This is a genomic window from Nostoc sp. FACHB-110 (genome assembly GCF_014697425.1).
GTDB lineage: Bacteria > Cyanobacteriota > Cyanobacteriia > Cyanobacteriales > Nostocaceae > Nostoc_B.
Window position 1 is genome coordinate 1 of the sequence record NZ_JACJRU010000030.1, and the last position, 57,671, is coordinate 57,671.

At 40.1% G+C, this 57,671-nt stretch carries 45 protein-coding genes (1 of these 45 running past the window's edge); 21 read left to right on the forward strand and 24 right to left on the reverse strand.

Annotated elements, in window-relative coordinates; all coding sequences use genetic code 11:
- Positions 1–277: 277 nt before the first annotated feature.
- The 4 genes from glyQ to H6G69_RS22975 all read left to right on the forward strand — a co-directional run bounded on the left by glyQ (position 278) and on the right by H6G69_RS22975 (position 4,811).
- Positions 278–1,156, forward strand: a complete 879-nt coding sequence (glyQ, locus tag H6G69_RS22960; protein ID WP_190691442.1) for a glycine--tRNA ligase subunit alpha — start codon at positions 278–280, stop codon at positions 1,154–1,156.
- Between the two features lie 140 nt (positions 1,157–1,296).
- Complete coding sequence (locus H6G69_RS22965; protein WP_190691443.1) at positions 1,297–1,776, forward strand: DUF4079 domain-containing protein; 480 nt, start codon at positions 1,297–1,299, stop codon at positions 1,774–1,776.
- Positions 1,777–1,973: 197 nt separating this feature from the next.
- The gene (locus H6G69_RS22970) at positions 1,974–4,316 is read left to right on the forward strand and encodes a ComEC/Rec2 family competence protein (protein WP_190691444.1); all 2,343 of its coding nucleotides are present in this window, start codon (positions 1,974–1,976) and stop codon (positions 4,314–4,316) included.
- A gap of 201 nt (positions 4,317–4,517) precedes the next feature.
- Positions 4,518–4,811 carry a hypothetical protein gene (locus H6G69_RS22975; RefSeq protein WP_190691445.1) on the forward strand — a complete coding sequence of 98 codons (294 nt, stop codon included), beginning with the start codon at positions 4,518–4,520 and terminating at the stop codon, positions 4,809–4,811.
- Here the strand turns inward: H6G69_RS22975 and H6G69_RS22980 are convergent.
- Positions 4,801–5,760 carry an ROK family protein gene (locus tag H6G69_RS22980; protein ID WP_190691446.1) on the reverse strand — a complete coding sequence of 320 codons (960 nt, stop codon included), beginning with the start codon at positions 5,758–5,760 and terminating at the stop codon, positions 4,801–4,803. The genes H6G69_RS22975 and H6G69_RS22980 overlap by 11 nt on opposite strands.
- Before the next feature lie 102 nt (positions 5,761–5,862).
- On the opposite strand from H6G69_RS22980, the gene H6G69_RS22985 reads away from it, so the two are divergent.
- Genes H6G69_RS22985 through H6G69_RS22995 form a run of 3 tightly spaced genes read left to right on the forward strand, consistent with a single transcriptional unit; the run spans position 5,863 to position 7,994 of the window.
- Entirely contained in the window at positions 5,863–7,587 is a 1,725-nt protein-coding gene (locus H6G69_RS22985) for an ABC transporter ATP-binding protein (RefSeq protein WP_190691447.1), read from the forward strand.
- A gap of 58 nt (positions 7,588–7,645) precedes the next feature.
- Complete coding sequence (locus H6G69_RS22990; protein ID WP_397326977.1) at positions 7,646–7,840, forward strand: DUF6888 family protein; 195 nt, start codon at positions 7,646–7,648, stop codon at positions 7,838–7,840.
- Positions 7,815–7,994 carry a DUF6887 family protein gene (locus tag H6G69_RS22995; RefSeq protein WP_190691449.1) on the forward strand — a complete coding sequence of 60 codons (180 nt, stop codon included), beginning with the start codon at positions 7,815–7,817 and terminating at the stop codon, positions 7,992–7,994. Before H6G69_RS22990 ends, H6G69_RS22995 begins: the two co-directional genes overlap by 26 nt.
- 47 nt (positions 7,995–8,041) lie before the next feature.
- On the opposite strand, the gene H6G69_RS23000 is transcribed toward H6G69_RS22995, so the two are convergent.
- From H6G69_RS23000 to H6G69_RS23015, 4 genes are all read right to left on the reverse strand, one after another.
- Complete coding sequence (locus tag H6G69_RS23000; protein WP_190691450.1) at positions 8,042–13,774, reverse strand: tetratricopeptide repeat protein; 5,733 nt, start codon at positions 13,772–13,774, stop codon at positions 8,042–8,044.
- Positions 13,775–13,821: 47 nt separating this feature from the next.
- Positions 13,822–15,120 (reverse strand): P-loop NTPase fold protein, encoded by a 1,299-nt coding sequence (locus H6G69_RS23005; protein ID WP_190691451.1) that lies wholly within the window; start codon positions 15,118–15,120, stop codon positions 13,822–13,824.
- Positions 15,121–15,448: 328 nt separating this feature from the next.
- The gene (locus H6G69_RS23010; protein WP_190691452.1) at positions 15,449–16,174 is read right to left on the reverse strand and encodes a peptidylprolyl isomerase; all 726 of its coding nucleotides are present in this window, start codon (positions 16,172–16,174) and stop codon (positions 15,449–15,451) included.
- A 161-nt stretch (positions 16,175–16,335) separates the two neighbouring features.
- Positions 16,336–16,710, reverse strand: a complete 375-nt coding sequence (locus tag H6G69_RS23015) for a cytochrome c (protein ID WP_190691453.1) — start codon at positions 16,708–16,710, stop codon at positions 16,336–16,338.
- Positions 16,711–16,918: 208 nt separating this feature from the next.
- Between H6G69_RS23015 and petG the strand changes: the two genes are divergently transcribed.
- The gene (gene petG, locus H6G69_RS34035) at positions 16,919–17,032 is read left to right on the forward strand and encodes a cytochrome b6-f complex subunit V (RefSeq protein ID WP_190691454.1); all 114 of its coding nucleotides are present in this window, start codon (positions 16,919–16,921) and stop codon (positions 17,030–17,032) included.
- A 132-nt stretch (positions 17,033–17,164) separates the two neighbouring features.
- Here the strand turns inward: petG and rsmD are convergent, their stop codons facing one another.
- Together rsmD and hisH are read right to left on the reverse strand one after the other, a co-directional pair.
- A complete protein-coding gene (gene rsmD, locus H6G69_RS23025; protein WP_190691455.1) occupies positions 17,165–17,743 on the reverse strand; it encodes a 16S rRNA (guanine(966)-N(2))-methyltransferase RsmD in 579 nt (192 codons plus the stop codon).
- Between the two features lie 88 nt (positions 17,744–17,831).
- On the reverse strand, positions 17,832–18,467 hold the full coding sequence (gene hisH / locus H6G69_RS23030; RefSeq protein ID WP_190691456.1) for an imidazole glycerol phosphate synthase subunit HisH: 636 nt from the start codon (positions 18,465–18,467) through the stop codon (positions 17,832–17,834).
- Between the two features lie 58 nt (positions 18,468–18,525).
- Between hisH and H6G69_RS23035 the strand changes: the two genes are divergently transcribed.
- Positions 18,526–19,038: a peptidase C15 gene (locus H6G69_RS23035; RefSeq protein ID WP_190691457.1), complete on the forward strand. Its 513-nt coding sequence runs from the start codon at positions 18,526–18,528 to the stop codon at positions 19,036–19,038.
- 41 nt (positions 19,039–19,079) lie between these two features.
- Positions 19,080–20,438 carry a DUF3370 domain-containing protein gene (locus H6G69_RS23040; RefSeq protein WP_190691458.1) on the forward strand — a complete coding sequence of 453 codons (1,359 nt, stop codon included), beginning with the start codon at positions 19,080–19,082 and terminating at the stop codon, positions 20,436–20,438.
- Positions 20,439–20,470: 32 nt separating this feature from the next.
- Here H6G69_RS23040 and H6G69_RS23045 read toward each other — a convergent pair whose 3' ends face one another.
- Positions 20,471–20,998: a hypothetical protein gene (locus H6G69_RS23045; protein WP_190691459.1), complete on the reverse strand. Its 528-nt coding sequence runs from the start codon at positions 20,996–20,998 to the stop codon at positions 20,471–20,473.
- Between the two features lie 502 nt (positions 20,999–21,500).
- Positions 21,501–22,115 carry a hypothetical protein gene (locus H6G69_RS23050; RefSeq protein ID WP_190691460.1) on the reverse strand — a complete coding sequence of 205 codons (615 nt, stop codon included), beginning with the start codon at positions 22,113–22,115 and terminating at the stop codon, positions 21,501–21,503.
- Between the two features lie 219 nt (positions 22,116–22,334).
- Between H6G69_RS23050 and H6G69_RS23055 the strand changes: the two genes are divergently transcribed.
- On the forward strand, positions 22,335–22,913 hold the full coding sequence (locus H6G69_RS23055; protein WP_190691461.1) for a Uma2 family endonuclease: 579 nt from the start codon (positions 22,335–22,337) through the stop codon (positions 22,911–22,913).
- A 97-nt stretch (positions 22,914–23,010) separates the two neighbouring features.
- On the opposite strand, the gene H6G69_RS23060 is transcribed toward H6G69_RS23055, so the two are convergent.
- Entirely contained in the window at positions 23,011–24,369 is a 1,359-nt protein-coding gene (locus H6G69_RS23060) for a hypothetical protein (RefSeq protein ID WP_190691462.1), read from the reverse strand.
- Between the two features lie 284 nt (positions 24,370–24,653).
- Between H6G69_RS23060 and H6G69_RS23065 the strand changes: the two genes are divergently transcribed.
- A complete protein-coding gene (locus H6G69_RS23065; protein WP_190691463.1) occupies positions 24,654–25,292 on the forward strand; it encodes a histidine phosphatase family protein in 639 nt (212 codons plus the stop codon).
- 5 nt (positions 25,293–25,297) lie between these two features.
- A complete protein-coding gene (locus tag H6G69_RS23070; protein WP_199336243.1) occupies positions 25,298–25,813 on the forward strand; it encodes a GNAT family N-acetyltransferase in 516 nt (171 codons plus the stop codon).
- A 47-nt stretch (positions 25,814–25,860) separates the two neighbouring features.
- On the opposite strand, the gene H6G69_RS23075 is transcribed toward H6G69_RS23070, so the two are convergent.
- Complete coding sequence (locus H6G69_RS23075; RefSeq protein WP_190691464.1) at positions 25,861–26,010, reverse strand: hypothetical protein; 150 nt, start codon at positions 26,008–26,010, stop codon at positions 25,861–25,863.
- Between H6G69_RS23075 and H6G69_RS23080 the strand changes: the two genes are divergently transcribed.
- The 4 genes from H6G69_RS23080 (at position 26,009) to H6G69_RS23095 (ending at position 30,836) form a co-directional block, all read left to right on the forward strand.
- Positions 26,009–26,569: a hypothetical protein gene (locus tag H6G69_RS23080; RefSeq protein WP_190691465.1), complete on the forward strand. Its 561-nt coding sequence runs from the start codon at positions 26,009–26,011 to the stop codon at positions 26,567–26,569. The genes H6G69_RS23075 and H6G69_RS23080 overlap by 2 nt on opposite strands.
- A 150-nt stretch (positions 26,570–26,719) precedes the next feature.
- Positions 26,720–27,982 carry an MFS transporter gene (locus H6G69_RS23085; protein ID WP_190691466.1) on the forward strand — a complete coding sequence of 421 codons (1,263 nt, stop codon included), beginning with the start codon at positions 26,720–26,722 and terminating at the stop codon, positions 27,980–27,982.
- Between the two features lie 239 nt (positions 27,983–28,221).
- A complete protein-coding gene (ilvB, locus tag H6G69_RS23090; protein WP_190691467.1) occupies positions 28,222–30,120 on the forward strand; it encodes a biosynthetic-type acetolactate synthase large subunit in 1,899 nt (632 codons plus the stop codon).
- Between the two features lie 242 nt (positions 30,121–30,362).
- Entirely contained in the window at positions 30,363–30,836 is a 474-nt protein-coding gene (locus H6G69_RS23095; protein ID WP_190691468.1) for a tellurite resistance TerB family protein, read from the forward strand.
- A 137-nt stretch (positions 30,837–30,973) separates the two neighbouring features.
- Here H6G69_RS23095 and H6G69_RS23100 read toward each other — a convergent pair whose 3' ends face one another.
- The 4 genes from H6G69_RS23100 to H6G69_RS23115 all read right to left on the reverse strand — a co-directional run bounded on the left by H6G69_RS23100 (position 30,974) and on the right by H6G69_RS23115 (position 34,217).
- Positions 30,974–31,441 (reverse strand): hypothetical protein, encoded by a 468-nt coding sequence (locus tag H6G69_RS23100; RefSeq protein ID WP_190691469.1) that lies wholly within the window; start codon positions 31,439–31,441, stop codon positions 30,974–30,976.
- A 155-nt stretch (positions 31,442–31,596) separates the two neighbouring features.
- Positions 31,597–32,067, reverse strand: coding sequence for a CRR6 family NdhI maturation factor (locus tag H6G69_RS23105; protein ID WP_190691470.1), 471 nt, complete (start codon positions 32,065–32,067; stop codon positions 31,597–31,599).
- A gap of 53 nt (positions 32,068–32,120) precedes the next feature.
- On the reverse strand, positions 32,121–32,705 hold the full coding sequence (rdgB, locus tag H6G69_RS23110; protein WP_190691471.1) for an RdgB/HAM1 family non-canonical purine NTP pyrophosphatase: 585 nt from the start codon (positions 32,703–32,705) through the stop codon (positions 32,121–32,123).
- Positions 32,706–32,780: 75 nt separating this feature from the next.
- Positions 32,781–34,217, reverse strand: a complete 1,437-nt coding sequence (locus H6G69_RS23115) for a phosphoglucomutase/phosphomannomutase family protein (protein ID WP_190691472.1) — start codon at positions 34,215–34,217, stop codon at positions 32,781–32,783.
- A gap of 282 nt (positions 34,218–34,499) precedes the next feature.
- Here H6G69_RS23115 and H6G69_RS23120 point away from each other — a divergent pair, with 282 nt between their 5' ends.
- Positions 34,500–36,491, forward strand: coding sequence for an AarF/ABC1/UbiB kinase family protein (locus H6G69_RS23120; protein ID WP_190691473.1), 1,992 nt, complete (start codon positions 34,500–34,502; stop codon positions 36,489–36,491).
- Between the two features lie 409 nt (positions 36,492–36,900).
- Here H6G69_RS23120 and nifV read toward each other — a convergent pair whose 3' ends face one another.
- The 3 genes from nifV to H6G69_RS23135 form a co-directional block, all read right to left on the reverse strand.
- A complete protein-coding gene (gene nifV, locus H6G69_RS23125) occupies positions 36,901–38,031 on the reverse strand; it encodes a homocitrate synthase (RefSeq protein ID WP_190691474.1) in 1,131 nt (376 codons plus the stop codon).
- Between the two features lie 486 nt (positions 38,032–38,517).
- Positions 38,518–39,021: a phosphate-starvation-inducible PsiE family protein gene (locus H6G69_RS23130; RefSeq protein ID WP_190691475.1), complete on the reverse strand. Its 504-nt coding sequence runs from the start codon at positions 39,019–39,021 to the stop codon at positions 38,518–38,520.
- Between the two features lie 546 nt (positions 39,022–39,567).
- Positions 39,568–40,437 (reverse strand): SGNH/GDSL hydrolase family protein, encoded by an 870-nt coding sequence (locus tag H6G69_RS23135; protein ID WP_190691476.1) that lies wholly within the window; start codon positions 40,435–40,437, stop codon positions 39,568–39,570.
- Between the two features lie 220 nt (positions 40,438–40,657).
- On the opposite strand from H6G69_RS23135, the gene H6G69_RS23140 reads away from it, so the two are divergent.
- Both H6G69_RS23140 and H6G69_RS23145 read left to right on the forward strand, forming a co-directional pair.
- Positions 40,658–46,045, forward strand: a complete 5,388-nt coding sequence (locus tag H6G69_RS23140; protein ID WP_313951843.1) for an ATP-binding sensor histidine kinase — start codon at positions 40,658–40,660, stop codon at positions 46,043–46,045.
- 67 nt (positions 46,046–46,112) lie between these two features.
- Positions 46,113–46,787: a polysaccharide deacetylase family protein gene (locus tag H6G69_RS23145; protein WP_190691477.1), complete on the forward strand. Its 675-nt coding sequence runs from the start codon at positions 46,113–46,115 to the stop codon at positions 46,785–46,787.
- Positions 46,788–46,885: 98 nt separating this feature from the next.
- Here the strand turns inward: H6G69_RS23145 and H6G69_RS23150 are convergent, their stop codons facing one another.
- The 4 genes from H6G69_RS23150 to H6G69_RS23165 all read right to left on the reverse strand — a co-directional run bounded on the left by H6G69_RS23150 (position 46,886) and on the right by H6G69_RS23165 (position 51,082).
- The gene (locus tag H6G69_RS23150) at positions 46,886–47,230 is read right to left on the reverse strand and encodes a helix-turn-helix domain-containing protein (RefSeq protein WP_190691478.1); all 345 of its coding nucleotides are present in this window, start codon (positions 47,228–47,230) and stop codon (positions 46,886–46,888) included.
- A 204-nt stretch (positions 47,231–47,434) separates the two neighbouring features.
- Positions 47,435–47,875 carry a PIN domain-containing protein gene (locus H6G69_RS23155; protein ID WP_190691479.1) on the reverse strand — a complete coding sequence of 147 codons (441 nt, stop codon included), beginning with the start codon at positions 47,873–47,875 and terminating at the stop codon, positions 47,435–47,437.
- Positions 47,876–48,409: 534 nt separating this feature from the next.
- Positions 48,410–49,666 carry a murein transglycosylase A gene (locus H6G69_RS23160; RefSeq protein ID WP_190691480.1) on the reverse strand — a complete coding sequence of 419 codons (1,257 nt, stop codon included), beginning with the start codon at positions 49,664–49,666 and terminating at the stop codon, positions 48,410–48,412.
- A gap of 84 nt (positions 49,667–49,750) precedes the next feature.
- On the reverse strand, positions 49,751–51,082 hold the full coding sequence (locus H6G69_RS23165) for a proton extrusion protein PcxA (RefSeq protein ID WP_190691481.1): 1,332 nt from the start codon (positions 51,080–51,082) through the stop codon (positions 49,751–49,753).
- A gap of 78 nt (positions 51,083–51,160) precedes the next feature.
- Between H6G69_RS23165 and H6G69_RS23170 the strand changes: the two genes are divergently transcribed.
- Positions 51,161–53,431, forward strand: coding sequence for a recombinase family protein (locus tag H6G69_RS23170; RefSeq protein ID WP_190691482.1), 2,271 nt, complete (start codon positions 51,161–51,163; stop codon positions 53,429–53,431).
- Between the two features lie 125 nt (positions 53,432–53,556).
- On the opposite strand, the gene H6G69_RS34460 is transcribed toward H6G69_RS23170, so the two are convergent.
- Together H6G69_RS34460 and H6G69_RS23180 are read right to left on the reverse strand one after the other, a co-directional pair.
- A complete protein-coding gene (locus H6G69_RS34460) occupies positions 53,557–56,379 on the reverse strand; it encodes a DVUA0089 family protein (protein ID WP_190691483.1) in 2,823 nt (940 codons plus the stop codon).
- Positions 56,380–56,922: 543 nt separating this feature from the next.
- Positions 56,923–57,671 carry the 3' portion of a glycosyltransferase family 4 protein gene (locus H6G69_RS23180; protein WP_190691484.1) on the reverse strand. Its footprint extends 382 nt past the window's final position, so only the last 749 of its 1,131 coding nucleotides appear in the window; its start codon lies off the right edge, out of view — the gene reads right to left on this strand; its stop codon occupies positions 56,923–56,925.

Sequence of the window (57,671 nt, forward strand, 5' to 3'; positions counted from 1 at the left end):
TTTTTTAACCTTAGCCTGGTTATTTTATTTACTTGACGCAGGCTTGTTGTATAATTGCTTTCAAACTATAATATTTTCAAGGTTCGGTTCCTGACTGCGCCGCTTTTCTCGTCGGCTCCCTCAGGCACTTATCCAATATATCTAACCTAGATAAGAGTGTCAACTACTTTCTCAAAAAAGTTTGGGAATTTTTTTGCGACCTCTCACCTCTTCCCCACAGTAGGGCTTTCTGGGCAACAATGGTGAATGCATTGTGCTGATTAAGGGAGGGTAGAGCGTGAATTTTCAGTCGGTTATAGCCACACTGCATCAATTTTGGAGCGATCGCGGTTGTTTGATTGCTCAACCCTACGATATAGAAAAGGGAGCGGGTACTAAGAATCCGCATACGTTTTTAAGAGCATTGGGGCCGGAACCTTGGGCTGTTGCCTATATTGAACCGTGCCGTCGTCCTACAGATGGGCGTTATGGTGAAAACCCTAACCGTTTTCAACACTATTATCAGTATCAGGTTCTGATTAAGCCGTCACCAGATAATATTCAAGAGATTTATCTTGATTCTTTAAGGGCTTTGGGTATTCGTCCGGAAGACCATGACATTCGGTTTGTGGAAGATAACTGGGAAGATGCGACTGTCGGTGCTTGGGGTACTGGTTGGGAAGTTTGGTTGGATGGAATGGAAATTACTCAATTTACCTACTTCCAACAGTGTGGTGGCATAGACTGTCGGCCTGTATCGATTGAAATTACATACGGGTTAGAGCGACTGACGATGTATCTCCAGCAGGTGGAAGCATTTACTAAGATTCAGTGGACGGACAACATTACTTATGGAGATGTTTTCCTGCAAAACGAGATTGAGCAGAGTACTTACAACTTTGAAGCCTCAAATCCTGAGATGCTGCTAACACTTTTTAATTTGTATGAGCAGGAAGCTAACCAGTTGACGGAGCGTGGTTTAGTCTTACCAAGCTTAGATTATGTCATGAAGTGTTCTCACACTTTCAATTTGCTGGATGCGAGAGGCGTAATTTCTGTGACGGAAAGAACTCGCTACATTGCGAGGATTCGTCATTTGGCTCGCAAGGTAGCGCAACTATATGTAGAGCAGCGAGAAAAGTTGGGTTATCCTTTGCTGAAAAAAACAGCAGTGTAAGTTATTCAGCCCCGAAACCATTAAGTTTCGGGGCTGCTTGTTTTTGTCAACTTTGCAATTATTAAAAATTAACAAATATTTGCAATACTTAATGTTGTAGTAAAAAAATTACTGAGTGTCTATAAGGATTGCGAGTATATATGGTTAACTTCAGTGAAGCTTTAGAACCTCTTGCTGCTTGGTTTCGTTCTCTGGGAATTCCTGAACCGATTGTACATTGGGGACACCCGTTGATGATGGCGATCGTTGTTTTTGTGATGGGTAGCTATGTAGGGTGGACTGGTTGGCGAAGCAGACTGACTGAAGATAAAGATGTATCAGTGAAAAGTCGAATGGGGCATCGTTTACTTGCACCTTGGATGTTTTTCTTTATGGCAGCTGGTTATACAGGCGGGGTTTTGTCTTTGGTAATGCAGCATCAGCCAATTTTTGAAAGTCCACATTTTTGGACTGGTTCTTTGCTGCTGATACTGCTGTTAATTAACAGTGTCATCTCTTTAAGTGGTTTCTTTGGTGATAATAAGGGTTTACGTGCTACTCATGCTTATTTAGGTACTGTCATACTCGGTATGATGATTCTCCATGCTGTATTAGGGTTTAACTTAGGCATATCTTTGTAATTTGCAATTAACAAACGCAATAATTAGCCCCAGGCCTGAGTTTTCAATGCTTAAGGCTTGATTATGTGAAAAAAGCCTGCTAATGCAGGCTTTGTTTGTATAAATCTGATGAACTATACTTCACCAAAAGCAAAATATTTTTCGTGACTATTTTCCAGCCACGAATTTTAGTTGCTAGATACTTATACAAAAGTCTTATGATTCAGTCGAGTGGTGTAATTCTTTGCCTTGGTTATATTTTAGGATTATTGTTTACAGCCATACCTTGGGGTGGAGTTTGGATTTTAGCTCTTGGGTTAGTGGGAGGAATATTATTCAGAAAACGCAAGTTACCACCACAGCAACCAGAGAGCAATGGCAAAACTAAAACATCTGTTCAGAATTGGCAATTGAGTGCTAATTATCGAGTCTGGTTAGCGGCTGGGTTAGTTGGGTTATTGGCGACTCTATACTTTCAATGGCGAGTACCCCAACCAGGAACGAAAGATATTAGTCAGTTTGTGCCTTCGGGAAATAGTGCCAATCAACAACAATTGGTTATTGTTCGTGGCCAGGTAGAAAGTAGTCCTCGTTTAACTCGCAGTCAACGAGGGCAATTTTGGTTAACAGCTACTCAACTAGATGAAGTTAAAAACGATAAAGGCCCTGCAAGTGTACCAAAAGGTGTGAACGGAAAGTTATACGTAACTGTGCCTTTACTTCAAGCTACTGGGTTACATCCTGGACAAGAAATTGCTGTAACAGGGACTTTATATCAGCCAAAGGCAGCTTCTAATCCTGGTGGTTTTGACTTTCAGAAGTATTTGAAACAGGAAGGTTGTTTTACGGGTTTGATTGGACGACAAATAAATATTGTGAATGATGAGGATAAATGGGGATGGTGGCAAATTCGGGAGCGAATTTTAAAATCGCAAGTGAGTAGTTTAGGTATTCCAGAAGGGCCACTTGTGAGTGCGATGGTTTTGGGTAGCAAGGCTGTGGATTTACCTTATGATATCCGCGATTTATTTGTGAAGGTGGGGCTTGCTCATGCTTTAGCTGCATCTGGTTTTCAAACTTCTTTAATTTTAGGTGTAATATTACAGCTAACAAGGCGGGCAAATAAAGCAATACAATTTACGCTTGGCTTTTTAGGTTTAATTATCTTCTTGAGCTTATCTGGATTTCAACCTGCGGTACTCAGGGCGGTAATTATGGGTAGTGCTGCATTAGTTGGTTTGATATTAGATAGGAAGGTAAAACAGTTTGGTTCGCTGCTATTAGCGGCAACATTAATATTGCTGTTTAATCCTTTATGGATTTGGGATTTAGGTTTTCAACTAAGTTTTTTAGCAACATTAGGATTAATTGTAACTGCACCAGCAATAATTAAACGTCTGAATTGGATACCACCAACGATCGCATCTTTAATTGCCGTACCTCTAGCGGCGACAATTTGGACTTTACCTATCCAACTTTCTGTATTTGGCGTAGTCCCTGCTTACAGTTTGTTATTAAATATTGTGACTACGCCGTTTATTTCGGTGATTAGTATCGGGGGAATTATTAGTGCGATCGCAGCACTATTTTTTCCTAGTATAGGTAGTATGATGGTGGGACTATTACACCAGCCTACTGATTGGTTAATTCAGTTAGTAGAATTTTTTAGTAATTTGCCTGGAAATTCAGTAGTTGTCGGTAGTATTTCCACTTGGCAAATGCTGGCGGTTTACACCCTTGTTCTTTTAATTTGTTTTTTTAAATGGTGGCAGCAGCGTTGGTGGTTTGCTGGGTTAATGATTTTTGGATTAGTGCTTGTACCTGCTTGGCATTCTGCTAATACATTAGTGCGGATAACAGTATTAGATGCAGGTTCAGAACCAGTTGTAGTTATTCAAGATAAAGGCAATGTCACTCTCATTAATAGTGGTGATGAAGGTACAGGACGTTACACAATTATCCCATTCTTACAACAGCAAGGTGTGAGTAAAATTGATTGGGCGATCGCAAGTGATTTTAACAACAGTGATAATAATGCTTGGTTAGAAGTTTTGCAAAGTTTACCGATTAAAAATTTCTATAAATATGACCTCAAGCCAGATACTAATCTTGCTACTCAAGAAATTCAACAGGAAGTGCAAAAGCATCAGGGTATTTATCAAGCTGTCGCACCTGGTCAACAGGTAACGACAGGTTTAACTGTTGCCCAATTAATTAAGGATAAGTTACCGATTTTATATTTGCAAATTCAAAATCAAAATTGGTTATTAGTAGGTGATGTTGAACCTCAAGAAATAGAAAGATTAGCCAAGGTGGGAGGTTTACCGACACCGCAAGTTTTGTGGTGTAGTCCTGAATCTTTGAAGGATTTAATTAAATTGTTTCAGCCACTTGTGGCGATTGCCACTTCTACTAATCTTGATCCTAAAATTACTACGGAATTGGGTAAAAGCTCGACGCAAGTCTTCTTTACAGGTAAAGATGGGGCGATTCAATGGACACCCAACGGAAAGTTTGAATCATTTATTCAAGAAACTGAAAATAAATTATCTGTTTTGTAAGATTATGGAACACTCTTTTTTATTTAGTTAGCGGATAATTAGCATATCGAAAATTAATGCAATTTTCCTGAGATTTGTGATTTGCGTATATTCAGTATATGAACAAATATTCATTAATGATTTGGAGAATTGCAACAAAATTATAAGAAAAATGGTGAAATGTTCAATTTCACCTAAAATGGTTAAAACAATATGAAGAATATGCAGCAATATTACTCAGGAAAAGCGGTAGTTTTTTTTGGTAACTTTCCCCTGACTATTCGAGTACCAGCCATACCCAGGGATGCTCAATTAAATTATTTGCGCGATCGCATAATTTTTCATTCTAATAACCTTGTAGAATATGGGTTATGGGATGAGCCACTGAGTGATGATGAGATAGAAAGGATTATGTTAGATGTGGAAATTGAGCCATTACTTTTTCCCTATTTATGTAGTATTTTTTCTGTCTGGAAATATCCCTGGCAAATTTTGCAAACCTTGTTTAGACATTAAAACTTGATTCGGCTAAAGCCACAGCGCCCCAAAGTGGCGCATCATCCCCTAAAGCAGCAGGAACAATTTCAAATTCAATTTCACTTAAGGCTGTCTTACGCGCTGTTTTTTGTACTGTCTGCCACCAATTTTCTCCAGCTTTGGTCACGCTGCCACCTAAAATAAACAATTGGGGATTCATCAAGTTCGCTACATTACCAATACCTGTACCCAAAGCCCAAGAAGCATTTTGTAAGATATCTATTGCTAACTCATCGCCTTGTGCCGCAGCATCACTAATAGTTTTTCCTGTAATTAAATCTAAATTATTATTAACTAAGGATTGCAATATTTTGCTAGAGAATTTATGTGGTTCGGTTAATAAAGACTCTTTAGCATCCTGCGCCATATAAGGGCCTGACGCTAAACGTTCTACGCATCCTCGTTTACCACATAAACATATTGGGCCAGCAGGATTAACTACTGTATGTCCAATTTCGCCAGCCATACCTGCTGCACCTCGCCAAGGTTGACCACTGAGTATCCAACCGCCACCTACACCAGTGCTGATGGTGATGTAAAATAAATTATCGTATCCTTGACCTGCGCCAAAACGATGTTCGCCTAAAGCCGCTACATTGGCATCGTTATCGACACTTGCAGCTACACCAAATTCTTCTTCTAGCAAATTTTTGAGGGGGATATTTTCCCAGCCAGGAACGTGATGAGATAGTCGCACTGTTCCTGTAGTAAAGTCTACCGGGCCGCCAAAGCTGACACCAATAGCTGAGGGTGTTTCACCTTGGAGTAAGGTGTGGATAAGCGATCGCATAATTTCTAAATCAGTGGTAGCATTACTATCTGCTGGTGATAACTGACGTTCATAACGCAACCATTCACTATCACCAAGTTGAGTGACAGCTGCGGCTAATTTAGTACCACCAAAATCTAGGGCAAGAATTAATGACATAACTCCAGGAAATTTTAAAAATCTTTTAAAGATGAATATACAGAAACTACGCAAAAGCTGATAGCGTCAAACAAAGGAAAATATTTTTGTGGAAGTTACAGCTTGAAAACCCGTTCTAATTACTGGCAACTACTACCCTATATCAAACCCCAGTGGCCAAATATTACTAAAGGATTTATTGGTATTATCGGCTATGTGCTGGCTACGCTGACGCTAATTAACCTGGCGGGAAAGTTAGCAGCACCCTTTGGCCAAGGTAATGTAGTAGCGATCGCTCAACTAGCTGGTATTTGTGCTTTAGTATTTTTAGTGCGCGGCTTTTTTCAGTCTGTGCAAGATATTTACATGGCGAAGGTGGCTTTAAGAATTGCTTATACTCTTCGCAAGCAAGTATACAGTCACCTGCAAAAATTAGACTTGAGTTATTTTGAAAAAGCGAAAACAGGTGATTTAGCTTATCGCCTCACAGAAGACATTGACCGTGTTGGGGAAGTTGTCAATAAAGTATTTCACGATTTTATACCCTGTGTGTTGCAGTTGATTGCCATACCTATCTATATGATTTACCTGAATTGGCAATTAACCCTAGCGACAATTGTAGTTGCGCCGTTGATGGGGGTGTTAATTGGTTGGTTTGGGGAAAGGTTACGCAAGTATTCCCTCAAAAGCCAAAATCGTGTGTCGGGTTTATCGGCAATTTTGACAGAGGTGTTTAGCGGAATTCGCCTTGTCCAAGCTTTTGCGGCTGAAAATTATGAAATTGCCCGTTTTGGTTATGAAGCTGAACGGAGTTTAAAAGCGAAGTACTCCGCAGAACGCCTCAAAGCAATTCAAATTCCCATTGTGGGATTTTTAGAAGCTTTAAGTGCTTTATCTTTATTAATGGTGGGTACGTGGCAAATTTATCAACGCAACTTAACTGTTGGAGATTTTTTCAGTTATCTAGCGGCGGCGGCATTGTTAATTGACCCGATTGGTCATACTACTAATAATTACAACGAATTTAAACAAGGCGAAGCATCGGTAGACCGAGTATTTGAGTTGATGGCGATTCAACCAAGGGTAATAGAAAAAACAATTGCGATCGCTCTGCCCCCAGTCAAAGGTAAAGTAGAATATCGCCACATTTGTTTTGCTTACAAACCCGGTGAACCAGTCCTGCAAGATATTAGTTTACTAGCATTACCCGGAGAAGCGATCGCTTTAGTAGGTGCTTCTGGCGCAGGGAAAACTACCTTTGTGAATCTCCTCCCCCGCTTTTATGACCCGATTTCTGGGCAAGTTTTGATTGATGATATTAATATTAAGGATGTCAAATTACATAGTTTGCGGCGACAAATTGGCATTGTTCCCCAAGAAACAGTGATATTTTCGGGAACTATCGCTCAAAATATTGCCTTTGGTCAAGATAATTTTGATATGGAAGTAGTGGTAGCAGCTGCGAAAATTGCTAACGCCCATCAATTTATTACTCAGTTACCAGAAGGTTATCAAACTTGGGTAGGGGAAAGGGGCGTAAATTTATCTGGTGGACAACGCCAAAGAATTGCGATCGCGCGGGCTGTACTGCTCAACCCACAGATATTAATATTAGATGAGGCGACCTCTGCATTAGATTCAGAATCAGAAGCCTTGGTACAAGAAGCCTTAGAAAGATTGATGCAGAACCGGACAGTATTTATTATTGCCCATCGTTTGAGTACAGTGAGACGGTGCGATCGGATTTTGGTTTTAGAAAAAGGGCAAATTGTCGAATCAGGCAATCATGAAGAACTATTAAGACTGGAAGGTCGCTATGCTAGATTTTATGCCCAGCAATTTAGTTAGTAGTTAATGAGAAAATTACCTGTGAAGTGCGATCGCATTCTATGCAGGAGATGATGAATTGGAGCCAACGGTAGAGCAAAAAACAGCAATGTACAGAATTTGTCAGCAATTAACAAAGATGTACACGCCAATATATTTAGTTACTACTGACACCAGAACAGGCGACTTAATAATCATTGCTGGTGAAGAAATAGAAGTATCAGTCAGCCCAGAAGGAAAGGTTAATTATGAATCAACCGAAGCCGAATTTTGAGCAGATGACTACTAAGCAACTAAGAGCTTACATTCTAGCTCACAGAGATGATGAAGATGCAATACACGCAATGGCTCTACGTCTGCGGAATCAAGGAAAAACAAGTACAGTGGACGAATATTTAGCACATTTAGAGCATAAAATCACTGAATAGCTTGGTTAAACATTTAGCTGGTCTTAGTGCAAGATATGAGGATCGCTTCACTCCACTTCGTTGCGATCGCAATGACATTCAAAAAAGTGGGATGCTTTCATTAACTCTTCTACCTCCCCAGCTTTTTCTTGTAAATCTAAATCTCGATAAATTTGCAAACTGTTGGTTAAAAACTGAGTAGCAATTATTTCTGCATCTGGCTGATTTTTTTGGCTACGTTTGAGGTAAATTTCGCCTAACAACTTGTATGCAGCAGCTTCTAGTTTGCGGCGGTTATACTCTTGAAAAATTTGCAGACATTTTTGAGCAATTTCTTCACTAAGATTTAGGTTTTCTAAAGCTTCTATTTCTAGGTAAGCACGAGCCATATCGAGAGATTCGTTAGCTTTATCGACTGTTTGCCCTAGTTCATCAAGATAGCTTAAGCCTCTATGATAATATTCTTCAAATAATGCAATTTTTTCTGGAATTGATGTGTCTTCGTTAGGTAAAAGGCGTAGATATTGTGAGTAGAGTAAACCAAGAATAGTGTAGTCGTAGGCAAGGTTTCCTTGATATTTATTTGCAGTATTTATTTCTATAGCTTGGCGAAGATTTTCTTCCGCTTGGGTAAGTAATGTGAGTGATTCTACGTTAGTCTCACAAGTTTTAGAGAATAGTATTTGGTTATATCCAATTCTCCTTATAGTCCAAGCTACACCTGAATCTATATTTAGATGTTTGTAAAAGTCAATGCCATCCTGAAAATACTTAGTTGCCTGCTCATACTTCCCCCATTTTCGATAAATGTTGCCAAGCTGACTGTAGGCTAAAGCCACTGATGGTTGAATATCTAATTTTTGACGTAGCCTTAAACATTGGAAATGAAAATCTATGGCTTGCTCATACTTGTCCCATTCTAGATGGCAATCACCCAGCCAATACCATAGGTTAGATACATCCTCATCTTTACCTAATTGTTGATAAAGTTCGCGGCTTTGTTGATAGTAATTTGTTGCTAAGTCGTATTTCCCCCAATCTTGATAAATTCTGCCTAATCGCCAATAAGCTAGTGCAACATTAACTTGCTCATCGAGTTGCTGACGAATTGCTAAGTCTTGATTTTCACACTCAATAGCTTGCTCGTATTTTCCCCATTCTCGATAGCAACTAGCCAGCCAGTACCACTGATTAGCAACATTATTATCTTTCCCTAATTTTTGATAAAGTTCCTTACTTTGTTGATGGTAATTAATAGCTAAATCGTATTTACCCCATTCTTCATAAATCCTACCTAATTGGGAATAAGCTAGTGCAACACTAACTTGGTTATCTAACTGCTGCCGAATGGATAAACATTGATTTTGACACTCAAGTGCTTGCTCATATTTCCCCCATTCTCGATAACAAGAACCCAGCCAATACCACAGATTACCTACATTATTATCTTTCCCTAATTTTTGATAAAGTTCCTTACTTTGTTGATGGTAATTAATAGCTAACTCGTATTTACCCCATTCTTCATAAATCCTACCTAATTGATAGTAAGTATCAGCAATATTAACTTGGTCATCTAACTGCTGCTGAATGGATAAACATTGATTTTGACACTCAAGTGCTTGCTCATATTTCCCCCATTCTCGATAACAAGAACCCAGCCAATACCATAGGTTAGATACATCTTTATCTTTCCCTAATTTTTGATAAAGTTCTCGACTTTGTTGACGGTAATTAATAGCTAACTCGTATTTACCCCATTCTTCATAAATCCATCCTAATTGGGAATAAGCTAGTGCAACACTAATTTGGTCATCTAACTGCTGCCGAATGGATAAACATTGATTTTGACACTCAAGTGCTTGCTCATATTTCCCCCATTCTCGATAACAAGAACCCAGCCAATACCACAGATTACCTACATTTTTGTCTTTCCCTAATTTTTGATAAAGTTCCTTACTTTGTTGATGGTAATTAATAGCTAACTCGTATTTACCCCATTCTTGATAAATTCTGCCTAATTGATAGTAAGTATCAGCAATATTAACTTGGTCATCTAACTGCTGCTGAATGGATAAACATTGATTTTGACACTCAAGTGCTTGCTCATATTTCCCCCATTCTCGATAACAAGAACCCAGCCAATACCATAGGTTAGATACATTTTTATCTTTCCCTAATTTTTGATAAAGTTCTCGACTTTGTTGACGGTAATTAATAGCTAACTCGTATTTACCCCATTCTTCATAAATCCATCCTAATTGGGAATAAGCTAGTGCAACACTAATTTGGTCATCTAACTGCTGCCAAATGGATAAACATTGATTTTGACACTCAAGTGCTTGCTCGTATTTTCCCCATTCTCGATAGCAACTAGCCAGCCAAGACCACTGATTAGCAACATTATTATCTTTCCCTAATTTTTGATAAAGTTCCTTACTTTGTTGATGGTAATTTATGGCTTGTTCGTATCTTCCCCAATTTTGATAAATCTTGCCTAATCGCCAATAAGCTAGTACAACATTAACTTGGTCATCAAGTTGCTGACGAATGGCTAAGTCTTGAGTTTCACAATCAATAGCTTGCTCATATTTTTCCCATTCTTCATAACAATCAGCCAACCAAGACCACTGATTAGCGACACTATTATCTTTACCTAATTGTTGATAAAGTTCACGACTTTGTTGATGATAATTAATTGCCTGCTCATATTTCCCCCATTCTTGATAAGTTCTACCTATATGATACAAAGCTAATGATTCATCTTGAAGTTTATTAATCTCTCTACTAATAGTCAGCATTCGCTGAAAGCAATCTAAAGCTTGTTCATATTTGCCATGTAATCTATGACAAATACCTCTGTTTCTCCAAAACATTAGAAATGCTGATGGCTCGATATATCGAGCCAATTTTTCAAAACATTCTTGATAATAAGCAATTGCTTGTTCAAATGCTTCTTTTTCTTGATAACAGGTAGCTAAAGACCAGGCAATATAAGGGCTAAATCTGCTATCTGAGTTATTAGTTAACAGTTCTAATATTTCAATTGCTTTATCATACTTATCTTTACGCAGATAAGACATTGCTGTGAGAAAATTTAATCCTGTTTGGCAATCTTCTTCAAGATGATAATGCTGGCGAGTAAGTTCAAGATTAGGTGTCATGTCATCACCCAATTCTTGAATCAACTCTCTCATACTGCAAAATAATGAAGGTTCTAATTGATTAATAATTTCTGTGACGCAATCAGATAATCCTGTTGATTCACCACAAGCAATATAAAGAATAGCTGCTTTTGCCTTAACCCGAATTTCTTCAGATAAAGTTGAATCATTAGCTGCTTGTTGCAATAAATCTATGACTTCACCTTTTTGACAAAAAAGTTCAATTTTACGCAATAGCTTCAGTATTTGCTTGGTTATATCATCTTCAAAATCAGCATCTATACCAAGATAAGTAATTACTAATTTGTTTATTGGCTTTTTGCGAATAACAATATTATTAATTTCAATTTCTGCAATTACCTGTCCTGCAAATATTAAATTTCTCAGTTTAAATTCTAATTGTTTTAACGTATTTACTGATTCATTTTTCTTGAAATAAACAATAGTGGCATCATCAGACGCTGAACTTTTGATTTTAATCTCACCATGCTGTAAAACGGGTTGGTAATCTTCGATATTAATAAATAATTTTTCTGCTAATCTCTTAAATTGCGTCGAAAAATGACTACCGTAATATCCCAAAGCTAGTAATAGCGGCTCATTCCAACGTGGCTCATGCAGATGTTTTTGAATTAACTCTAAAATTTCACTTTGTTCTTTATCTGCAATATAACGAGCTGCAAAATACTCTTCAAATGTCAGGTGCATAAAGCCATAAAAACCAGGCATTCTTTCTACAAATAACCCTGTGGTTTCTCGCACCTTCCGCAAAAATTCTCCTACCGCTTGGCGCACAGAATCAGATTCAGGTTCAGCATCATTTAATTCTGCTAACTTAGCTGCTAGTTTCTCTTCTACTTCTGCTTGTGTTACCAAACCAGAAGGCTTTTCTTCGTGCATCCAATATGCTAAAGGTGCTAAAAGTTCCACTACCTCAGTTTCTTTTAACACCACCCTTGGCGCATCGGGTAATTTTTTACCAAGTTGCCAATCTTCGGTTAAAGTTTGGACTGCCAATTCATACAGTTTCACGCGGCGGTTGGGTAGCCGTTCGCCATTGCGGTGAATCAATGCCAAAATAGTTAACAGCAAGGGATTTGCCGTTAATCGCTGTACACCAGGATTATCTTTAACCGCCTGTAAAATTTCCTGCGCTTGCTCTGTACCTTTTTTTAGCCATTGCTCTTCACTAGCATCTGGCTGCTGTGCTTTTTCCACTGTTCGACACCAGCGATACAAAAACCGTTCTACCTGTTCGCTGTCCATATCTTCAATAGTAAACTCGGCAAATCGACTGCTGAGTTTTACATCACTGTAGCCAGCAATCCGGCTGGTAATAACAAATTTGTTGCTAGGGAATTCATCAACAAATTTGTTAATCCGTTCTACAATCTGTTTGCGACTTTCTTGATCAAATACCTCGTCTAAACCATCCAAAAGCATCAAGCACTGTCCTTGACGCATGGCATCTAAAAGTAAAGCTGCTACCTCATTTCCTATTTCTACCTCTGATTGAAAATGAGTTTCCCACTGGCGGTAAAACTGACACAAATATTCCAGTAAAGTTAACTCTGGTTGTTGTTTTAATTTTTCTGCATAATCAGCAATGCGGAAGAAAATAGGTAACAAAGTTTTACCTAAGTCTTTGTTCTTTGTCTCCTCAACAGTATCATCTTCAACAACAACTATTTCTAATTCGTCTCTTTTGGCAATGGCAAAATGTAGTGCTAAATAACGCAGCAGAGTCGTTTTTCCCGCACCAGGACTGCCTAAAATCACGCTATAGCAATTCTGCCGCACCGCCTCAGATAAATCTACCTTTTGGGTAACGGTTTTAGTGCTGGAAACTAATGTTGATATTGGTACTTCTGGCAGTGGTTCATAATAGTATGGTTCATCCCAATCATCCAGGTTAGAACCCATTTGTTTTAACCTACTACTACTCTGAGCTTGCCGTACAGTTAACGTCTCAAGTTCTCGTTGACTGCGTTCAGAAGTATCTGTAACTTGTTGTCGCCATTGTGCTTGCAGGGAAACATAAATTTGGTCAAGAAAAATATCGACTTGACGATTTACCTGCATTACACCACTCATTTTTAAATAGGAATTTTCGGCAATCAGCCAATCTAAATAGGGATAAAGCAAAGGATTTCGTGTTTCAAATTCCAGTATCTTTCCTCGCCAATCCCAAAAATCTGGCGCACGCTGACGAAATTCATCTAAAAATTCGTTGTTATTTAGCCACAAAATCAAACATAAATTTCTGCCAAATAGTTCTTCTCTACCTAAATTTAACTGCCTCATTTCTTTTACTAAGCGCGGTGTTGGTAATTGGTCAATGCCAAATGCCATTACCAGTTTGCGCCCAGTTTCTAGACTTTGATGTTGATTATCATCTAAGCTATACAAAAAATTATGGAAGGAGTTTTGACTATAATAAAAGTTGGTAAATTCAAACTGTTCTTCGCTAACAGCTAATGATTCTTTTAGCTGTTTGACCACAGGATGTTGAGGGCTACTTTCTGGTGCGATCGCAAATATAATTGTCGTCCCACTAGAAAGTTCCAATACACTAACTAATTTGTTTAATTCTGCTTTGTCAGCTTCGCTCAGAGAGTAATTAGAATCTTGTTCCGACATACATCCAACCAGCATTTAATAGTGATTTTCAAGAGCAACCCATACTTTTAAATATTTTTATTTGCAGCCTGCCAACGTTCTAAATCTTCAATTAAAATCGGATTAATATCAAACCAAGATTCTTGCATTGAGTTGTAATACCCTAAAACTAATTTATTTTGCAAAAGTTCATCACAAATAATAAATTCACCTTTATTTGGCAAACTATGTATTTTAGTTGTGAGTTTACCAGTGCGATGAATTAAATCTAATTCAGGATAGTGATAATCGCTTAAATTATATTCTCGTCGGACTTCACGTACTGCTTCTTGTGCAGTAGCTAAATCTACAAAACTCAACTTATTTCGTAGCCCAATTTCACAGGCGGTACGTGCTAACCTGACTAAATCTCGCATCACTCCGCCACTTTTTTCACAAATTAATTCTAGTGCATCAGGGTTAAATAAACCTTTGTGACTATCGCCCAAAGTAGCCAAACGTTTGTTAATCACATTAATTAGAATTTCTCGACCTTTTTGATCAGGCTTGCTAGTTGGACACAAATTAGCATCAGATTCAAAAATAGGCGGATTATTTAAATCCAAACATTTTTGAAATGCTTCCATTGGCTGGCGAAAACTCGGCGAATATCGCAAAGAGATAGGAATAGCATAGATAATATGACAATTTAATTCTATCAACAGAGGACTAGAGAACATTTCCAATGCTGTTACTTGATCATGTCTATCTAATCCATCCACAACAATCAGTAACTTTTGTTTTTGTTCTTTTTCCGCAGCTTCAATAATATTATTAACTCTGGTGATAATTTCACTCAACACAGGACGGACATTAAGTGTTTTTGTCACCTCCCTTGTTAAACCACGTTTGAGAATTATACCTGCCTTTTCGATAAATTCTGGTACTCCCAAACCTTCATTTTGACTTCCTTTATCTTCGTAAACTACACTTTTTAAGCTATCCAACAGAGCATCTAATAATTTATCTTTTTTAAATAGCCAATTAGATTGAATCGCCTGAGCAATTTGTAAGCCAATCAAAACTACAACTTCTGCATAGCCTATGTTATATCTGTCTAGGGATGTTTGCGTATCAATCCAAACAACTGTGTAGATGTCAGCTAATTTTTGTTCTAATCTTCGCAGTTCAGTAGTTTTACCTCCACCTCGATGACCTGCTAGTAAAAATTTGGCTGGATCATCTTCCATTTCCAGCAAGCTAACAAGCTTATCGACCGGGCTATTTTCTCTCTGAACGTAAAAAACTTTTAAATCTTCAGGTGTAGTTAAAGGTTCTTCTGGTTTAAATAATTGGTAAGCAGATTTCCAAAAACTGGTATTGCTCATACTGTTTCCCAATAGGAAAGTTTGTTTTGATTAAACTGATTATTGCCAGTATAAGCAGGAGATGAGCAGTGACAAGTAATACTTAGTAATATTTTAAAATTTAATACCTGACACCGCTAAAACTTCCGACAGAGATTTTTTGAAGGCAAGTAAGCATTTATGTCCGCCTTGATGCCCTCTTATTGATGTTCAACAGCGATCGCTTCTGTTTATTTGATGCTAAATTTGATACTTGGCTAATTATCCCATCTTAATTTTTCGTCTAAAAAATACTATGTATTTTGCTGATGTGTCCATATTAGTTTGAATAATTAACCAATAATATTGATTAGTTTATTGGCTTTTGGATTTGCCTTTGCTGTTCTTGCAGCCAACTTTCAAAAAGCTCATTCAGCAAACGTGCTTTCATTGCGTCATCAAGTTGTGCTGGAATTAATTTTTCTAACCGTATAATGACAATCCATTCAGCAATACGGGCTGGGGGCATAACTTGGCCTGGTTGACTACTAGATAGCAATTGCATCATTGCCGGATGAAGTGTCTGTATTTCAATTGGGCCGACTAAGCCATTTGTTTGCGCTTCTGGGCCTTGAGAATATTCTTTGGCGATTTCTGCAAATGACTGTTCTTTTGCTTGCAGTCGAAAGTAGAGTTCTTGAATAAGTCCGATATCTTGAGTGCGTAGTAGGGAATAAATTACTTTATCTAGCTTGGCTTTATTTTGAAAGAAATAAGCTTCTAGTTTGTTACCCCAAGTGACTAATTTGAATTTTTCAATTTTCAGCCTGCGAATTGTCACAGATTCTAACTGATCTACTGTTATGCCGTGATATACCATCCAGGCTTTAATGTCGTCATCGGTTTTTAATTGTCGCTCATTGTAAAACTGTTGTTGAGCGCGAGTGACTTCTTCTGGTGTACATTCTATAGATGCGATCGCTTCATCGATAATTAATTCTCGTTGTAACTGTGGCAGCATTTGATAACCTGCCAATAAAGGAATTATTTCAGCAGTTTTGATTGTACGGTTGCCAATTTGGAGAACTTCTGTCATGTTTTATCCCAAATGCGATCGCCTCATCAAGCACCTTATTTTTACATATTTAGATGCTTTAGTACGTATTCTGCCTGAGATATTGTTGCCAAAAAATAAAGATGTAGATAAGTAAACCCTACATCTTTATCAAGTTTTTAATTTTGATCACCAGTAAACTCTTATAAAGTTTCCAAAAAGCTCAAAAGGTCAGCCATTTCTTGGGGACTGGGCTGAAATTTAGGCATAGGAGGTGTTTCACCGCTAATTACTTGGTGAATCAACTTATAACGAGATTTACGTTTAGAAACAGCTTGTAAACTAGGGCCGACTCGCCCATCTGCTTGCCAACCATGACAACCAGCACAATTAATTTGAAAAATTGCATTTCCTTGCACAGGGTCTCCAGTCAAGGAAAGAACAGTTTTTACGTAAGGATCTGAGGCTTCTACCATTTGAACACCAAAGATGCCCAAAGGGATTGCTAGCAGTATCGCTAGGGCAAACAAGGCGATCCTCTGAATCAGAATTTCAGGTTTGGTAATCTGGTTATCCAAAAGGTTTGCTGTAAAAGTGTAAGTGTGCCAAAATTTTTCATTTCCTACACATAGCTTAAAAGTTCTTGATTTGTACCGCAAGCACAGATGACCTATTTCTTTGCTGGCATTATCGCGCCAAAAGATTGCAGCAAGCGGGATTCGCCGTAATTTGGTAAAATCAAAAACGGGATACAAATCGTTAATAATTGCAAACAGGAGATTTAAAGTGGTTGAACCCCTGCTTTCAGGCATTGTGCTTGGTCTAATTTTTGTAACTCTCGGTGGTCTATTTTACGCTGCATACAAGCAATACAAGCGTCCCAACGAGTTGGGTGGTTGATCAAGAAGTGCTGAGTCACCGAAGTTTGCTCAACGCGGAGAACCCGCGCACGCAAGTTCTCTCCGCACGCAACTTCTCGCTGAGTGCTGAGTATTAAGTGTTTGTTAAGTGGTGAGGATATAGAATAGCAGTTTATGACTCTATATCCTCATCACTGCTTTTAAGTGAGTCAATAATTCTGTAGAAAGTTAAAGCGGTGTTACCGTAGACTTTTTGGCGACAGATTTCCCAATTGGTTATTACTGGTGGTGTCCAACCTTGGGGATTATGTTCTACGGCGATTTCACCTTTGGGGTCTAGCAAATTATATTCAGCGATCGCTTCTAACACAGGTTGATATAATCCACTAGCATAAGGCGGATCAAAATAAATTTTGTCAAACTGTTTTCCTGACAAAATTTTTGACTGTTGAATCACATCACCACGTAACATCTGCCATTTTTGTTCGTTGCTGGCTAATTGCTGCCAATTTTGTTGAATAACTGCACAGGCTCGGCTTGATTGCTCAATTCCTACTACCAAGCTGGCTCCTCTACACAAAGCCTCTGCACCCATCGAACCACTACCCGCGCACAAATCTAGCCAGCGACAACCAACAATTTCGCCTTGCCAAATATTAAAGACAGCTTCTCTTACCCGCGCGCTGGTGGGTCTGGTTTCTTTCCCTGGTAAAGTTTTAATCGGGCGTTTACCGTAAATTCTCAAACTCATGATTTATGGTCATTGTTTATGAGTCACTGGTCATTAGCCATTAGTCTGTAACTAAAAATGACAAAAGACAAATGACAAACAACAAACCCTAGGCTGCAATTTGTTCACGAACTTGAGAAACAAAATTAGACAGGATTTGCAATCCTATATTAGATGATTTTTCTGGGTGAAATTGCACTGCCATCAGGTTTTCTTTGGCAATGGCCGCGGTAATAGTTTGAGTACCGTGGGTAACAGTTGCAGCTTTCACTTGCGGATCTGTTGGGTCAACATAATAGGAATGCACAAAATAAACCCAAGGATTAGCTGGCAAATGCTCCCATAAAATGCTTTTTGGTTGCGTTAATTCCAGTTGATTCCAACCCATGTGGGGAATTGTAATTCCTGGTTCATGCTGAAATCGGCGAACTTTTCCTTTAATAATTCCCAGTCCCGGTTGAGTTCCTTCTGCACTTGATTCAAAAAGAATTTGCAATCCTAAACAAATTCCCAAAAAAGGTTTGCCAGATAATATCGCGTCTTTTATCGGTTGTTCTAAATTCCGTTCTCGTAAATGCTGCACTGCGGGATCAAATGCGCCAACTCCTGGCAATACTACTGCATCTGCCAAGGATATTTCTTTAGCAGAATCTGTAATCTTAGGAGTTGCCCCAGCTTTTTCTATTCCTTTACAGACTGAGTGCAAATTTCCCATGTCGTAATCTACGACTGCAATAACTGGCATTGACCTGCTCCTTGTAAATTTATTATGGAGGGTTTTTCTATTCTAAATAATAATTCTAATGAAGAAAAGATTTTTATTAACTTCTTTTGACACTTGGTTAAGCGATCAAGAGTCAAATTCATCTGATGATTTATTACAAGAAGTGAGTAAAGTTGAATCGATTCCCCACGATTTAAATTTTCTGCGACTTTTACCTGTAGACGTGATGCTGGCTAGTTCCTGGGTAATTCAAAAAATCGACCAGTGGCAACCAGATTACATTATCTGTTGTGGCATGGCTGCTAGTAGACAAAGATTAAGTGTCGAGGTGGGTGCTAATCAAGGCGCGATTTTTTTGCAGTCAGCAGTTAATCTGGAAAAATTAGTTTCGGGAACAGTAGCAACTGATATTAGTAAGGACTGCGGTAAGTTTGTTTGTGAGGGTCTTTATTATGCAGTTCTTGACTATCTACAGGAATATCAATTGACAAGTCGTTGTATATTTGTTCACGTTCCAGTTTTAAATCAAGATAATTTTCTGCCTATTCTTGCTGATTTCTTATTAATTATTAACAATTTGGCACTCGCATAAAATGGTGTGCGTCTTGTAGGAAAAAATAGTCACCTAAGTATATGTTGTCATTTTTACTCAGTTCATTGATTGCTCAAGCAACTCCGCCTACACCACCACCAGAAGAAGTTATCCAACAGCAACAAGTTTTGCCCTTACCAGGAAAGTTAGATTCAGTACCTACTTTTAATAGCAACAGTCCAGAATTAGTGTTGAAAGAAGGAATTTTATTATCTACTTTTCCTGGGGATGGCAAAAAAGTACCAACGGCACATTTAAATTTTCCGTTTCGGGGAAGATTTGATATTTTTGCTCATCATGTTGCTAAAGCCGAACCACCAGAAAATCTGCGATCGCTCTATCTCGGTATAATTTTGCATAACCCGACTGAGCAACCAGTCACCATCAATATATTGCAAGCGGCGAGTTATTTAAGCCAACCAGATGCGCCATTTATTGAGTTACCGCCGTTTGTCGAAGATGCGGCGGGAAAAGTATTTGCTGGGCCAGGCGATCGCGTCATGTCTGATATTCTCAGAGGCAGACGACAATCAATCTTTCCCGCGCAAATTGTCCTTGCACCTAAACAAAGTCAGATGTTGCTGAACCTCCCTATCCCTGTGCAGGGACTAACACCACCTTTAAATGGTCGTTCTACCCTAATACGTTTGCGGAGTAACGGTACAGTTTATGCTGCTAGTTTAGCGATGTTTGCTAAAGATAATCCTGATGGTAGTGAACGTGCGCCGACTCTAGAAGAATGGCAGAATTTATTAGATAACGGTGAATTATCCACCCCACGCGATAAAACACCTACTCCCTTAGAAGAAACTGGTAAGCCAAGAATTTACGGGCGTGTAGCGGGAGTTGCAGGTGGTTCTTTTTGGAGAGCATTTATAGTAGATAATCCCAAAGCCAGGTTTTTGACAATTCCCCAGCCAGGACAAGCTGTTTCTTACGCGCTAAGTACCCTGCATGGCGGAACATTGGGGACTAATCAAATTCAAAGTGCGCCAATGTTAGTGCGTTATCCCGACACTGCATATCGCGCACACGGCAACTATGCAATTCAATACAACCTGAAGTTACCGCTATACAACAATACTGCTACAGCAAAAACTGTGGCGGTAGCAATGCAAACTCCAATTAAAGAGGATCAGTTAATTAAACCAGGGCTGCGCTTTTTTGCTACCCCAGCACGCCAAACCTTCTTTCGCGGCAGTGTGCGGATACGTTACAAAGATGATCAAGGTTTACCCCAAACCAAATTTGTGCATTTAGTTCAAAAGCGGGGGCAACCAGGAGAACCACTGGTAGTATTAAATATGAAACCAAGCGATCGCAGATTAGTAGAAGTAGATTTTCTCTATCCGCCTGATGCTACCCCACCGCAAGTATTAACTGTGTTAACCCAAAGATGATTTATAGAGACGTTGCGATGCAACGTCTCTAGTTAAGAATTATAAAATGAATAGACTGCTAACAGACCATTATATTCAGGTAAAATCACCAGTCCTTTGGTCTGAAAATTGCAGTTTTTATTTGTAACTATACCCGGTTGATTTACCTCATTTTTCTTCCAAAAACTGAATAAGTTGATCAACTTAGAGAACCAGTTTTCTGAAGCCTGCTGGCTAACTAACCCAGTTCCTATTTCACCAAATCGAATCTTCTTAGCTTCAATTTGAGCTTGCTTGATATACTCTAAAGCTTTAATGTGCTTTGCTTGAGTAACAATGCTTTTACTCCAATATTGATTTTCCGGTTGATATTCAGCAAGTATTTTGAGTGTTGCACATTCTGGATGCCATAAATTGTGAGTATCAACTTGTTTCAAGTAAATGGTGGCTTTAGTTGGAGAATGAATTTCTACACGCTCAACTAAAACCTCCCAACTTGCACCACCGGCATAACTGGGAGTGGAACATACTCCAATGAATAAGATTGCACTTCCCAAACTTTTGAGAATTTTGCGTTGCATTATTTTTGAAACTTATATCGAAACGTTAGTACAGTTCGCCATGAAGAGTGCTGAGTTAAAAAGACCACCCACAAGGGGGAGCCACTGCGGTGGACGGGTTTCCCGGCATAAAACAAGTGGCGTTGGGGTATCAACCTTCTCTCGGTAATAGGATTCCGCTTAACATCGGGCGGGGCTTTTACCATAGTGCAAAAGTACTCAGTACTCTTTCTTCTTACTCAGCACGGGCTAAACGCCCCGCTACCGCTAACAGCACTCAGGACTGAGCGTTGTAAATCAACAGACTATCAGAGGATGTTTGGAAAGATTGGAAATCGGGGCTACACAGACAAAACCCACTGGCGTGAGTTGGAAAACCTTGATTTTGCGTTAGTCCACGTAGGTGGACTTTGCTTGTGTAGTAGCGAATTCTATTCGCCCAATACTTTTCAAACATCTTCTCAGAAATTGCTAAAAGGCTTGTGACATCGTTATTCTTTCTTTTACCGTTTGCCTTGTTGTACTAGTCAACACGTTGAATACCAATATGTTGCGTAAAGACAAACCAATCTTTGGAAAAACCTCTAAATTCGATATCCTTGAGATTAAATTTGAGATGATTATCCTGAAGGGCAAATTTCACAATATTATTAGTATCTGGCTTGTCGGTTAATAAAATTAATTCTGTACCTGCTGGGATTTTTTGCTTAGATTGATCGTTAAGCACTTTAGAATCTACAGGTTGACGTTTAATTATAGTGTCTGTGTTAAACACCAATTTCAAGAAACCTTTTGTATCTCCAACACTTTGACGATCTACAGTAATTTTTACCGCATCTTTGGCTTTTTGTTGAGTTGCGATCGCCTGAATATTTGTTATAGGGTTGACTGCATCTTGAATAATTTTGACGTGTTGAGCAAAAGCATACCAGTTACTACTAAAACCTTTAATCTGGATATCGTCTAAAGCAAATCTATAGTGGTCGGCATGATTCGCAGGTATTTCGTAATCATTCAATACAAGTAGTGTGCCAATAGGAATATTTTGCTGCTTGGTGCTAGGCAATTGACTCGATTGGACTGGTTCTTGTTTGATTACCGTATCCTGGATAAACAAAATGCGATTTAAGGTAGCCATATTCTCACCCGGACAACTTATATCAAGTTATACAATATGTTTGATGTAAATTGTGCAGCACAAAACAATAAACAAGTAGAGACGGGAAATTTCGCGTCTCTACTTAGTGTCTAGTGACAGATGAATGGTTCCTAAGAAGTGCGATCGCCTTTATTTCTCAGTGCTAAACTTTAACTAAAAGTAACTAATCTTAGCAAAAACAGGACAAGAACAAGTTAAATGAATACTGTAGTTCTCAATCTAGAACCCATAGCTCATTTAAGTGATGAGCAATTCTATCAATTGTGTATTGCTAATCGTGATTTAAACCTAGAAATGAGTGCAGCAGGAGAATTAATTATTGTGCCACCCGTAGGAGGAGAAAGCGGTAATCAAGAAGCTGAACTAATAACTGATTTAGAAATCTGGAATCGGCAAGCTAAATTAGGCAAAGTTTTTAGTTCTTCAACTATCTTTATCTTACCAAATGGTGCAAAACGTTCTCCTGATGCAGCTTGGGTAAAATTAGAAAGATGGCAAGCTTTAACACCAGAACAGCGTCAAAAATTTCCGCCACTTGTACCAGATTTTGCCATTGAACTGCGTTCCCAAACAGATAGGCTCAAATCTTTGCAAGAGAAAATGCAGGAATATATGGAAAATGGTTTGCGTTTAGGATGGTTGATTAATTACCAAGATGCCGCAGTAGAAATTTACCGACTAGGAAAACCTGTCGAAACAAGACAAATACCCACAATTCTTTTTGGAGAAGATGTCTTACCTGGATTTGAAATGCAATTGATCAGGACTTACGTATGAAACCAAAAAATCAAGTCAAGGGTGTAGGGGTGTATCCAAAACCGATTAACCCAATCTCCACAGACAATCTTTGTGCGTAAGCCCTATTGATATTAACCTAACCTCTTTGAAAACCTTTGACTGGTTGTTTTTGTCCTTTAGCCTTAGGTTTAGATTTACTCACTTCTGCCAGTGCTTCTTCAAATAAATTATGCAAATGTATAGGAACGCTCGCAATTTCTGGTAATTCTGGCTCAATAGATTTACCAAATTCTTGCAAGATATTATCTAAATCATTATTCAAGTTAAACTCAGGACGTTGTAAGAAATCTCGCAGGACTTGTTCTAGCTGAGTGGGATATTTTTGTGCTAATCGCTGCCAAATATAAGCACTAATACTTTTATCAGTTAAATAATAGCGGATTAGTTTTTCTGCGCCTTCAATACTTCGCCAATCATCCGCTAATAAAATAGTAGTGACTTTAGTATATGTTGGTAGAAAACTCATGCCCCAACGTGGATGAGAAATTGCTGTGACTTGTTCAGCTTTGCGTAAATCGGTTGGTAAATCAACTTTAGGAGCAGCCATTTTTTGAGTGCTATTTTTGCCATTGATGATTTGCGAAACTGCCTGAGCATCAACACCAAGTTCTTTAGCAGCAGCAGTTAATTGCTCTTCGTTAATTCCGGCTTTAGCTACTATCTCATCTAAAGATTGAGAAGTATCAAGTCCAGCAGACTTGAGATATATCTTGCTAATTATTTCTTGAAATTCGGTGATTTTTTTATTTAGTTTATAGCCTGGCAATGTGACTTCATCACCTCCAAAAAAATCAACAAACTGCTGATGATAATGCTCTACTGATTTCCATGCTTCTTCTAACAAATCTGGAGCATCGCTATAAAGATTGCTTTTATAATTATCTTTAAAATTGCCGATAGCGACGGCGAGTTTTGGTTTACCAAGTTTACCCAAAAAGGTAGATGGGCCAGAAAATATCCACTCGCTTTCGGTAAGGGGAGAAATGCGTGTGAGGAGAATATCTCCTGGTTGAAAACGAGAGATACCTTGTTGCTTTTCGTTAGTAGTAGGCTTAACAATGTAATTTTTGGCTGTCAGGACAATATAATTTTTAGCTGTCAGCCAGTTGATTAGCTCTAAGCCATTAGGTAGAATTTGCGAAATTTTAAATAACCCAATAAAACTACGATGCCAGCTATTGAGTAAATGGCGATCGCTTGCTGATAAATCTGGATGACTAGCAATAAATAAATCTATTGGTGAGCGATCGCCAATTTTTCCTTCTGTAATAAATCTATCAATAATTAAGTCTTGTTGCGTCTTGTCACTATGACCACGCCGCAACTGTTCAGCTGCATATATCTCTAGTGCTTTTGCTAGTTCACCTTCTGCATCTAAGACAAAATTAACTAAAGCTTGTTTAAGTGTACGCGCTCTTTCTACTATTGCATCCACAAGCGAATCTCTCTGCTCAACAGTTGTAGAATATAGCGTTTTCTTCAATTCTCACATCTAGCAATAGCTAGATTTCTTAAGTCAGACTTCCATACCTTTATGCTGGGGCTTCAGACCTTTTGTGTTAAGCGCGATTATTACTTTTTTTTACTCAGCACTCGTTACTCAGCACTCAGCACTGTTTCGGTGAATTGGTAAATTCTTTAACTATGCTAGTATGCCCTTAAACAAGGGATAAACTCAGCATTCTTTAATACTCTTCAAAACACTAGCGAGAATTTACCGTGAGCTTATCTATTTATTTCCTTCGTCACGGACAAACTGAGTGCAGCCGCAATAATGCTTTTTGTGGTTCCATAAACACAGAACTGACTCCAGAAGGCTTGGATATGGCTGAAGCTTTTGCCAATGCTTACAAGTCTCTAGCTTGGCAGGCAATTTTTTCTAGTCCAATGCACCGCACCATAGCCACAGCTAAACCTCTATGTACAGCTATATCTATGGAACCACAGCTGCGCGATGGTTTAAAAGAAATCAACTACGGCCTATGGGAAGGCAAAACTCCACAAACCGTTAACCAAGAATATCACGATGATTATATTCGCTGGTCAGCAGACCCAGCTTGGTATGCACCCACAGGCGGAGAAATGGCGATTACAATTGCTTCTCGAGCAATGGGAGTAATTGAAGAAATTAAACATCTTTACACCAATGGCAATATTTTAGTGGTGTCTCACAAAGCCACAATTAGAATTATGTTGTGTAGTTTGCTGGGGATTGATGTAGGACGTTTTCGCTATCGCTTGGGCTGTCCTGTTGCTTCTGTGAGCATTGTAGAATTTACTGCACACGGGCCATTGTTAAAGGCATTAGCCGACCAGACACATTTAGATGCTCATTTACGCAATTTATCTGGCACTTAAAGATTTTGGACTATTTAATTCTTCGCCCAGCAACAATAAATGACTTGAATTTGCTCCGAAAGTGGGATGAGCAACCTCACGTAATTGCCGCAGATCCTCATGATGATTGGGGGTGGGAGTTAGAACTTGAGCGCATTCATCAATGGCGGGAGCAATTAATTGCTGAACTCAATGGTCGTCCCATCGGATTTATGGAGATCATCGACCCGCTACAGGAGGATAGCCACTACTGGGGTGATGTTCCCGCCAATCTGCGTGCGATTGATATCTGGATTGGAGAAGAGGCTGATTTAGGTAAAGGCTACGGAACAAAAATGATGCAGCTTGCCCTTGCTAGATGTTTTGCCAATCCCCTTGTACAAGCTGTTTTGGTCGATCCTCTGGCTAGCAATACTCGCGTTCACCGCTTCTACGAACGTTTGGGTTTTCGATTTGTTGAGTTCCGAAGATTTGGTAGTGATGACTGCTGCGTTTATCGCTTGAATCGAGTAGATTGGCATGATGAAAGTACAAGCTTGTAACTAAGTATCCTGCTATTTAATTGGTCATTTGACAGATAGCTGTAACTTTAGTTGGTAATATGCGCGATCGCCACTCTCCCAAAAAATTCTGCTTGTAAACTAACATTAATGTTGGAAAATAATCTTTTCCCGCTATTCCCTGTTAGCTGTTGACTTTTACCAGCTATTAACTCAGCATAACAAGTATGTAAAGCCATGAATATTGTTATTTGTCCTGGAATGCACGATCCAGAATTAACTACAAGCTTTATATCAGGTTGGTTAGGAATACAGAGCAACAGCACAACCAATCCCAGGATCATTGTGTTTCCAGAACAAGGGATTTTGACTTTATCTGCACCTCATATTTTGCGTTGGTTATGCGATCGCATCACCCCCAAATTAGAGCCAATCATAATTATCAGCTTTAGTGCTGGAGTAGTCGGTGCAGTAGTCGCTGCCTGGAATTGGCACATCTTAGGAGGGCAAGTTGTAGCTTTTATTGCTATAGATGGATGGGGAGTGCCATTATGGGGGGATTTTCCTATTCATCGCTTGAGCCATGATTATTTTACACATTGGAGTTCTTTGTTACTGGGTAGTGGGCATAATAATTTTTACGCAGAACCAGCTGTTGACCATCTATCCATGTGGCGAGCGCCCCAAACTATTCAAGGTTGGTGGGTAGACTCCTCTTCTCAGGTTTCACCCCAACAAATGCGCCTAACTGCTGCCGAGTTTTTGCATTTTTTGGTCAACCGCTATGAATCACAATAGTCCGGAAAACAGCTTCAGTATATAGGAGTGAGAAATAGAAGCCAGGAGGCAGAAATTAGTAGTTTTATCTTCCCCTGCTCCCCCCTGCTCCCCTGCTCCATTACCCCTCTTCCCATCCCATCTACCCTAGTAATTATCACCAATTAACTGATGTTTCCCACTGAACCTGCTACTGTCAACAATGGGTTTAGCGCACTGCTAAAAAACCGTGGTTTTATGCTCCTGTGGATTGGGCAACTCATTTCCCAATTGGCAGATAAAATATTTTTCGTGTTGATGATTGCCTTGTTGGAAGTTTACCCACCGCCCGTTGGCATAGCAGAAAACTCGATGTATTCGACCTTGATGGTGGCATTTACAGTACCTGCAATTTTATTTGGTTCTGCGGGGGGTATATTTGTTGATCGCTTGCCGAAAAAGCTAATTATGGTAGGCTCCGATATTGTGCGGGGGCTATTAACATTATGTTTGCCCTTTTTACCAAGGGAATTTTTCATTTTGTTAATTCTCACCTTTGCCATCTCTACAGTGACTCAGTTTTTTGCCCCCGCAGAACAAGCCGCCATCCCACTATTGGTGCGACGAGAAAATTTAATGGCCGCGAACGCACTGTTTAGTAGCACAATGATGGGTGCTTTAATTGTGGGTTTTGCCATCGGTGAACCCATCCTAAGTTGGGCAAAAGATTTAATTGGGGAAGAATACGGTCAAGAAATTATTGTTGGCGGACTTTATGTTCTCTCGGGTCTCATCATGCAGCCGATTAAATTTAAAGAACACAAACCCCACAGAGAAAGTCGCACCTCTGTCAACCCTTGGGCAGAATTTACCGAAAGTATCCGCTACCTCAAGAAAAACCGTTTAGTCTTAAATGCCATGCTGCAACTGACAACTTTATATTGTGTGTTTGCCGCGTTGACAGTGTTAACAATTCGATTAGCAGAAGAATTTGGTTTAAAAGAGAAACAGTTTGGCTTTTTCTTAGCCGCCGCTGGGGTAGGAATGCTCTTAGGCGCAGCAATTTTAGGACACTGGGGAGATAAACTACACCATAAGCCCTTACCTTTAATCGGATTTTTGGCAATGGCATTAGTTTTGGGCGTATTCACCTTTACCCATAATCTTTTGCTCGCCCTGGGACTTTGTGCCTTATTAGGTATCGGTGCTTCGTTGATTGGCGTACCTATGCAAACTTTAATTCAGCAGCAAACACCGCTAACCATGCACGGTAAAGTATTTGGTTTTCAAAACCATGCCGTCAATATTGCTTTATCAGCACCTTTGGCAATTACAGGCCCGTTAACTGATGCTTTTGGCTTGCGTGTGGTATTAGTGACAATGAGCATTGTAGTTGCATCTGTTGGTGTGTGGGCTTGGCAAAATACTCGCAAAGTTTTACAAGATGTTATTTAATCAGTTTTTCATGACTGATTGATTGTCTATGATTGAAGATAGTCAAATTCACTAACATACTATATAAAGACTATATTTTAGGCTGAACATAGCGATCGCAAACAGATTTGTGGGTTTATCACCTCTATCGCCTGATTGATCTTTCAAAATAGATCAGCACTTAATTGAACTTTTACACTAAAATGAAATCTTAAATACAGAATTGAAGCGTTAACTTAGCTATTATCTGAGGTTCGACCGTGACCTTGAGCTTGCCTTCCCCGATTAGTCCTGCAAAAACCGAGAATCAAAATCAGTCGGCTGTTTCTCAATCGCCAATCCTATCGCCCCAGCGCGCCACTGGTGGTTTCGCTTTATTAGACAGCCTTCTCCGCCACGGCGTTGAGTATATTTTTGGTTATCCCGGCGGAGCAATTCTGCCCATTTACGATGACCTATACAAAGTCGAATCCACTGGTGCGCTAAAGCACATTTTGGTGAGGCACGAACAAGGCGCAGCCCACGCCGCAGACGGTTATGCCCGCGCCACTGGGAAGGTAGGAGTGTGCTTTGGTACTTCTGGCCCAGGCGCAACAAATTTAGTCACAGGTATCGCTACTGCCTACATGGATTCGATACCGATGGTAATTGTCACAGGACAAGTACCCCGAAAAATGATCGGTACAGATGCGTTTCAAGAAACCGATATTTACGGCATAACTTTACCCATCGTCAAGCACTCTTATGTAGTGCGTGACCCGAAAGATATGGCGCGCATTGTCGCTGAAGCTTTCCACATCGCTAGCACCGGCAGACCAGGGCCAGTATTAATTGATGTCCCCAAAGATGTAGCTTTTGAAGAATTTGATTATGAACCGATAGAACCAGGCACAGTCAAATTACCAGGATATCGCCCAACTGTTAAAGGCAATCCTCGCCAAGTCAATGCCGCGATTAAGTTAATCAAAGAAAGCCGCAGACCACTATTGTATGTTGGCGGTGGGGCGATCGCGTCTAATGCCCATGATCAAATTAAAGACCTAGCTGAGTTATTTAATATTCCTGTCACCACTACATTGATGGGGATTGGGGCATTTGACGAAAATCATCCCTTATCTTTGGGGATGTTGGGAATGCACGGCACAGCTTACGCTAACTTTGCCGTGAGTGATTGCGATTTACTAATTTGTGTCGGTGCGAGATTTGACGATCGCGTAACTGGTAAATTAGATGAATTTGCCTCCCGCGCGAAAGTTATCCATATCGATATTGACCCAGCAGAAGTTGGTAAAAACCGGATTCCTGAAGTACCCATTGTGGGTGATGTTCGTAACGTCTTGCTTGACTTGTTGCGCCGCTGCAAACAATTAGGCATCAAAGCCACACCCACCCAAAATCAAGAATGGCTCAACTTAATTAACCGTTGGCGAGAAGAATATCCCCTAGTCGTACCCCAACACCCCGATAGCATCTCACCCCAAGAAGCCATTGTCGAAGTTGGTCGCCAAGCACCCAACGCTTTCTACACTACCGATGTCGGTCAGCATCAAATGTGGGCAGCACAATTTCTCAAGAATGGCCCACGCCGTTGGATTTCCAGTGCTGGCTTAGGCACAATGGGTTTTGGCTTACCTGCGGCTATCGGTGCAAAAGTGGCCTTCCCAGATGAAGAAGTTATCTGTATTAGTGGTGATGCCAGTTTCCAAATGTGTTTGCAAGAATTAGGCACAGCAGCACAATATGGAATAAATGTCAAGACTTTAATTGTCAACAATGGTTGGCAGGGAATGGTACGCCAGTGGCAACAAGCTTTCCACGGCGAACGTTACTCTTGCTCAAACATGGAAGTAGGGATGCCAGACATTGAGTTGTTGGCTAAAGCCTATGGCATTAAGGGCATTGTTGTTAAAGAACAGGCGCAACTCAAAGATGCGATCGCCGAAATGCTAGCACATAAAGGCCCGGTAATCTTAAACGTCCATGTCACCAGAGACGAAAACTGCTATCCGATGGTAGCCCCTGGTAAGAGCAACGCCCAGATGGTCGGTTTACCCAAGCAACCACCAACCAGCGCAGTAGAACCTGTTTGTTGTAGCCACTGCGGTAGTATGAATGCTCCTAACCATAACTTCTGCTCTGAGTGTGGTACTAAGCTCTGAAGAGTGCTGAGTGCTGAGTTCTGAGTTCTGAGTAGAAAGTTTCTACCACAAGGCTTTAGGTAAAAATAGCTGTATAAAAACGCAGGAGATAAACTCTCCTGCGTTTTTATATGGAAAAAAAGTTTACAAAAAAAAAGATAATGCCTGTGTTATTTCGGATTTTTCTGGGAATGCTAAAAACGAAGCGATTTTCAGGATAAGAAATTGCTTTTTAGCCACTAACAAACTTTTACAGGATTTCTATGCCTAAGCGTTTGCCCAGAGGCCGTAGTGCCAATTCAGTTGCTTTAGAACCAGAAGTTGCGATCGCGCTGATAGGATTGTTCTCAGCTGCTGCTGATGGTGAAGGTATTACTTCCAGCGAAGAATATGCTTTGAGTGAAATGCTCGAAAGTGTTGCTCAATTTGAAGATTACACAGACGAAGACTTTGAAGCATTAGGTGAAAAAGTAGCCACTCTCATTGAAGAAGAAGAACCAGAAGATTTAATTGTCCAAGCAATTAATTCCTTACCAAATAAAGGTTATCGGGAAGCTGCATATATCACTGCTATTTTAGTAGTAGGAATTGACGAAGAAGTATTTGATAGCGAACAAGACTATATCTCTGAGTTACAAGAAGCCTTAAATATTTCTAATGAGCGCGCCCAAGAACTCATTGATGAAGTATTTGGAGCAGATGAAGATGACGAAGATGATGAAGATGACGACGAATAACCATTCTTTTTGGTGCTGAATTTCTAGTGTTAATCAAAGTGGGTTAGGCAATTTTGCTAACCCACTTATTAGCAGAATTTATTCCCATCATCCAAAAGTTTCAGGGTGTTTTCTACTTTTTGTCTACAGCGAGTTGATTAATTCTTTGATGTTTGGGAACGCTGTTCCTGATAAAAATTCACGACTTTTCTGACATAAGTACCAGTAAAGCCATTATTGCAGCCTGTATAGTTGCCCGTCATCCACCAACAGGCTACGCCAGTGACAGCAGCAATTTCATTATTTTTTGTGGCTTGTAGCTGCTTGTTTAACTCACGGCTGGTAATACAAGAAATAATTTGGCGTGCAGTTGCGGGGTTATTTTCAAACTGGGTTGGGGAGAGTTCTTTTTTTAGACAAAATTTTGACCAAGCTTTGACAGTCCCAGGCTGCACTTGCCATTCGCTATAAAGTCCATCATCTTTTTTACCTGTTTGAGGTGCAGCCAGCCGCAGTGCTTCTACCATCGCAGCAACTTGGTTATTAGCAGGCTGTTGTGCTTGAACGAAAGACGATGAAAGTCCAAAGCTAAAACTCACAACCATTGCACCAATAAATAATCGCATTCAATTTCTCCTCATCATTCTGGAATTTAGTTTTAGACCAAAATGTAGGATAGTACATTTTCTTCATGGTAGGACTTACGCACGGGTAAGAAAAACAAACTACACAAGACATAGATTTCACCCAGGAAGAGGTCTGGCGTAAGCCCTAAATCAGTTTAAAACATCTCAAATAGCCCCTCATCTAACTCATAACCGAGCATTTGTGCCATCGATTTTAGCCGCGATGTACTGGGAATATCTTGCTGTTTTAACCAATCAGTCAAAACAAATATTTTATGCATCAAAAAGATTTCTAATGCTTCGGGATTAAATTGAATGCCCTCTTTAGAACTAAATTGGTGTGGAACCAGCATGGCGGTATAACGTGCTAATTCTCCAGCTTTCCAATCTAGTAAAAAAAGCAACCAAGGATATTTGGCATCTAAGCGAATAAACCACAACCGCAACTCGGGAACTTCCGAAAGTTCCCGGGGATCGCCAGGTTCTAAAGGGTAACTGATATCAAAGGTTAACTGCTGTTCGTGGGTCACGGCTCCCTCTTGCAGCAGTTTTTCAATTACCGTTACAGCAGGTGATAAATCTAATTTGTTAATTGAGTCAGCGTTGAGCGCGATCGCTATAGTCATAGTATTTTGTCAATGATAGTTGCTAGGCTGATAAAAAATAGGAACTATGAACTTTACTCAGCACTCAGTATTGTATTCAATTGTGGTAATAACTCTGCAAAAGCATTACCGCGATGGCTGATTGACTTTTTCACGGCTGGTGACATTTCGGCAAAGGTTAATTGCTGTTCTGGTACGTAAAATATAGGATCGTAGCCAAAACCACCTTCCCCACGCGCTGCATAAAGAATTTCACCACGACAAATTCCTTCAGTTTGCAATACTATCTCACCATGAGAATTTGCGATCGCCACTGCACAGACAAATTGTGCTTGTCGGTTAGTTTCGTTACCTAATTCTTTTAAAAGTCTCGCAATTCTATCTGCATCTGTTTTGCCATAACGCGCCGAATATACTCCAGGTGAGCCATTTAACGCATCTACCTGCAACCCAGAATCATCAGCGATCGCCCATTGCCCTGTAGCTTTGGCAACTTCGGATGCTTTTAAACAGGCGTTAGCCGCAAAGGTATCACCTGTTTCTTCAACTTCTAATTCTTCGGGTTTGAGAGTTAATTCCCACCCTGAATTTGTGAGGTAAGCTTGCATCTCTCGCAATTTACCCGGATTACTGGTGGCGACTACGAGTAGTTTAGTCATATGTCAGTTAACAGTTATCAGTTAACAGTTAACAATTAAAGGTGATCACTGACAACTGATAACTGTTAACTCAGATCACTCTGCCCAGTTTCTGGCCCAATCAAGGGTTTGATGTACTTGTTCGAGGGTGGGTGCTTCGCAGTAAAGGCGCAAAACAGGTTCAGTACCGCTAAAGCGAATCATTAACCAGCTGTTGTCAGCGAGGCGGAATTTATAACCGTCGATTGTTTGACAATCAATTACTGCTAATCCGGCAATTTCGGTTAAGGGTTGGGTTTGTAGTTGTTGCAAAAGACGCGATCGCACTTCCATACTAGCTAAGGGTAAATCAATGCGATCGTAGGCTGAGTTAAAGCCTGTTTGCTGTTGCAAGTGGCGATAATATTCACTCAAGTCTTGCCCAGATTCGACAATTGCCTCTAGCACATATAAGGCCGATAGTAAAGCATCCCGTTCAGGAATATGGCTACCATAGCCAATCCCGCCAGATTCTTCTCCACCGAGTAATACTTGTGAGACTAACATTCTGTCGGCGATGTATTTGTAGCCCACAGGTGTTTCAAACAGTGACAGGTTATGTAATTTTGCCACACGGGGAATCAAGTCAGAGCCACTGACTGTTTTGATAATTTCCCCTGTAAAACCGCGTCTTAAAGTGAGGTGGTCAATTAATATCGGGATTAATATTTGCGAACTTAAGAAATTGGCTTCTTGGTCTACCGCCGCGATGCGATCGCTATCTCCATCAAATACTAAACCAACAGTTACACCTGATTGATGAGTTTGGCGATGATTTTTGATGACTGCAAATAGTTCCCCAAGGTATTTGGGCAATGGTTCTGGCGCACCACCACCAAATAAAGGGTCACGGTTGCTGTTGATTTCGTTGACCTGATCTCCTAAGAGTCTTCCTAGTCCGCTAGCTGCTGCACCGTGCATGACATCTGCAAATACAGTTAGCTTACCAGAGGCGATCGCTTCTCGAATTTTGCCAATGTTGACTTTCCCTTCTAGTCCTGAGGTGTAACTAGGCCAAGGGTCAAAATGCGCTAATTTACCAGGAGTTTCTGCTATTGGTACACCTGTGGGCAAAAGTGCTTCGATATCTTTAGTTACTTCTGGTGATACTGAACCACCAAAATAACCCTTGACTTTTAATCCTAAATATGCACCAGGATTATGACTGGCGGTGATGACTAACGCACCTAAAGCGTTGAGTTGTTTAGCCGCCCAGCTAAAGGCCGGAGTTGGGGCATAACTTTCACTGAGTAACACATCAAAGCCTACTGCGGTGACAGTATCGGCTACAGCGCGGGCAAAGTCTTCCGCCATGAATCGGCGATCGTAACCGACTACAATCGTTCGGCTACCCACTGTTGAGTAATATGTATTGTATAATACTTTAGCGGCCACTGGTGCTACTAGGGCTAGGCGTTCAAAGGTGAACTCGTCACCAATAACGCCCCGCCAGCCATCTGTACCAAATTTGATTGAGCTAGCTACAACTGGCATTGGGGTATCCTAACTGTCCATCTGAGGATTCTAGCATTTGTACAGTTGAGAAAGTAAAAAAAGAGTCTAGTGAAAAGGTTTTGGGGAACCGGGAACAGGAAACAGTAGAGATGTGAAATTTCGCATTTCTCAAGGATCGGTGTAAATAAATATTTTGTGGAGTAGAACCCACAACCAGATTTTTCGGACAATGCTAATTAAGCTCCCTAAAATTAGGGAGGTTGCCAGCTAAACATATTGTTACAATGCTTAACATATTCCATTCGACTGGTGGCTTTCTTCATGATGGTTAAGACACTTCCCCCGACTTCCCAATCGACTGAGGGCGAAACAAAAATAACTGAAGTGGTATCAGACAATGGTACACAGGCTTTGGTTGTGCGCTCGCCCAATGTAATTATCAAAAACGCTGAGTATGAAGCAATTAAATATAATCCTGTAGATGTTGCAGCCCATTACAAACATAGACCGTTGCAAGTTATACAGCGCATAACTACAGTGTTGCAACCAACTTTAGCCTTTGTATTTGGGTTGTGGTGGGATAGCAAACGGGGAAAAGTTGTCAAAAATGACCGTCGTCGTGCGGCGCAACTGCGGGAACTGTTGACACGCTTGGGGCCTGCTTATATCAAAATTGGGCAAGCTTTGTCCACCAGGCCAGATTTAGTACCGCCTGTTTTTTTAGAAGAATTAACTAAATTACAAGACCAATTACCGCCTTTTCCTAACGAAATTGCGTACCAGTTTATAGAAGAAGAATTAGGCGCACCGCCAGAAGAGATTTATACAGAACTCTCACCGCAGCCTATTGCGGCGGCTTCTTTGGGACAAGTTTATAAAGGAAAGCTGAAAACAGGTGAAGAAGTAGCGGTAAAAGTGCAGCGTCCTGATTTGCGCGAGCGAATTACGATTGACTTATATATTTTGCGCCGCCTGGCTGGTTGGGTACAAAAAAACGTCAAGCGTGTGCGGAGTGATTTAGTCGGGATTTTGGATGAATTGGGCGATCGCATTTTTGAAGAAATGGATTACATTCATGAAGGCGAAAATGCCGAGCGATTTTTCCAATTGTACGGACATATCAAAGATGTCTACGTACCGAAGATTTATTGGGAGTATACCAACCGTCGCGTATTGACGATGGAGTGGATTAACGGCACTAAGTTAACCCAAACCGCAGAAATCAAAGCCCAAGGCATAGATGCGCGTTATTTAATAGAAGTGGGTGTGCAGTGTTCTCTGCGCCAGTTATTAGAACATGGCTTTTTCCATGCTGACCCTCATCCTGGTAACTTGTTAGCCACAACCGATGGTAAATTGGCTTACCTAGACTTTGGGATGATGAGCGAGATTAAACCACCCCAAAGATATGGTTTAATTGAGGCGATCGTTCACGTAGTCAACCGTGATTTTGAAGGTTTAGCTCAAGATTACGTCAAACTAGACTTTTTATCACCAGACACAGACCTCACACCAATTATCCCCGCATTTGCCAGAGTATTTGCGGATGCTCAAGGCGCAAGCGTAGCCGAACTCAACATTAAAAGCATCACCGATGAACTATCGGCTTTGATGTATGAGTATCCTTTTCGCGTTCCTCCCTACTACGCTTTAATCATTCGCTCTCTAGTAACCCTAGAAGGAATTGCTATTTATATAGACCCCAACTTCAAAGTTCTCAGTGAAGCTTATCCTTACGTTTCTAAACGCCTATTAACTGACCCCGCACCACAGTTAAGAACATCACTCCGAGACTTGCTGTTTAAAGAAGGTAAATTCCGCTGGAATCGCCTAGAAAACTTGTTGCGGAATGCGCGCAATAATGAAGATTATGATTTTAACTTAGTGCTAAATCAGGGCATAGATTTCCTATCTTCTGAACGGGGCGCATTTATTCGTGACAAATTGGTAGATGAATTCGTCAACGGAGTCAACGCTTTAAGTAAAAATGTGCTGCATAACTTCACTTACTTGTTGCGCGAAAGAGTAGGTTTAACAGCAATTAACGAAACGCCAGCTGCAACTGTGGAACAGCAACAAACCTTAGAGCATATCAAACGCATTTTAAAAATTCTGCAAGAAACCCGTGGTTTTGATCCCTTGCAGTTAGCTCCTCAGTTAGCCCAATTATTAGTCAATCCTAGCGTGCAGCACTTGGGTCAACAAATTGGGGTGCGGTTGGTGCAGAAATCCTTAGCACGGTTAATTCGAGAGTTGTTAGCCGCAGAAGATATCGAGGAAATTAGGGCGCAAAGAGAAATGAAAAGGGTGTAGGGAAACCCATACTTAAAAGCAGGGGCTTGTACCCTATGGGGTGTGGGAAAACAACCTCTAACCTACACCCCACACCCCGTTTTGCTCAGAAATGTTTAACTGAATTATCCCTCTTTTGTTATTACGGGGAGAAAAAAATACTAACCCACTTATGAATGCTAAACAAATTAAGGAATTAAGCGATCGCCATCTCACTTTATCATTTAAATACCCTTGTTGAGAATAAACGTAAAACTAGGATTTTCAGATTATTCTCTGCCGAAAGTAACAAAAGAGGGATAAGTAGAAAGGCGTAAAAAAAACGAAGTATGTAACTAAAAGTAAAGTTGCCTCAAACCTTCTTCCCTCCTGCCGCGTGCCTTGCCCTAACGATAAATATTCATACCCACCTACTTAAAGTGAAACGGTATTAACTGGCGTGGGAATGCTGCTGTATTTTTGCTAGATATAAAAGTTCTTGTGTCGTGAGACTGCGTTTTTTCTGCATTGACTCTTGCCGCACGGCATTCAAGACAGATTGGGTATCTTCGGGATTTAGCAGAATACCGTGTTGTTGCAGCACGTTAGATAATAGATGTCGTCCAGAATGCTTACCAACAACTAAGCGCCGTTCTTGCCCAATTTCTTCGGGGGAAAATGGCTCGTAAGTCTTGGGGTTTTGTAAAACACCATGAGCGTGAATTCCAGATTCGTGGGCAAAGGTATTTTCGCCGACGATCGCTTTCCACGGTGGTACGTGATAACCTGAGGCGGTGGCGACAAGTTGAGATATTTCTAACAAACGGCGAGTATCAATACTTAAATCAATCTTATATAGATGTTTTATTGCCATAACTATTTCTTCTAAAGCTGCATTACCCGCGCGTTCACCCAAGCCATTGACGGTGGTATTCACGGATAATGCACCTGCTTTAATTCCGGCTAGGGCGTTTGCAGTAGCTAATCCAAAATCGTTATGAGTATGCATTTCTAGGGGGATAGACAAGGAATTGACTAATTTTTTTACCTTGTCATAGGTTGTGAACGGATCAAGAATACCTACGGTGTCACAAAAGCGAAACCGCGATGCGCCCCATTCTTCAGCCGCTAAGACTACATCTAACAGAAATTGTTCGTCGGCTCTAGAAGAATCTTCGCCACCGACGGAGACAAACAAGCCTTGATCAAGGGCAAAGCTGAGGCTATCTTTGAGCTTTTGTAAAACTACTTGCCATTGTCCTTGAAATTTAGCGGCGATTTGAATTGTCGAGACAGGGATGGATATATGCACTCTTTTTAAGCCGCAAGCAATAGAAGCTTGAATATCAGAAATCACGGCGCGATTCCAACCTAAAAGATTAGCTTGCAAACCGAGATCAACTATTGTAGAGATCGCTTGCTGTTCCGTCTCACCCATCGCCGCAACGCCAATTTCTAATTCTGGCACGCCAATGGCATCCAAAAATTTAGCGATCGCAATTTTCTCGTGCAAGTTAAAAGCAACGCCAGCTGCTTGTTCACCATCTCTTAATGTAGTGTCATTGATGACAACCCGATCCATTTTTCAATTTTCTCCAAAAAAATCTGGGCTGGAAGAAGCATAAGCAAAATCTGACAAAAAATACTCCACAAAAGATGGGAGTTTGTCATTTATACTTATACTTTTAGAATTGATTTTTACCAGTTAATTCCCACTCAACAATGGGTATTTCAAAACTATATTTCTCTCCTGATAAATTGAGAATCAGGCAAATTTGAAAATATTTACTCCCTCAAGATACATCAACTAAAATTCATTACCATATTGATGCAAGTATCTTTGACGACTAAGTTATTATCCTAAACTCAACCTAGAATTAGTATAGAATATGTTGCCTCATTAAAGTACTTTACTGGACTGACAAAAATAAGATATTGCAATCAAAGATATTTTCTCAGTGTCTGCTGTTACCAGAAGATAAATGCTGACACATCTGCGGTTAGTTTATCTAAGTAAATTGCCACAAATTAACTGTGTCAGTCCGCTACATTTATTGATAATGAATCACTACTCTGAAGTTACTGTTTTATTAGATAACATTTCTGGTGATTCTGGTAATATTTCATGATGAGTTGTAGTAGCATTTCCAAACATTCGAGACATCAAAGGTAAAGCCACAAAAATCACTGCTAAAACGAATAAAAATGCAGAAATTCCAAAAAGCTGCTTCTGCTGTATTTCTAACACACCCCGCAAAATTACTTCACGTAATGCTGAAACTATCGTAATTTCGACGGCTGCTCCTACTGATATCTGCTGAGTTTGTAAGTAATCAATTAGTAACCGAAACAACTCGACAAGAATCAAAATAAATAGAATATCTGATGTGACTTCGCGTAAATCTAACGGGTGTATAAAGGAGAGAAACATATCTCCTAACCTAATTAACATCACACAGAATAACCCAAGACACAAAGAAACAATAATAAAGTCTTGAAATCTTTCTAGGTTGTTGACAATTGTCTCTCGCTCAAACCAACTATTGACTTCTCTAATTACCCGCTTTGGCATAATCTATCCCAAGACTTGGTTTACTTATCTATATAATAGGCAATTTAAAAAAATAAAAAGTTAATTGGAGTAATTATGAAATCCAGATTTCATAACATCTAATTGAGAGGATGTTTTAAAAGTTTTGGGCGAATATAATTCGCTACTACACAAACAAATTCCGCACTTCGACAAGCTCAGTGACCACCTGCGCGGACTAAGGAAAAATCAATGGTTTTGTCTGTGTAGCCAAGCCATTGCGTTGGGCGGGTTCCCCGACTCCCTCAATGGCGCGCGATTTCTAATCGCCAATAAAAGTATTAAATTAGACTTTTAAAACAACCTCTGAGCCAAATCAGAATTTACACCTAAAAAACATAAACTAAGATGTAAATAAATCTGTGCCCTCTTCTCTTTCTTAACAAATAAAATTGTTACATTAAAAAAGATAGCTAAAAGTACGTAATTTTGTTATCAAAATAACAAACTAATCAAGTTTTAGGTAAAAATCAAAAGATACCAGTTTCATCAATAAAACTGGCATCTAAAATCACAATTTTATTTTAATTAACCGAGCAAAGATAGAGAAATCTCATAGCGTAAAAGTGAAAAAGCTTCCTCGGCGATGATGTGATTTACTTTAGTTGTCAGATGTACTTGATCCCAAAATACATATTCATCGGGATGACCAGATTCTACTAGGGAACAAGCTTGATTTGTATTCGTAAAACCAAACTTCTGCGGATTAGCGATCGCCTCAGCTACAATAGACTTGACATCAAATAAGACCAGATTGATTTTGTCATCAAAAATATAGGCTATTTCTTTCAAAGCTTGGTTATGCTGCTGGATAACTTGACTGACTAAATCAGCATTGGTAATCTGATTTACTTCTGAGGCTAGAGGTGTTTTGCCAATATCGATGAGATTCACTAACAAAATATTTTTCGCACCCAGTTCTATTAAACCTTGAATTGCTGTAGAAATATTAGCGATCGTCGTGACAGGATCACTATACTTAGGAATACCGTTGACAAACGGTGCATAATCAGCAGCACCAGCCCAGATAATACACAGTGCATTTGGATTGATAGATTGCTGATTTTGTTGTAATAAACTGCTAAATGAATGTATTTGTTGCTGCAATCCTGATAATTCTGGTAAATTAGGTATCACAGCAGGAAATAAATTATCTAGGCCTGTAGTTGCACCTCCAACAGAAAAATTAAGACCTTGATTATGTGAAGTATTTTCTGTGCTTGGTTGTAGGCTGATTTCTAAGTTATCTGCTAAATAGTCAACCCAGAGATAGCCATTAGAAAATCTGCCATAATAGTTAGGAGGTGCGGCTAAAATTCCACCAGTAGCATTAAAAGCATTACCGATATCTGAATAGCTGTCACCAAAGATGTATAAATTGCTGAATGGCTGAGTCATATCTGTGCAGTACCTTACAGTAATCAGGAAATTGTCGATATTTTTTATACAGGTATAACACAAAGATACTGCGATAGGTTTATCAGTGAAATTTATGATTTTTTAAGGGCTGAGTGAATTAATTATGCAATTCATATTCATTTAAATGATGTAGTGATTTATTCCTGTAGCTAGGGAAATCTATAAGTATTAGCATAATTTTATTCCAGAGGAAAAAATAGTGTCGGCAGTGTTGAGGATATCAGGATATGACCTTCAGGAAATTCTGCATGAAGGTGTAGACACCATTGTTTACAGGGTAATTTCCCAAACTAGCCAGCAACCAGTAATTCTGAAAATACTTAAAGCAGACTATCCGAGCCTAGAAGATATCTTTCGCCTCAAACAGGAATATAAAATTAGAGGCAATCTTGACCATGAAGGTGTAGTCAAAGTTTATGGTCTAGAAAGTTATGAAAATCGTCTGGTGCTAGTTAGCGAAGACTTTGGTGGTATTAGCCTCAAACAATGGCTAGCAACACAACAACCTTCTGTGCTGTGCTTCCTCAACATCGCAGTTTCCCTGGCTAAAACCATTGAGTATATACATCAACAGCACATCGTTCACAAAGATATTAAACCAGCCAATATCATTATCAACCCCCAATCTCAACAGGTGAAAATTACTGACTTTTGTATCGCTTCACTGTTGAATCAAGAAACACCTCAAATCATCAATTCCAACCACATGGAAGGAACTCTGGCGTATATGTCGCCAGAACAAACAGGGCGAATGAATCGTTGTGTTGATTACCGCAGTGATTTTTACTCCTTAGGGGTGACATTTTACGAAATACTCACAGGAAAATTGCCATTTCAAGGCAATGATTTATTGGAATTAGTTCACTGTCATATTGCGAAACAACCAACGGCAATTCAAGATTTAAACTCAGAAGTACCAGAAGTTTTAGCAGCGATAATTGCGAAACTGATGGCTAAGAATGCAGAAGACCGCTATCAAACTGCGGCTGGGTTGTTAGCAGATTTAGAATTATGTTTAGAGCAAATCGAAACTTCTGGTAGTGTAGCAAAATTTATTCCCGGTGAGCGCGATCGCACTGCCAATTTTCTCATCCCGCAAAAACTCTATGGGCGGGAACAAGAAGTGCAAATATTATTATCAGCCTTTGCACGAATAGCAATATCACAATCACCAATGGAATTAGTACTCGTGTCTGGTTACTCTGGTGTGGGTAAATCTTCGCTAGTCAACGAAGTTCATAAACCAATTGTGCATCGGCGCGGTTATTTTATTCGGGGCAAATTCGACCAATTTCAGCGCAATATTCCCTATGCTTCTTTAATTCAAGCATTTCAAAGTTTGATACAACAATTACTCACAGAAACCAACACGCAAGTCGAAATCTGGAAACAAAAGTTACTGTCGGCTTTAAATAATCATGGGCAAGTAATTATTGATGTCATTCCTGAAGTTGAAGGAATTATCGGTAAGCAACCATCAATTCCCCAATTAGGTTCAAAAGAAGCCCAAAACCGTTTTCATCAAGTATTCCAAGCATTTATTCAAGTTTTTACTCAATCCGATCATCCATTAGTTATATTTCTAGATGATTTGCAATGGGCAGATTCGGCTTCTTTAGATTTTATTCAAGTATTGATGACCAATTCAGATACTCAATACTTGCTGTTAATTGGTGCATATCGAGATAACGAAGTTAGCAACACTCATCCATTATTAAAAATATTAGAAGAAATTGCCCAAGCAGGTACTCAAATTCACAATATTGTGCTGTCTCCATTAGGCATTAATCATGTACAGCAAATTGTGGCAGATACTCTCAATGATGCCGAAAAAACCTTATCTCTAGCAGAGTTATTATTTAATAAAACTCAAGGCAATCCTTTTTTTCTGACTCAATTACTCAAAACTTTATATCAAGACAAACTACTTAAGTTTGATTTTAACCAAGGTAGCTGGCAATGGGATTTATCGCAAATTCAAGCAACAGGTATTGTAGATAAGAACGTAGTAGAGTTAGTAGCAGGCAATATTGCTAAGTTACCAGACATCACTCAAACTACTTTAAAGTTAGCCGCTTGTATTGGTGCGCGTTTTAGTTTAAATATTTTAGCAACAGTCAGCGAACAGCGATCGCTCGTTGTCGCCACAGCCTTAGAACCTGCTTTGCAAGCTGGACTCATCTTACCTTTGAGCCATGAATACAGCATACCCCTATTGTTTGGTGATGCAGAATTAGAAATTATTGGGTTTGATGATGCTCAAATAACTTATCGTTTTCTGCACGATCGCGTTCAACAAGCAGCTTATTCTCTCATTCCTGAATCCCAAAAGCAAGCCACTCATTTCAAAATTGGGCGGTTACTCTTACAAAACAAAACCGCGTCCGAAATTGAGTCTCACATTTTCGATATTGTGAATCAATTTAATTATGCGATCGATTTATTTTGTACACCAGAGCAAAAAGATGAATTAGCTCGATATAATTTAATCGCTGGACATAAAGCAAAAGCAGCCGTAGCCCATGAACCTGCTGTCAACTATTTGCGAATAGCACGCCAACTCTTAGCAGAAAATAGTTGGCAATTGCAATATCAATTAACCTTAGATATTTATGTTGAAGGTGCAGAAGCAGAATATCTAACTACTAATTTTGAGACAGCCCAGGCATTATCAAATACTGTAATTCAAAAAGCTGCAAACTTACTAGATAAAATCAAAGTTTATGAATTAATCATAGACATGAATGTTGCCAAAGGTCAGCAATTTTTATCTGTAGAAATTGGACTCAAAGCCATAGAATTATTAGGAATTAATCTAGTAAAATATCAAGGTAATGTTAATAGTCTACCGCAATTACCATTGCTGTCTGATTTAACAACATTTCCAGAAATGACCAACCCTTGTCAATTGGCAACTATCCGCATTCTGAGTAAAATTACTGTACCCTCTTATCAATCTGCACCAGATATTTATCCGCAAGTAGTTTTAACAATGGTGAACCTGTGCTTAGAACACGGACACTCGCCATTAGCGGCTTATGTTTATGGTGCTTATAGTGCATTCTTACAATCTATTATTGGTAATCCCGCCGCTTCTTATCGTTCAGGCCAAATTGCTTTTCATTTATTAGAACAATACCCTAATAAAGAATTAGAAGTTAAAGTTTACATGGTAGTAAGTACCTATGCTTTACCAGGAAAAGAACATATCAAAGCCACATTTAGCCCATTAATTAAAGGCATTCATAGTGGTTTAGAAGTTGGGAATATTACCCATGCTGGATTGACAGTAGTTGCTTATTGTACACAACTATTTCTATCTGGGGAGAATTTAGAATTAGTTTACCATCGGCAAATTCAATATCTGGATTTACTCAAGAAATTAAAGCAAAAACCTTATTTTAGTTATGTGAGTATTTGGGCACAACTAGTAGAAAATCTTCAGAGTGGTACATCTACACCATGTTATTTAAATGGAGAAATTTGTAACGAGATAGATATTATCACCTGGTTTGAAGAAACTTCCTACTATCAAGGAATTTTTGCATCTTACACAGCTAAGGCAATTCTTCTTTATAATTTTGCTGAATACGAGCAAGCCGTTAATTATTTTGCAAAAGCCACTCCTTATCAAAAAGCAACTTTAGGCTTAGTACTAGCATCTGCCTATTATTTTTACTATTCAATGGCACTGTTAGCTAATTATATTCACGCTACAGCCGAGCAACAAATTCATATCTTAGAAAAAGTAGAAGTTAATCAAGCAAAGATAAAGCATTGGACAGATTACGCACCATGTAATTTTCAACATAAATATGAATTAGTCACAGCCGAAATAGCACGAATTCACGGACAAATTTTAGTAGCGATGAATTTATATGATTGTGCTATTGCTAATGCTCATGAAAATGGATATATCCAAGAAGCAGCCTTAGCTAATGAGCGCGCTGCATTGTTTTATTTAGAATTAGGCAAAACTAAAATTGCAAAAACTTACATGACAGAAGCTTATTATGGTTACATTAAATGGGGGGCAATATCGAAAGTTGCACATTTAGAAAAACTTTACCCTGAACTGATTACTCAAACTCAGATAATAGAGAGAAATACTCCAGAAATCGGTGATAGTTGGTTAAAAGCTGTCAACGCATCTCCTAGTCTGGCTGTAACTGTTAATAATACTAATAGCATTTACTCTTTAGACTGGGCAACAGTTATGAAAGCCACAGAGGCTATATCTAGCGAAATTATTTTAGATAACTTATTGAAGAAGTTATTAAATATTGTCTTAGAGAATACTGCAGCCGAAAAAGGATATTTAATTTTAGAACAAGATGGGGAATTATGGCTCAAAGCTACTGCTAAAGCCGTTGATAATTCCTTTACAAGGCTTCAATCTCCTGTAGAAAAAAGTCATAAGTATATTCCAGTTTCATTGATTAATTATGTGGCGAGAACGCAAAAAAATCTCATTTTAGATGATGCTCATCAAGAAGCGATCGCTATTACAGATCCTTATATCATTCAATATCAACCTAAGTCAGTTTTATGTACCCCCATTATCTATCAATGTAAATTAATTGGGATATTATATCTAGAAAATAATTTGACTACCCAAGCATTTACAATTACTCGCCAAGAAATTCTCAAGCTTTTGACTACACAAGCGGCTATTGCAATTGAAAACGCTAGCCTTTACGCCCGCGAACAAGAAAAATCGCTTCAGTTACAACAATCTCTGCAAAAACTCCAAAAAACTCAAGCCCAGCTTGTACAAACAGAGAAAATATCTTCCTTGGGGCAATTAGTAGCAGGTGTAGCACACGAAGTCAACAATCCTGTGAGCTTTATTAGCGGGAATATATCTTATGCTAAACATTACATTACAGATTTAATTAATCATTTATATCTTTATCAGCAAGAATATTCTCATCCTAATTCCATCATTCAAAAACATGAAATTAAAATTGAACTAGATTATTTAATTGAAGATTTACCAAAAATGATTGACTCTATGCAATTAGGTATAGACCGGATTAAAGATATCATGCAATCTCTCCGTAACTATTCTCGCAATGATGGAGGACAAAAAAGTTTTAGTGATATTCATAAAAGTATAGATACAACATTAATGATTCTGCAACATCGTCTAAAACCCACCTCTCAACGTCCGGCTATTCGCGTCATCAAAAACTATGGCGACTTACCACAGGTTTCCTGTTATTTTGGACAACTAAATCAAGTGTTTATGAATTTTTTGGCAAATGCTATTGATGCCTTAGAAGAATCTAATGTAGGCAAAATATATAAAGAGTTAGAGCAGAAACCAAATATAATTACTATCAAAACAGCAGTAGAAAATGAATATGCAGTAATTAGCATTGCCGATAACGGCATTGGCATCTCAGAAGATGTAAAACAGTTAATTTTCAATGCTTTTTTTACAACTAAAGTTGAAGGTAAAGGTACAGGTTTAGGATTATCTATCAGTCATCAAATTATTACTGAACAACATGGTGGCACTCTTGAGTGTATTTCTGCGCCTCATCAAGGTACAGAATTTGTGATTCGTTTGCCATTGGAGTAATCTTTTACCGGATACCAGATAAGTTCTACAAGAGCTAGACTAAAAAAAGCTACGACAAGATTGAGTAATGCAGTTTGCCCCTCTGTTTCCCTTGATTTACCGCATTCTTCAGCCGAGTTTTTCTCAGTGTCTTTGGCATGGCGATCGCTATTCTAAAACAATCGCCCTGACTTTTGACGACGGCCCCCATCCCCAATACACACCCCAAGTCTTAAAAGTTTTAGACCGCTATAACATTACAGCCAGTTTTTTTTGGTTGGGTGCTTGTGTTAATCGTGCGCCAGATGTTGCTAAAGCCGTAAGCACTCGTCACCATTGGATTGGTTTGCATGGTTACGATCATCGTTCTTTTCCTTTACTTTCTCCTGATCAACTCAAAGAAAGTTTAGAAAAAACCCAAACTGCTATTTACAACAGTTGCAACTTGCTGCCCACACAAGTTCGTGATGTTCGCCCTCCCAACGGGTTATTTACACCAAAAACTTTACAATTATTCCAGCAATGGAATTATCGCCCGGTGATGTGGAGTGTAGTTCCAGAAGATTGGGTCAGACCAGGAATTAACACTGTTGTGCAGCGAGTTCTTCAGCAAGTCCAAAATGGTTCATTGATTGTCTTGCATGATGGTGTATGTGGGGGTCAAGACGCAGCTGCAACAATAGAAATCTTGATTCCCCAATTGCTACAACAAGGTTATCAGTTTGTCACAGTAGAAAGTTTGTGGCAGCATCAGCTTTCCTAAATAGGCCGTCTTGTATTTATCGGCAGGAAAATAAACCCACAGTCCCTTAGCAGAAATAGGAACTGTAGGTAATTCAGTATATTTACGGTATCGCTATGTTAGCTACTTGTAGCTTTGGGCTGTTGAACTAATTCACCCTCAGGACTAGTAACTGAGGGAGGTTCCTCAGTACCCAAAAGTTGATGTATTTCATTTATCGAATTTGGTTTAGCTACAATAGGAGCCTCTGATGGTTCATTCACATACTCTATTAGGTCTTCTACTTGGCAATCTAATGCCTTACAAAACCTAATAATTCTTTCAATATGGTCTGTTCCAGTTCTGCCGCTTTCCCAGTTTTGAATAGTGCTTTCAGTCACGCCGACAAGACGCGATAGTTCAAGCTGGGTTAGCCCTGCTCTCTCTCGAAGCAAAGCGATCCTCGGTTTTGGCTTATGTTTCACAGCTACAGCACATTTATCTTAATCTATAGTCGTAGATCCTAGCACCAAAAAAAACCTGCGCCTAGAAATTACTTAAAAAAACTTAGTTTTCACTCATCATGGTGAAAAAATAGGGGCTAAAGGTTAGAGAAGAGAGTTTTTCTTTGGTAAAATTGCTGCGTAAATATACTAGCCTCTAACCTCTAGCCTCTGACTATTGACTAATTACACCTTATGTAATTGTCTTTCTAATTTTGCGCGCAACCACAAGTCTGATACTGACCAAACCCATAGCTGATTGGGTGCTTGAGCAAAATCTTCTGGTTTATGGGTAACGATCGCATCCAAAACTTGATCGGTGACACAAACTAACTCCACAGCCGATTCAAAATCTCTCAAAGGTAAAGAACGTGCTGTTTGTAGCATGTGTTGATCGACAATACAAATTTTGATTTTTTCTTGTAACCACTCAATTACCATTGCCGCAATTTGAGTATTTTGTAAGCGACTGGTATACGCAGCGATTTTTTGCCAGCCAATATCAGTTAAATAAATATGTATTGAGGGATGCTCAGTATCTAGTAATTCCCTGACATCTTTAGTTAATTTGTGGCGATTCATCAACGCATCTAAAATTAAGTCGGCATCAACTAAAATCCTGAACACTTTTAACTCCCGTTTTGGACTGGATGAATGCAGGTAATAAGGTTTGGATAAAGCTTTAAATTGAGTTTGTTAAAAATGAAGCTTTGTGAGCGCCGAGGTGTTGTGTGGTTGGCCTGCGATCGCTGTCTTGAATAGTCAAATTTATATCAATATAAGTACACATTAGCTACAGCAGTTACTTTACATAATTAAATACAAGCCAACCCAAAGTAATTTCAGATTTGATGTGCCACTTTGGGATGCAAAACATTAGGCTTGATACAGCGTCAATCTGGGAATAATACAGGTATAGTAGGAACCTCGCTTTGGGGCGGGGTGTAGGGTGTGGGGTGTAGGGGAAAATATAGATCCAACAACCACCTTTGTCACAAGCTCCGTCTTCACACTCAGCCACTCCTAATACCCTACACCCTATTTTTTGAACAATAGAGGCTTGATGGTACAAGCCTCTAGATTGATCTATGGGGTTAATCGAAAATCTAAAATTGTTTGACGGAACTGAGTCTCCTTAGTTCCTGATTTCCAGCTTTTTCTCTATGGTGTTGGCTTGAGTAATAGATAAAACAATTGACCATTACTGACTGTCACACCTGCCCGATCGCCTGCTGTTTTTCCAGTGCCTAAAAAATAATCGACTCTCCCCGCGCCTTTAATTGCCCCACCCGTATCTTGATCAAGCACATATCTGCTAACAATCTGATGTTCCAAGCTACCGTTAGCAGCGACAAAGGGAAAAGCCGCACGAATCAACGCCAAAGCACCAGGAGGCATGAGAGATTTATCGGTAGCGATTGAGCGTTCAGGGGTGAGTGGTACATTAATAGAACCTTGGGCTGGTGCGCCGTGGTTTTCTTGAAAAAAGACAAAGCTAGGATCGCGTGGAATATAAATATTTAATTCTTGTGGATGCTTTTGAAAATAGTCGAGGATAATTGGCATTGTCATCCCCTGCAGGGGTAATTTGCCATCATTAGCTAGTTCTCGTCCAATGCTTTTGTAGTTATAAGCGGTATTACCTGCGTAGCCAATGCTCGTGAAAGTTCCATCGGTTAGCTGAAGTTTGGCCGAACCTTGAATTTGAATCATATATGGTTCGAGGCGATCGCTAAACCAAAATAATTCTGCGCCTTTTAATTTGCCTTTGTCACCTTGTAAGCCGTCTGCGCCTTCCAATTCTAGGCGCGTAGGATGAGGCTGAGGCCAATTGTTAAAATCGCTTGGTAATTGATACACAGGATAGCGAAATTCTCCTGTTTTGACGCGACTAGCAATATATAGTGGTTCATAATAAGCAGTAAATAAAACTGTGCCTTTTTGGTCTTTACCTACTGATTGATAGTAAACAAATTCTTTTTCTATAGCTGCATGAAGTTCTGTGGCAGATTGAGAATTAATTAAGAGTTCGCGGAATCTTGTTAAACTTTTGATAACGCGATCGCGCGTAATTTCTTTGACTGGGTAGTTCTGATAAGCGACAACAGCTTGAGAAGTTTGGAGATATTTTAAGCTGCGGTCAATGGATGTTACTAATGCTTTTTTTTGGGTTAAATTACTGTTGTCTGGTTGGTAGATAACTTGATCTAAACAAGATAAGTCAGTTTGACAACAAGTAATGGGTAATCTTTGGATGAGTGGTGCTGTGTTGCTGGGTAAGGACTCTGAGAGATTCCACTTACTGATTTGACACTCTACTTGGCTCAGTTCCCGATTGCCTAATTGTGGTGTCTGCACCATGAAAACAAATAGGATGATGGGTATATTGATGCTGATAGTGGCTAATTTGTCTCTCATCCAAAAAATTGATCTAGCAAGTGATACCTAGGTTAGAACATTTAAATCTGTTCCCTGTTCCCCAGCCCTATTCCCTGTCACCTGCTATTCATTCATATTGCGATAGGTAGCAACAGCAGAAGGCGAAATCCGGTTGAGATAACGGAATATCCAGTACTTGAAAATTGTATCTAAAATTACCGGGAATGTAGCAATAAATAAGAAGATAAAATCTCGGTTAGCAGGTAAGCCCCAATGACGAGATACACCTTCTAAAATGACTTCCCAACCGTGGGGTGAGTGGAAACCGACAAATACATCGGTAAACAAAATGATGATAAATGCCTTAGCACTGTCACTGAGTCCATAGACTACATTATCAAAGAATTCTTTGAGGACTGCGATCGCTGGTTTACTTACCAGTAAAAACCAAATAAAAGCCACAACAGAAATTATATCTGCCACAACATTTTTAATGGCGTTGGTGCTTTCACTGCGAAATTCCTCGGCAATTTCCTGCGCCTTTTCTTTGAGGCGGTTTTCGATTTCTTCGGTTGAGATAGGAGGCGCATTAACAATCAAATTCTCAAATCTGATTTTTTCTTCAAATCTGTGTAACTGTTCTAGGGCTTCTTCTTCCATTTCACCATTTAAAAACACTGCTGCCTCAGTAGGTCTAAAATGGTTAATTACTGGGCTGAAAGCAAATTTAGATAGTTGATGGGTTAATAAAGGTATGATAATCAGGAACAGTATAAATCTGATAGATATAATTGTTCTTCTTTGTGCCTGACGAAAGTTTTGTACAACATCTTGCTCAGAATTAGGGTCTAGTTCAGTTTGTAAACGGCTGATAGTACTTAAAATTGAACGGGGCAATATACCTGTTGTATCAGCTTTGCCACGAGGTTTTGGCCTTGGTCTGGGAATTGATTCTAAATTTTTGATTGATAATGATACAGGTGATGGTGGCAAATTTGTGTTGTCAGCTTTGACTATTGATGGTTGCTCAACTACATCAGAAATTGGTTCAATATCAACTATTGTGTATTTTGATATGACTTCATCAATGAATCTTAGCTTTTCTAAAGTTAGGGCTGGACTAGGATATTCTATACCTGCTTTGCGAGCCGCTTTTTGATTAGATTCATTAGAAAACCAACGGCTAGCTCGAAACTCAGTCAGCCGCATTCTGGCTATTTTTAATTGTTTTCGCAAATCTATTTCAAAATAGTCCATCATGCTGCTGCTATAGCCGCTAGTGATAGCATCTATCCGCTTACCATTGAAATGTTCATCTTCTAGAGCTTTAATGTGTAGAGCTGCTTTATAAGCTTCATCAAGAGAACGCTGTGGTGTGAGCAAATACCAACGGTAAGCAGCCAGCAAGTAAGAGTAAATTTTTTGACCAAAACCAGAATTGTTCATCGGAGGCAATCATCCAGCCTTATTTAGTAATTCTTAACCCTAAATTAACGCAACAGGTATACTAACAAATCTATAAGGAGAAAGTTTGTGGTTTCTCAGTCTGTTTGGATTGTCGGTAATAGTCGCAGTGGTAAGACAACTCGTTTGGTAGAGCATTTTTGTCGCTGGCTAAAAATTGAAAACCAAAATCATGAATCATTTTATACTAAAACTAGAGTCCAAAAAACAGCTAATTCTTTCCCAAAAAAACTGGTTTTAAAGCAATCAGAACCAGGAGTTTTAGCCTTGGCAGCTAATGATGACAATCGTCGTGATTTTTCTGATAAGATTGTTACAAAAACTTTAGGTAAATATCCAATTCGTGCCAAAACTCCGCTAGGTTTTTTTCAAGATGAGATAATTTTATTTTGGCCTTTATTGATTGATTCGTTACACATAAAAGCCCAATTTCCGGTAAGACTACGCCCAGAGACAGAACAAGAATTAGCCACCAAACTTTGGCGCGAGCAATTAGATGCAGAAGTTTTGCAGCGTGCAGGGGTGAATGAATATCGTTTAGTACGGCGGATTTTAGACTTGTTGCAGTTAGCGGCTTATAGTGGGACACCGTGCGAAGGCATTGCGGAAGTTTTACAAACAGGTTTACCAGAAAGTGGCGTAAATCTAGAGCCAGAATTTTTAGCATCTTTGCTGCTAGATTGGCGTAACTGGTGTTTAGAGCGTGGTTTACTCACTTATGGGATTATAACTGAACTCTACACGCAGCATTTATTAAGCGATCGCCGTTATCAAGCACGTCTGCAACAACGCTATCAAGCCATTCTTGCTGATGATGTGGATGAATATCCCGCAGTCGCCCGTCAGCTGTTTGAAACCCTTTTAGATCAAGGGGCAGTAGGCGCGTTTAGTTATAATCCTGATGGTGCGGTGCGCTTAGGATTAGGGGCAGATCCTAATGATATGGAAGAATTGGCTAGACGCTGCCGAGTCGAAACTTTGTTTGAGCCAGCGCAACCATCCCTCGCCGAGCGACTCGCCACACCAATGGTAGAATTTATCACCCAACCGATGGTGATGATAGAACTACCGCCAATGGTGCGCTCAATTCAAACCACCTCTCGTGCCGAACTACTGCGCAAAACAGCTGAGGTAATTGGCAAGGCAATCAAATCAGGACAAGTACAGGCTCAAGAAGTAGCAATTATAGCACCTGGTTTAGATGCGATCGCTCGTTATACCATCACAGAAATTCTCACCAAGCAAAACATCCCCGTCGAGTCACTCAACGACCAACGCCCTTTGATTAGTTCACCAATGATTCGGGCATTACTCACGCTGTTAGCACTAGTTTATCCCGGCTTGGGGCGGTTAGTAGATAGAGATGCCGTGGCGGAGATGTTGGTAGTGTTGGGGAGGAAGGGGGGCAGGGGGCAGGAGGTAGAGGGCAGGGAGCAGGGGGCAGGGGGAGTCTTAAATACTCAGCACTCCTCACTCAGCACTGATATCGACCCAGTACGTGCGGGTTTAATTGCTGATTATTGCTTTGTTCCCCATCCTGAGCGCCCGAATTTGTTACCTGTCACAACCTTTGAGCGTTGGGATAGAATTGGCTATGTAGCAACCACAGCTTATGGTGAGATTTTACAGTGGATCGAAAAACAGCGATCGCAACAAGAACAACGTTTAATTCCTAGCCCGATTTCACTGTTGTATTTGGCAATTCAAGACTTTCTGTGCAAAGACAGCAACCCACCTTACGACCAAATGGCAGCACTGCGAGAATTGCTAGAAACTGCCCAGCATTATTGGGAAATTGATACTAGGTTAAGGCAGGAGGCAGGAATTGGGCAAGAGGCCAGCACTCAGCACGGGCTAAACGCCCCGCTACCGCTAACAGCACTCAGCACTCAGCACTCAGCTAGCACTACCTTAGCTGAATTTATTCAACTGCTGCGGCGTGGTACGATTACAGCCAATCCTTACCCGTTGCGTCCTATTGGCCCAGCCAGAAAAGCTGTCACCTTAGCCACTATTTTCCAATATCGTTCGAGCAGGCGATCGCATCGTTGGCATTTTTGGTTAGATGCAGGTTCGCCTTTGTGGGCAAAAGGTGGTGCAGCCACTTTATTTGGTGCGCCTTTATTCTTGCGAAACAGGTTAGGGCAACCGTGGACAGCCGAAGATGAAAAATTAACAGAACAAGCAAGATTAAAGCGAATTTTGGCAGATTTGCTATCGCGTGTATCCGACAAAGTTTATTTATGCCACAGTGATTTAGCCGTCAACGGACAAGAACAACTAGGGCCACTGTTACCCTTGGTGCATACCTGTGTGTCTGTTGTTTCTGATGTGGCTTAAGTTTGGTAACTTGCAAAACAGGCTTAATGGGAAAAGTCAAGAAGAAGTGTGTTGGGGGTGGCTGAGTCGGTTGTTGGGGCTGTATTTTCCCCTACACCCCACACCCCAACTGCGCTTGATCAGGTTTAGATAACGACAATATTAGTGTTATTGAAAGCAGGACTGCCTTGTAAGACTGCAATCTGTACTGCTGTAGAGCCGCCTAAGCTGCCATCGGCATCGAAAAATAAGGCTCCATTTGTTGTATTGTAAATAAACCGTTGGTTTGTCGTGTTTGCTGTCGTAATGCCTGCACCAGAACGAAAACGTTCTGCACTTAAAGAGCCTGCAACTAAATTTCCACCAAAACCGACGGCAGATATCTGAATCTTGTCACCAGCAGAGCCACTAAAATCATTAATTATATCTAAGCGATCGCTTAAAGCTGTAAACCGATAGTTATCTGCTCCATCATTTCCGGTTAGCGTATCATTTCCTGCACCACCGACTAGTAGGTCATTGCCAGTACCACCGATCAGTACATCGTTACCGCCACCACCAGTAATTGTATCATTACCTCCAGCCCCATTGAGGCTATCGTTGCCGCTACCACCAGCGATCGAGTTGTTCGTAGCATCGCCAGTGAATACTCGTCCAAGATCGTTGAGCGTCAGACGATATTCTCCTGTAGCCCCGGAACCATTAACATCGCCAAGACCCGTAACCGGGTTATAGTTAGAGTTTGGGCTAAGGGATACGCCGACGTAGTATGTACCCGCTTGAGTAAATGTATAAGCCAAGTAAGAGAACTGGCTAGAGGCTTCACCCGGTGCAGATCCATCGTTGTTAGCCGCCAGTTGTGTACCACTGGAGTTGAATATTCTGAGGTAAGTATTGAGACTTGACCCATTGCGAGAGTCCACATCAAACCCGACTCGCTGCCCAGCAGAGACGGTAAACTTCACCAAGTCTGTGTCATTTTGGGGATTCATGGTAAAGTCAACGAACTGCCCTAGTGACTTAATATTTGCAGTACGATTCGCCACTTCAGCGATTGTGTCGTCAGGGTCTTGACTTGGACTAACGAAGTTTGAGGTCAGCGTATAGTTTGTGGCTCCGTTAACCCCCAGGACGCGCACAAAATACTGCCCAGCACTTAGTACCCGTGAGAGCTTTTCTGTTGGCGAGTTCAAGACGTTTGAAGTCGCTAAGATATCACCCGCATCGATCACACCATTATTATTGGCATCCTTAATCAGTGCAAGCGATAAATCTTCACCAGCAACACCTGTGGTATTCAGGGTCACTTCATAAGTACTGGTCAGATTGAAGCGATAGAAATCGTTGACATCACTGGAAGCATCGAAAGATTGTTCGATGTAGTCTTGGAAAGTTTGATTTGGCGGTGTTGCCCCAGTGATGGCTGCGAGTTGTCGGGCTGTGCTTAAAGTATTCCCGGCGTAGTCTGAAACCAACCGCAGGTAGTAAGCGGCTTGTACACCAGTACCATTTGTATGTAAAAAGTAGGTTCCCGCCGCCAAGTTTGCACTCAGGGAACCACTACTAAACTCAGTAATTGTTTCACCAGCGTCAAGCCGTTGGTTATTATTCAAGTCTTGGACAATTGACAGAGTTGGATTTTGGGTAGTTCTAGAGTAGTAAGAGTTATTAAATGCGGCAGCTGAGAGTTTACCCGCAGCACTCATAGTGAACTTGAAGTAATCAGAGAAATCACCTGCACTGATGCCAAATCCATCATTAGTATAAGGTGTCTCCCCAATGAGAGTACCAAGCGATCGCGCCTTTGATAGATTGTTATACGCTTGTGGATCGCTGTTAACAGCATCAAAGTCTGAATCGAGATCGAGCTGATAGTTGGTATAGGCTCCGTTCTGCACCACCTGAATGTAATAAGTACCCGCTCCTAAGGTGGTTGAGATTTGGTCGTCTCCTGGGTTCGATGATGAAAGGAAAACTTCATCGGCTGAAATAAACCCATCATTATTTGTGTCACGGGCAAGGCGTAAATTGGCATCGAAGGTGGGAGTGGGGAAGGCCGAGGTATCGATGTCTAACCGGATATCAAGGGGTGAGGTTTTATCCAGAGTAAATTTGTAGAGGTCATTAGCATCTTCATAAGTTGGCAGCCCAAAGGAGCCTCCTACCATATCGTACAAGCGACGACTGCTGCCAGTGACGTTGCCCAAATCTCTTGCTGTACCAGTAACATCACCTGCATAATCACTGACAATCCGCAAGGTGTAGGGATCGGAGCCGTAAAGCTGAGTATATCTGACATAGTAAGTGCCAGCCGGGGCAGAGTAGCGGTCAACATTGAGACCATCACCCACAGTACCAGCGACAGTCTGCAACACGTTACCATTGGAGTCGAGCAATTCCATCCTCGCCTGCAATCCACCAGTATAGGTAAAATCCTTCATCCGCAAACTGATAGTGCCAGGAGCTTCCATCGTGAATTTCACAACGTCAACGTTATCACGATAGTCGAGATAGTCTTGCCAGTTAATTTTGTTATAAGCTAAGTACTTATCGCTGGTTTGCCCCCAACTAGTGCCGATATCTCTCGCTGTTGCTAAGGTTGGGCCAGAATAGTCATTGTATAAGTACAGCGAATAGTTTGTGGGGTTTCCCGAATAAAAATGTACCCTTACGTAGTAGTATTGGTTAGCTTGTAGCGAAACGTTGATTGTCTCGCTCTGGTTGCCACCCAGGTTACTAATGGCAACTAGGTTTTGGTTTTGGTCGTAAATATAGAGGTCAGCGTCGGCTGACAAGTTATTTAAAGGGGCGTAGAGGGTTGATGCACCGTAGAGGGTATAGAACTGGTAGTAGTCGTCAGTGTCACTTGAACTGACTGAATCGTTGATGATGACATTCTGCTCCAGGAAAAAGTTTGACTCTGGATCTATGGGTGTTGCGGTAGAAAAAGTATTATTAGGTTCTGTCATGGCGATAATTCTTAACTAAACTAGAGAGAGAAAAACAAACGAAAACATAGAATAGATAATTATTGAGAACTTTCCCATCTTCACAGAACTTACGCCTAATACACTAAAAATCTATAGACGCGCAAGCGGCTTCCCGCAGAGTACTACAGAGACACAGAATTGACGAAAAAATGAGGTTTTGAGAAATTTTTTGCGTAAGTTTTACTTCATTAAGAAGTATTTATAATAGTGCAATTTTAAAACTTTTTATGATGTAGAAAAGATTAAGTTTTCTTGAGAAAGAATCGGGAATCAGAACAGACAAATTTAGCTAAATATTGACCTGATTTTTGCTGCTCAAAAAGTCAGAACTATAAAAATTAGTTGGCGTAAATTCTTGGTGAACTGTTTCTTCTTTTCTAAATCCCGTGAAAAGTCAGGTGTAGGTTGGGTGGAGGAACGGAACCCAACATTCACGCATCCTTTGTTGGGTTAGGCTATCGCTACACCCAACCTACTATTCTCTTAACTGAACCGTATTGCCTTATAAGAATTGATTTAGGGTTATCTTAGTGCCATTCCACTAGGCATTAAAGAACGAATCGTATTAATGAAGTTTTGCGCGTAGTTGTGGGTGGAGAAATCGAGGGCGCGTTGGCGTGCAGCGACGGCGACATTTTGGGCAAATTCTTGTTCGTCTAGGTAGCGCAAAATTGCGATCGCCAATGCTTCAGAATCACCGTAAGGTGTTAATAAGCCATTCATCCCATCGGTAATAATTTCCGTTGGGCCGCCAGCATTACCCGCAATTACAGGTTTACCCAACGCCATTGCTTCAATAATCACAATTCCAAATGGTTCTTTATCAGAAGCATGAACGAAGACATCCATTGCTTGCACCCATTCGGGAATATTGCGCTGGAGTCCTGGCATAATGACTTTTTCTTCCAGTCCTAAATTGACTATTTCTGATTTGAGAAAATCTTCGTAGTCTGGTTCTAAGTCATGCTTACCGCCAACTACCACACAATGAGCATCAGGATATTTCTCTAACACTTTCGGCATTGCTTGAACGAGGACGTGCATTCCTTTCCAGCGTTGCAGTCTGCCCACAATGCCAATTAACGGCCCGTGTGATGGTAAGCCGAGTTTTTGCCGTGCTACTTGGGGCGAAGGTAAAGCAGCAGGTTCAAATCTATCTAAGGCTACGCCGGGATAAACTAGAGGTGTGGGACGATGGGGCCAAATTTGGGCTTGGGCTTGCTTACCATCTTGAGAGAGGGTGATAACAGCACGGGCGGGTAATGCTGTGG

Excerpts from the sequence above, each read along its gene's own strand:
- H6G69_RS22965 (WP_190691443.1), top strand. The coding sequence starts at position 1,297 with ATGGTTAACTTCAGTGAAGCTTTAGAACCTCTTGCTGCTTGGTTTCGT.
- H6G69_RS22970 (WP_190691444.1), top strand. The coding sequence starts at position 1,974 with ATGATTCAGTCGAGTGGTGTAATTCTTTGCCTTGGTTATATTTTAGGA.
- H6G69_RS22975 (WP_190691445.1), top strand. The coding sequence starts at position 4,518 with ATGCAGCAATATTACTCAGGAAAAGCGGTAGTTTTTTTTGGTAACTTT.
- H6G69_RS22980 (WP_190691446.1), bottom strand. The coding sequence starts at position 5,760 with ATGTCATTAATTCTTGCCCTAGATTTTGGTGGTACTAAATTAGCCGCA.
- H6G69_RS22995 (WP_190691449.1), top strand. The coding sequence starts at position 7,815 with ATGAATCAACCGAAGCCGAATTTTGAGCAGATGACTACTAAGCAACTA.
- H6G69_RS23000 (WP_190691450.1), bottom strand. The coding sequence starts at position 13,774 with ATGTCGGAACAAGATTCTAATTACTCTCTGAGCGAAGCTGACAAAGCA.
- H6G69_RS23005 (WP_190691451.1), bottom strand. The coding sequence starts at position 15,120 with ATGAGCAATACCAGTTTTTGGAAATCTGCTTACCAATTATTTAAACCA.
- H6G69_RS23010 (WP_190691452.1), bottom strand. The coding sequence starts at position 16,174 with ATGACAGAAGTTCTCCAAATTGGCAACCGTACAATCAAAACTGCTGAA.
- rsmD (WP_190691455.1), bottom strand. The coding sequence starts at position 17,743 with ATGAGTTTGAGAATTTACGGTAAACGCCCGATTAAAACTTTACCAGGG.
- hisH (WP_190691456.1), bottom strand. The coding sequence starts at position 18,467 with ATGCCAGTTATTGCAGTCGTAGATTACGACATGGGAAATTTGCACTCA.
- H6G69_RS23035 (WP_190691457.1), top strand. The coding sequence starts at position 18,526 with ATGAAGAAAAGATTTTTATTAACTTCTTTTGACACTTGGTTAAGCGAT.
- H6G69_RS23040 (WP_190691458.1), top strand. The coding sequence starts at position 19,080 with ATGTTGTCATTTTTACTCAGTTCATTGATTGCTCAAGCAACTCCGCCT.
- H6G69_RS23045 (WP_190691459.1), bottom strand. The coding sequence starts at position 20,998 with ATGCAACGCAAAATTCTCAAAAGTTTGGGAAGTGCAATCTTATTCATT.
- H6G69_RS23050 (WP_190691460.1), bottom strand. The coding sequence starts at position 22,115 with ATGGCTACCTTAAATCGCATTTTGTTTATCCAGGATACGGTAATCAAA.
- H6G69_RS23055 (WP_190691461.1), top strand. The coding sequence starts at position 22,335 with ATGAATACTGTAGTTCTCAATCTAGAACCCATAGCTCATTTAAGTGAT.
- H6G69_RS23080 (WP_190691465.1), top strand. The coding sequence starts at position 26,009 with ATGAATATTGTTATTTGTCCTGGAATGCACGATCCAGAATTAACTACA.
- H6G69_RS23075 (WP_190691464.1), bottom strand. The coding sequence starts at position 26,010 with ATGGCTTTACATACTTGTTATGCTGAGTTAATAGCTGGTAAAAGTCAA.
- H6G69_RS23085 (WP_190691466.1), top strand. The coding sequence starts at position 26,720 with ATGTTTCCCACTGAACCTGCTACTGTCAACAATGGGTTTAGCGCACTG.
- H6G69_RS23095 (WP_190691468.1), top strand. The coding sequence starts at position 30,363 with ATGCCTAAGCGTTTGCCCAGAGGCCGTAGTGCCAATTCAGTTGCTTTA.
- H6G69_RS23100 (WP_190691469.1), bottom strand. The coding sequence starts at position 31,441 with ATGCGATTATTTATTGGTGCAATGGTTGTGAGTTTTAGCTTTGGACTT.
- H6G69_RS23105 (WP_190691470.1), bottom strand. The coding sequence starts at position 32,067 with ATGACTATAGCGATCGCGCTCAACGCTGACTCAATTAACAAATTAGAT.
- rdgB (WP_190691471.1), bottom strand. The coding sequence starts at position 32,705 with ATGACTAAACTACTCGTAGTCGCCACCAGTAATCCGGGTAAATTGCGA.
- H6G69_RS23115 (WP_190691472.1), bottom strand. The coding sequence starts at position 34,217 with ATGCCAGTTGTAGCTAGCTCAATCAAATTTGGTACAGATGGCTGGCGG.
- H6G69_RS23120 (WP_190691473.1), top strand. The coding sequence starts at position 34,500 with ATGATGGTTAAGACACTTCCCCCGACTTCCCAATCGACTGAGGGCGAA.
- nifV (WP_190691474.1), bottom strand. The coding sequence starts at position 38,031 with ATGGATCGGGTTGTCATCAATGACACTACATTAAGAGATGGTGAACAA.
- H6G69_RS23130 (WP_190691475.1), bottom strand. The coding sequence starts at position 39,021 with ATGCCAAAGCGGGTAATTAGAGAAGTCAATAGTTGGTTTGAGCGAGAG.
- H6G69_RS23135 (WP_190691476.1), bottom strand. The coding sequence starts at position 40,437 with ATGACTCAGCCATTCAGCAATTTATACATCTTTGGTGACAGCTATTCA.
- H6G69_RS23145 (WP_190691477.1), top strand. The coding sequence starts at position 46,113 with ATGCAGTTTGCCCCTCTGTTTCCCTTGATTTACCGCATTCTTCAGCCG.
- H6G69_RS23160 (WP_190691480.1), bottom strand. The coding sequence starts at position 49,666 with ATGAGAGACAAATTAGCCACTATCAGCATCAATATACCCATCATCCTA.
- H6G69_RS34460 (WP_190691483.1), bottom strand. The coding sequence starts at position 56,379 with ATGACAGAACCTAATAATACTTTTTCTACCGCAACACCCATAGATCCA.